Raw genomic sequence first — 57,671 nt, forward strand, 5'->3', positions numbered from 1 at the left:
TTCGCCCGGCGCGGGACGCCGGGTTGCCAATGCCAAGTTCGTCACAGCTCAGAACCATGCGGCTGCTGTTGCTGGAAGAAGGGCATTGTTTCAGGGATCAGGCGCTTTCGTTCTGTTCGATCCGCAATATCGAACCGCAACACATTATGGAGGGCAGCTCTCTGTCCACACTGGTGCAGATGGTCGGGGCGGGCATCGGTGTGACGCTGATACCGGAAATGGCCGTGGGGCTGGAAACCCGGTCTGCCGACGTGTCCATCGCCCGCTTTCAGGACACCCCACCAACCCGAACCATCGGCCTGATCTGGCGAAAGACCAACCCGCTGGGCGAAAACCTCCTGAAACTTGGCGCAATTATTCGCAAAACCGCCGAAGAAAACGCTGGAGGCATGGGGCAAATGAAACCGGAACCAAACGGCTGATCACTAACCGCTTTAGTGCTATGCGCGGCAATTACCCGGAAAACACATCATAAGCCTTCAACGCTTTGGCGCTGTAGGCATAAGACGGCCCGCCACCCATATAGGTCGCCATCGCCAATGCCTCGCACATCTCGTCTCGGGTGGCACCCAGCCGGACAAGGGAACGCACGTGAAATCCGATGCAGCTGTCGCAGCGGGTCGCGATGGCGATGCCAAGGGCCATGAATTCCTTGGTTTTCTCACTCAGCGCGCCATCGGTCTTGGCGGCCTTGCCCATGATGCCAAAGCCGCGCACGGTTTCGGGCACTTCCTTCGAAAAAGTTCCGATATTGGCCTCGGTCTCGGCCATGAAAGCTTTCCAGTCCATATCCATTCTCCTTAACCGCGCTCGTCCGCACCCATGCGACGCTCCAGCCAGCGCACACCGGCACTGATGATCAGAACCAGGATCAGGTATTCAAAGATCAACAGGGTATAGATTTCCAACGGGCGGTATTCCGTGACCACCAGCTCATTCGCGCGCCGGGTCAGTTCCTGCATCCCGATGACGCTGGCGAATGCGCTCATCTTGACGATGTAGATGAACTGGTTTGCCAAGGGCGGCAGAATGCGCCGGATTGCCTGCGGCAGGATCACATAGCGCATGGTCTGCATATAGTTCAGCCCGATGGTCTGCGCCGCTTCGCTCTGACCACGCGCAATGGATTGAATGCCTGCGCGGTAAATCTCGGCAGTGAAGGCGCTGTCAGAAATCGCCAATGTGATGATCGCACCCCAAAAGGGATCGATGGGGACATTCATGCCCATCGACTTGAACACGATGGGCAAGCCGTAAAAGACCCAGAACAGCATCGGCAGCAGGGGAATGGCGCGAATGAATTCAACGTAAACACGGTTGACCAGCCGCCAGCCGCGTTTCTCGGACAATCCCGGTAGGGCCACCATCAGCCCCAGTACGATCGACAACACGGCCGCGATCAGTGAAATCTGGATCGTTGCCCCCATCCCTGAGATCAGGAATTTTACATTGATCCAACCCGATGCTGTGGTCGGGTTGATCACATACCAACCCCAGGTCTGGGACGACGAACAGCCTGTGAGCATCAGCAGGGGCATTATCATAAAGAGTTTTTTCATCTGCCCCTCTTAGTGCTGCAGTATCTGAGACAGGAATTTGCGACACCGATCAGACTGAGGGTTGGTGAAGAAATGTTCCGGCTTGCCTTCTTCGACGATCTCACCAGCATCCATGAAGATCATCTTGTCAGCCACTTTGCGGGCAAACCCCATCTCGTGGGTCACGACCACCATGGTCATGCCCTCATTCGCCAGTTCCACCATAACTTCCAACACTTCCGAGATCATCTCGGGGTCCAGCGCCGACGTGGGTTCATCAAACAACAGCACGCGTGGCTCCATGCACAGGGACCGCGCGATGGCCACGCGCTGTTGCTGACCACCGGACAACTGCATGGGCTTTTTGTCCGCCTGATCGGGAATATGTACCCGATCCAGATAATGGCGCGCTTTTTCTTCCGCGTCCTTCCGGCTCAGGCCGCGCGCTTTGATCGGGCCCAGAGTCAGGTTTTCCAAAACGGTCAAATGCGGAAACAGATTGAATTGCTGGAAGACCATCCCGACTTCTGACCGAATGGTTGCCGCAGATTTTGCATCATCCGTCAGCTCAATCCCGTCTACACGAATGGTACCTTTCTGGTGCTTTTCCAACTGGTTGATACATCTCACAACGGTCGATTTTCCTGACCCGGAAGGTCCGCATATTACCACCTTTTCGCCGCTGTTGACTGTCAGATTGATGTCCTTGAGAACGTGAAAGGTATCAAACCACTTGTTCACATCCACAAGTTCGATTGCGGCGTCTGGCATAAGCTGAATTGCCCCTATTTTAGCCTCAGTATAAAATTTTCTTGAGGTTATCTTTCCCTTTAGACTTAAATCAATGAAGAATACGATCACAAGATCGTAACGCCACCAACGGGAGATACCTATGAGCGTTTTTTGGAAAGCCGCGGCGGCTGCCGTGTTGGGGCTTGTATTGTCAGGTTCCGCACAAGCGCAATCTGCGCTGAACGAGGTGCTGGATTCCGGCGTGCTCAAGGTTGGTACCACAGGTGACTGGAACCCTATGACACTGCGCGACCCAGCAACCAACAGCTACAAAGGGTACGACATCGACATTATGAATGCACTGGCCGCCGATCTTGGCGTTGAGGTCGAATTTGTCCCCACCGACTGGAAAACACTGGTGAATGGTGTGGTCGCGGGCAAGTACCACCTTACCGGGTCGGCATCGATTTCACCACCGCGCATGAAAGTTGCGGGTTTTTCCGACAGCTATATCTCGGTGGAACTCTTCCCCTACACCACCAAGGACAAGGTCGAAAAATTCGACGGATATGACTCGATCAATCAACCCGGAGTTAAGGTCGCGACGACTTTGGGCACCACGTTTGAAAAACGGGTCCGCGAGTGGTTCCCTAACGCCGAGATCAAGGTGGTCGAGGCCCCAGCCCGTGGTTTTCAGGAAGTTATCGCCGGTCGTGCTGATGTGTTCATCACGTCGAACATCGAAGGATCGACACTAGAGGAGAAGTTTCCAGTAGAGCGCGTGAAAAACGCCGGCCCCCGGTCACCTTCGCCGATTGCAATGATCCTGCCACAAGGCGACCAGATCTGGATAAATTATGTAAACAACTGGATCGAAGTGAAAAAAGCGGAAGGCTTCTTTGAAGCAAACCGCGAGAAATGGGGGCTCTGACGCCTTCAAGGACGTGCGGATTTTCTAACGCCCGGTCCTATGGCCCGGGCGTTTTCGCTGGCCATCTGGTTTTTCAGAAAAGAGGATGCAGACACGCGACCTGATGAATTTCATCATCCAGTTCAGGCAATGTTTGCCTGCACTGTTCAGTCGCGAGCCAGCATCGTTGCGCAAAAGCGCACCCTTTCGGGATGTTCATGGGTGACGGCAACTCGCCTTCCAGCTTGATCCGCTCTTTCCGGGCATCCGGGTCGGCACGGGGCGTCGTGGAGAGCAACGCCTTGGAGTACGGATGTCGGGGAGCAGCGAACAGCTTCTCTTTCGGACCTTTTTCGACCGCGCGCCCCAGATACATGACAATCACGTCGTCGGCGAAATGCCGGACAACCGACAAGTCATGTGAAATGAACAGGTAGGCCAAGTTCAGCCGTTCCTGAAGATCGACCAGCAAGTTCAGGATCTGCGATTGAATCGACACATCCAGTGCCGAGACAGGTTCATCCAGAACCAGCACCTTTGGGTCCAGCATAAGCGCCCGCGCAATGGCGATCCGCTGGCGCTGCCCACCCGAGAACATATGCGGATAGCGGTCATAATGTTCCGGGCGCAGGCCCACCATCTCGATCATCTTGCGTGCCTGCAATTCACGGTCGGCGGCCGTCATCTGAGGCCGGTTGATGATCAGCGGTTCCTGCAGGATCTGGCCGATGCGCTGACGCGGATTCAACGAGCTATAGGGATCCTGAAAGACGATCTGCACCGTCTCTCGCATCTTGCTCCATTGCGAAGGGGTAATTTCGACCCCGTTTATCGTCAGGCTGCCCGAGGTTGGTTCTTCGATCATTGTGATCAGTCTGGCCAGCGTAGACTTGCCACAGCCTGACTCTCCGACAATGGCCAATGTTTTTCCCGGTTGCAGGTCGAAATCCACCCCCGACAGCGCCTTTACGGTTGCGGGTTTGGACAGCAACCCGCCTTTGACCGTGTAAAACCGGGCCAGGGCGTTGGCCTGAACGATAGGTGTGGTCATACCAGCTCTCCGGCGGCAATCTTTTCAACATGGTGACAGCGCGCCTTGCCAAATGCCTCGGCATGAGGGGTCGGCGGGGTCTGAGCGCAGGTCGCATCGGCAAAGCGGCACCGTGGGCTGAAAAGGCATCCTTTTGGCCGGTCGAATTGCCCAGGTACAACACCTGGAATCGTCGGCAGAATCTTGGACGTTGCCCGCTCCGGCAAAGCACTTAGCAGGGCCGTGGTATAGGGATGACGCGGCGTTCGAAACAATTCCCTGACAGGCTGTTCTTCAACCTTTTGCCCGGCATATTGCACCTGAACCCGCTCGGCGGTTTCCGCCACGACACCCATGTCATGGGTGATCAGAACCAGACCCATGCCATGCTCATTACGCAACCGGATCAACAGATCCAGAATCTGCGCCTGAATGGTCACGTCCAGCGCCGTGGTCGGTTCATCCGCGATCAGCAGCTTGGGGTTGCAGGCAATGGCCATCGCGATCACAACCCGTTGGTTCATGCCCCCTGACATTTGATGCGGAAAGGAATTCAGGCGGCTTTCAGGCGCGGGAATGCCAACCTGATCGAACAATTCGACCGCACGCTCGTGACGCTCTTTTCGGTTCAGGCCAAGGTGGATGCGCAATGCCTCTTTGATCTGAAACCCGACAGTAAAACAGGGGTTCAGCGAGGACATCGGTTCCTGAAAGATCATCGCCATGTCCTTACCAATGATCTTGCGCCGTTCGCGGGCCGAGATACCGGACAGGTCACGGCCCTCAAAGCTCATCTCATCGGCGGTGATCGTGGCGGTCCAGGGCAGCAAGCCCATCAGTGCCAGCATCGACACGGACTTGCCCGAACCGCTTTCGCCGACGATGGCCAGCAATTCGCCTTTGTCGACCGACAGATCGACACCGTCCACGGCGCGGAAACTACCCGAAGATGTGGCGAACTCAACAGTCAGATTACGGATCTGCAAAAGGCTCATGCGATCAGCTCCGTTTCAGTTTCGGGTCCAGCGCATCCCGCAACCCGTCACCCATCAGATTGATGGCAAGCACGGTGACCAGAATCGCGAGACCGGGGAAGGTTACAACCCACCATGCGCGCAGGATGAACTCGCGCGCTTCAGCCAGCATGGTGCCCCATTCCGGCGTGGGGGGCTGCGCGCCCATGCCCAGAAACCCAAGGGCCGCCGCGTCCAGAATGGCAGTCGAAAAAGACAGGGCCGCCTGCACGATGATTGGCGCCAGACAGTTGGGCAATACCGTGATGAACATCAGCCGCGACTTGCCAGCACCGGCCACACGGGCCGAGGTCACATAGTCTTTCTGCCGTTCCGCCAGAACCGACGCGCGGGTCAGGCGCACGTAATGCGGTTGAAACACGATGGCGATGGCGATCATCGCATTGGTCAGTGATGGGCCCAGAATGGCGACCAGAACAAGGGCAAGCAGCAGAGACGGGAAAGCCAGGACGATGTCCATCACCCGCATAATCAACGTATCAACCCATTTGGGCGCAAAACCCGACAGAAGGCCGACCATTACGCCGCCCGTTACGGCAACACAGACCACAACGATCCCCACAAAGAAGGAATAGCGTGAACCCATGATCAGCCGCGACAGCATATCCCTGCCCAAAGGATCGGTGCCCAACGGGAAGGCCCAGTTTCCGCCTTCCTGCCAGGCAGGGGGTTGCAGGATATGGTCCCGGAACTGTTCGGTCGGATCATAGGGGGCCAACAAAGGGGCAAAGGCCGCACAGAACACAAAGGTGGCAAAAACCCACAACCCGATCACGGCACCGCGGTTTTCGCTGAAATAGTACCAGAACTCTCGCAGTGCGCTGGGACGATTTTCGGCCATTGGCTGGTTCGACGAAAGCTCGGTCATCATCGTCTCCGGATTTTGGGGTTGATGATGCCGTACAAAACATCGACCAGCAGGTTCACCAGCATCACGATCACCGCGATCATCAGCAAACCCCCTTGCACCACCGGGTAATCCCTGCGGAAAATACTGTCGACCATCCACTTGCCGATGCCCGGCCAGCTGAAGATGGTTTCAGTAAGAATTGCCCCCGCCAGCAACGTACCAACCGACAACCCGATCACCGTGACAACCGGTATCAGCGCGTTACGTAGCGCATGCAGCCCGTTTACCCGGGTCGGCGACAACCCTTTGGCACGCGCGGTGCGGATGTAATCCTCGCCCAGAACCTCCAGCATCGCCGACCGGGTCTGACGCGCGATCACGGCCAGCGGAATAGTACCCAGCACAATCGTCGGAAGGATCAGATGACGAACGGCCGACCCGAATGCGCCTTCCTGTCCGGACAAAAGACTGTCGATCAGCATAAAGCCAGTGACACTTGGGAAGTAATAAAGCAGGTCGATCCGGCCGGACACCGGTGTCCAGCCAAGATTGCCCGAAAACACGATGATCAGCAGCAGCGCCCACCAGAAGATGGGCATCGAATATCCGACCAATGCCGAAGACATCAGTGCCCTGTCAAAAAACTTCCCCCGGTTCACCGCCGCAATCACGCCGGCAGGCAGACCCAATGCGATGGCGAAGATCATGGCGCAGAGCGAAAGTTCCATTGTCGCGGGGAACAGCGAAAAGAACTCCTCCCAGACCGGTTTTTTGGTGACAAAGCTTTCGCCGAGATCGCCCTGCAAAACTCCGGCAAGGTATTCCCAGTATTGCTGCAACACCGGTTTGTCGAAACCCAGCTTTTCTACCATTTCCTGGTAGCGTTCTTCAGTCATGCCGCGCTCGCCGGCCATAACGATGATCGGATCACCCGGTAGCACCCGGATAAACATGAATGAAATCAACGTCACGCCCAGAAAGGTCGGGACGAACAGGCCAATGCGGGTGAGTAAGTAACCAAACATCAGCGACCTATGATTGTAAGCTCTTTGGGGAAATGGGTCAGCGACCGGCAGCCATCCTCAGTGACAAGCACATCATCTTCGATGCGAACGCCAAAACTTTCGAGCGCATACAGACCTGGTTCATTCGTCCAGACCATACCCGGCAGGATTTTCTGATGATTCCCACGCATGATATAAGGTGCCTCATGCACATCCCGACCCAACCCGTGACCCGTTTTGGTGCGAATACGATCCGCAAATGGCGAGGCCTCGAGCACGCTTATGACCGCATCGTCTATGTCATGGGCCGCTACACCAGGGCGGCAGGCTTCGAACCCGGCTTTGTTGGCGCGCAGAACGGTGTCATAGACTTCCCTGCCCTCGTCCGACACGTCCTGAACAAAGAAGGTTCGCGTAATGTCGGCGGCGAAACCATCTTTGCGGGCACCGAAATCGAACAGTAACGCGTCGCCTGCCCTGATCTGGTAGTCGTTGCGCGCTTTCCCATGCGGCCGTGCCGAATTGTCGCCAGCCGCTACGATGGGTGAAAACGCCAGTGACTCGGCCCCTTCTGCAAACAGCGCCTGTATCAGGGCTTGCTCGATCTGTTTTTCGGTCTGGCCGACACGCACATCTGCAATCACACGACCCAGAGCACGTTCCGAGATATCGATGGCCGCCTGCATCGCAGCAATGTCTTCATCGGTCTTGATTATGCGCAGGCCCGAGATTTCGCGTTCACCGTCGACGATCCGTAAGCCCGGCAAAGCACGGGTGAACGCCGCAGAGACGAAAACCCGCATCACCTGACCTTCCACCGCAAGCGAGCGGATCGGCATTTGTGCGGCCAATGCGGTAAACGCATCGTCATAACCGGTCTGATCGCGCCAATCGAAAACAGCGCCCTCGAATTCGACAAGATCCCATGAGGCCAGTTCCAGATTGGGCACAATCGCTGCGGCCTGTCCCTCAGGCGGGACAACAACCACGAAGGGCCGTTCGTGGCTCATGAAAGCTTTTCCCAAAGCGCGGGTGAAATTCGGGCCAGGTACAAGAGCAACAGCGTCGACTGACATGTCCCGTGCCAGTTGACGATATTCGGACAGATCCGGCATTCAGGCCGACCTCCTCAATAAGAAAGCCGGAGCCGCCAAACAGGCGGCTCCGGTGAGTGAGTGGTGGCTTACTCGACGCTCACACCATAGAAGATGTGGCCGCCCAGCGGGTGCACTTTGTAACCTTGCACCTTGTTGCTCATCGGCATGAATACAACCGAGTGAGCAATGGTTGCCCATGGGGCCTGCTCTTTAAACACGACCTGAGCTTCTTCATACAGTTTGGTCCGCTCGGCCTGATCGGTGCTTTGCTTGGCTTTCAGGATCAGATCCTCGAACGGCTGGTGGCACCATTGCGCGCGGTTCGATGCTTCGACACCGTCACAGCCCAGCAGAACGGCCAGGAAGTTGTCCGGATCGCCGTTATCCCCGGTCCAGCCCAGCAGAACAGCACCGTCGCGGTTCAGTTCTTTCGAGCGTGACAGGTATTCGCCCCATTCGTACGAGACGATTTCGACGCCCACACCAACCTTGGCAAAATCGGCCTGAATCAGCTCGGCCATGCGGCGGGCATTAGGGTTATAGGGGCGCTGAACCGGCATCGCCCAGACCTTCATCGACAGGTCCGAGACGCCTTCGGCCTCAAGCATGGCCTTGGCCGCTTCGGGATCATATGGATCGTCCGCGATGGCGTCGTTATAGCCCCACATGGTTGGCGGGATCGGGTTCTTGGCAGCCTGGCCCGAGCCCTGGAAAACCACGTCGATGATCGCCTGCTTGTCGATCGCCATGTTCAACGCCTTGCGAACCTTGGGGTTGTCGAACGGCGTCATCGTGGTGTTGTAAGCCAGATACCCGACGTTCAGCCCTTCCTGCTCCATCATGTTGATGTCTGCATCATCCTTCATCGCCTGAATGTCAGCCGGGTTCGGGTAAGGCATCACATGGCATTCGCCAGCTTTCAGCTTCTGGTAGCGAACAGACGCGTCCGGCGTAATGGCAAAGATCAGGTTTTCGACCTGCGCCGGTTCCTTCCAGTAGTCGCCATTGGCCGCATAGCGGATCACCGCGTCTTTCTGGTAGGCCACGAACGAGAAAGGCCCGGTCCCGATGGGCGCGGTATTCAGTTTTTCAGGCGTTCCGGCAGCCATCATAGCATCGCCATATTCGGCTGACATGATCGAAGCAAAATCCATCGCCATGTTCGCAACAAAGGGTGCCTCTGGCTTGGACAGGGTGAACTTCACCGTGTAGTCATCAATCTTCTCGATAGAAGAGACCAGATCCGGCATCCCCATACCCTGGAAGTATTCCCACGTGCCGCCAGACACTTGGTTATAGGGGTGGTTCTCGTCCTTTTGGCGCATGAACGAAAAGATTACGTCATCAGCGTTGAAGTCTCGGGTCGGGGTGAATTCGTCATTCGAATGGAATTTAACACCCTGGCGCAGCTTGAACGTGTATTCCAGGCCATCATCACTGGCCTCGACACTTTCAGCCAGACCGGGGATCACATTGGTTGTACCGGTTTCGAATTCAAGCAACCGGTTATAAATGGGATGCGACGAGGCATCAAAGGTAGTCCCTGCGGTAAACAGTGCAGGGTCAAACCCCTCGGGTGAACCTTCGGAACAATACACCAGGGTATTTGCCTGTGCCACGGCACCCGACAGGGCTATTGCCGTGGTTGCGGCCAGAAGATTGAGTTTCATGATTTTCTCCCAGAAATGGACTTGGCAAGACAATCGCAGGGCTCTTTGTCGTCAGAGCGTTCAGTGACAATACAGGTCGTTGCGATATCCCTGACAAATGTATCCAAAATACAAAACCTGTTGTCAACCGGCTCTGTCACTGACTTTCGTGAAAGATTCCTGTTGCCAGGGCGTGTCTTGAACCTGAAAGCGCCCTGCCCCAAGGAAATCACGAAGGGCAACACTTACATTCCACTGGGCCCGGCGGTTTGGCCACAGATATCGACTGTCATTGACCCGAAGTCATTCAGGTAAGAAAGGAATCTAACTTTGACCGTTAGCTGATGAAGCATCCTTGCGCATATCGCGAATGCAATCGTAGCCCAGCCAGAATAAGACTGTCAGTGCAACCAGAAATACGTTGGGAAGCAGCGAGATATGCATAACCAACACGCCATAGAACATGGCGGCGTACGCAGCGATTTGGACTATCACCAACAAACCCCACGCAACCATTCCCCAAAGATTGCGCGCTTTCCTCTGACCGGCCGAGTTGCGCAGGCTCTGACACTCTGCCTCGTTCACCACAGGGGACGCGGCACGCGTTGAATTGAGAATGCCGTTGGTGTCGAGCGCGCTGGATCGACATGCATCGAAACAAGGGGCCGCCTCTCGACAGGTGGGCGCAGTGTGTAGCATTGATTGAGTCCTTGGACATCTGGGGTTTGGCAGCGAGCCTTCACTGTGCCCCAAGACACCGACCCCCTGCACCATGCCGCGCGCGAGATCAGGTTCCACCGTTGCCGTCTTGCAATCATATCCAGCGGAGAAATGCCGATCCTCGCTCAGGCGCAGCATAAAACCGCACAAATAGTCGATTGGCCCGCGAAAACCGCGATCAGATGAGGTCTGAAGAAATTTCTCATGACCCTCGGTGGCTCATGACTTTTGGCGCGGTTTCGGAAACGCACTAACCGCCGAACAGGGACTTCGCATGCTTCCAGCGCTCTATTCTACTGCGTCCTTCGATGCTGAGGGCGAATACCCTGTACCCGTACCATGATCTCCTCGTTAGATAACCCATTAACTTCTAATAGGGGTTTCGGTTCAGGTATCGCTTACAAGTTCATTTGTGTACAAATTGGAAAGATTGCGCTCAAGTACGTGTCATATCCAGCCTCCGAGGATGCCATGCCGATTGAACACGCCCCCTTCAGCCAAGCGGAATATGACCGCAGGATCGCCAAGACCCGAAGCGCTATGGAAAAAGCGGGGCTAGAGCTACTGTTTGTCACCGACCCTTCGAACCAGGCTTGGCTGACTGGCTATGATGGTTGGTCCTTTTACGTGCATCAGGGCGTATTGCTCGGCATGGAAGGTGAGCCGATTTGGTGGGGACGCCAGATGGATGCATTGGGTGGGTTGCGCACATGCTGGATGTCCAGGGACAGCATTCGCGGCTATGCAGACCACTACGTTCAATCAACCATACGCCATCCCATGCAGGATCTGGCTGGCCACATTCGCGCACTCGGGCTGAGCACCGCCCGCATCGGCGTTGAGATGGAGAACTATTACTATTCCGCAAAGGCACACGAGGTTTTGGGCAAGGAATTGCCCGAAGCGACGCTGGTGGATGCGACGGCACTTGTGAACTGGCAGCGTCTGATCAAGTCGGAAGAAGAAATTGTCTTTATTAGAAAGGCGGCCCGGATTTCCGAAAAAGTAATCCAAACGGCCATTGATCGCGCCGCGGTGGGCGTGCGCAAGAACGACCTTGTCGCAGATATCCTTCATGCCGGGATTACCGGGGTTGAGGATGATTGGGGGGATTACCCGGCCATTGTCCCTTTGACACCCTCAGGGCTGGATGCCACTGCCGCGCACCTGACATGGAATGGCGCGCCGATGAAAGAAGGTGAGGCAACATTTTTCGAACTATCAGGCTGCTATCGGCGGTACCACGCTCCGCTTTGCCGCACGGTTTATCTTGGCACTCCGCCGCCAGAAATGCGGGACGCGGAACGCGCGCAGATCGAAGGGATAGCGGCGGGTTTAGAGGCTGCACGGGCTGGCAATCGGACAAGCGACATTGCAACCGCTTTTCTTAAGGTTCTTGCCCGTCACGGACTCGAACGGGAGGGGCGCATGGGATACCCTATCGGCCTGAGCTATCCGCCAGATTGGGGCGAACGGACAGCGTCGATCCGCGCCGAAGACGAGACCATTCTGCAACCGGGCATGGTTTTCCATTTCATGCCTGCGCTATGGATGGACAGCTGGGGGCTTGAGACCACGGAAACCATTCTTATCACTGAAAACGGCCCCGCCGAAGCCCTGTGCAATATCGAGCGAAAGCTCTTTGTGAAAGACTAAGCCTTGAGCACCCTCGAAGACGCCAAGACCCTGCTGGGCGAACTGATCAGCTTCCCCACGGTTTCGTCAGACAGCAACCTGGACATGATCAAACACCTCGCGGACCGGTTGAGCGATTGCGGTGCAGAGGTTGAAATATGGCATGATGAAACCGGCACCAAAGCCAATCTTTTTGCCACATTGGGCCCAAAGCGCGACGGTGGTATCGTTCTGTCAGGCCATTCCGATGTAGTGCCTGTCGCCGATCAGGACTGGTCCTCGGACCCGTTCGTGATGGAGGAGCGGGACGGCAAGTGGTTTGGGCGCGGAACCTGCGATATGAAAGGGTTTATCGCGGCGGCAGTCGTCATGGCCCCGTATTACGCAAAGCTGGATCTTCAGCGCCCATTGCATTTCGCCTTTACATATGATGAAGAAATCGGCTGTTTTGGCGCGCAGGCTTTGGCCAAGACCCTGCGGAAGAAAGCGATCAAACCCGCTGTGGTCATCATCGGGGAACCCACCTCGATGCGCATCATCGAGGGCCATAAGGGCTGCTTTGAATATACAGCGCATTTTACCGGGTTCGAAGGCCATGGCTCGGCCCCCGAGCGCGGTGTAAACGCCGTCGAATACGCGGTGCAATACGTCTCGAAACTGCTGACGCTGAAGGCTGATTTGCAAGGGAGAGCACCGGCAAACAGCCCGTTCGACCCACCATGGACGACAATAAATACCGGTACGTTGGTGGGCGGGGTGGCCCATAATGTGATCCCCGGTAAGGCGCGGGTCGATTGGGAGATGCGACCAGTGCAAAAGGCGGATGCGGATTACGTCAAAGACGAACTGCACCGGTTTTGCGCGCAAACCCTGATCCCGGCAATGCAGGCTATTCACCCCGATGCTGGTATCAAGACCGAAATTATCGGTGAGGTCGACGGGCTAGAACCAATGGACGACAACGAGGCGCGTGACCTTGTGATGGAACTGACAGGGGCAAACGGAGCCGACGTTGTACCCTTCGGTACCGAGGCCGGGATATTCCAGCAGTTGGGGATGAACGTCGTTGTCTGCGGTCCCGGATCAATCGATCAGGCGCATAAACCGGATGAATACGTCTCGGTCGAACAGATGGCCCAGTGCCTTGATATGCTTCGGCGGTTATCTTCGAAGCTGGAGTAGATGATGACCTTGGTCCGCGCGGTATCGATATTCTGGTTGGGTGCACCGGTCTGTTCGTGCTGTTCTGGGCGGGTGGCTACAGTTTTGCCAAGATGGGGCTGCCCTATGTGGAACCGATGACCATGCTTGCGATCCGTTATGGTCTGGCTGTTCTGTGTCTTCTGCCGCTGCTGGCGGTGTTCCGCCCTGCCCTGCCGCGTGATCACTCGAAATGACCCGGTACCGGCTAGCACAGTGCAATACTCATTCTTTTTTGTCGTGATATTTCCCATCACCATGACCAGCGAAACGATAGAAACCACCTGAACCGAGATCACAACCGTCAGGAAAGCGCATTCACATAGCTTTTGATCGTCGACCGGCATCCGTGCTGCCAGATCCGTGGCAACCAGCGTGTGAAGGATTCTGCAAACTGGGCTTCACGGCCAGTACTTCCGTACAGGTTTGCTACCTCAAGCCACTTTTCGGGCCGTCCCCTGGCGGCAAGGGCCGCACTCTGCAAATCGCTCCAGATGGGATCATTGGGCGCAATCTCTGATCCATCCTCACGCAGACCGGCGCACATCCGGCACCAGAAAGCTTCAACCAGTGCCAGCCCAGTGACAGATGTACCCGAGGCCAGAGCATCGCGAATGGACGGAAGCAAGAAACCGGGGTGGCGCGCAGACCCATCAAAGGCCACGCGTCGCGTGGTATCGTGAATAGCCGTATTCGAAAATCTGCGTTTAACCAGATCCAGATACTGTTCCGGTGTCATCCCAGGAACCGCACTGGCATGAGGAAGAATTTCTTCGGTCTGGACTTTCAGGAAGAATGCCGAAATTTCCCGGTCGTTCATGCAGTCCGAGATTGTGGGGATGTTCAGAACCTCGCCCACATTCGCCAGAATCTGGTGCCCGCCGTTCAGAATGCGCAGTTTCAGTGTTTCATATGCGTGTACGTCCTTGGTGATCGTAACGCCGACATTCTCCAACATTGGCCGCCCGGCGCAGAAATCATCCTCAATCACCCATTGGCGGAAATTCTCGTGTGACACCGGAACGCAGTCTTCAATTCCTAGGGCTCGAGCCTGCGACCGAACTTGATCAGAGGTGGCGGGAACAATGCAATCCACCATTGAATTCGGAAACGCCCCGTTCTGATCGATCCAATCCGCAAGATCAGGGTCCGTCCGGCGCGCCAGTTCAACAACACAGTTGCGCAAGATAGTACCGTTGCCCTGAAGGTTGTCACAACTTAATGCCGTAAAGGGCAGATGCCCGGCGGCACGGCGATTGCCAAGTGCTGCCACAATGGCACCAAAGACCGTGCGAGGCTGTTGCGGGTTTTGCACGTCGTGTCGAATATCATCGTGATCCACGTCGAAAACACCTGACTTGGCATCCAGAAAATAGCCACCTTCCGTTACGGTAAGGGACACGATCCGAATGGCGGGATCGGACATTTTCCGGATCAGAGGCGCATTTTCGGGTTCAATGGGCAGATAGTCCATCAACGGACCGATGACTTCGGCCGAAACGCCGGACGGGTCAAGCTCGATCAAAGTTGTCAGACAGTCCTGCCCAATCAGCTTTTCGCGCATGTCCGCGTCAAAAGCCCGAACGCCGGCCCCGATGATCGCCCAGTCCAAGGCCTGCCCTTTTTGCATCAGCCTGTGGATGTACCACGCCTGATGCGCACGGTGAAAATTCCCAAGCCCAATATGAACAATTCCAGGGGTCAGGTCTTCACGCCGGTATCCGGGTATTTTGACATCCGCAGGAAGCGATCCGAGGCGTTCGAGGCACAGCTCTACCGGTGTTATGTCCGCCAAAGGGGTCATCAGCTCATCCAGTTTCCGCCATCGACATTGTAAGTCTGGGCCACGATGTATTCCGCTTCATCAGACGCCAGAAACACCGCCATCCCGGTTAAATCCTCGGCCCGTCCCATACGGCCGAACGGTACCGCTGATGCAACTTCACGCTTCTTCTGCCCCGGTTTTTTATTTTCGTACTTCGCAAAGAAGGCGTCGACGCCGTCCCAATGCTCTCCATCAACAACACCGGGTGAGATCGCATTCACATTTATCCCGTGAGCGATCAGATTGAGCCCCGCTGACTGCGTCAAAGATATAACGGCAGCCTTGCTGGCGCAGTAAACGGCGACCAAAGGTTCGCCACGCCGACCAGCCTGTGAGGCCAGATTTATGATCCGGCCTTTGACATTGGCGTCGATCATGTGTCGCGCAACGGTCTGCATTGTAAACAAGGTGCCCGAAACATTGATATCAAAGACTCGCTGGTAATCGGAGCGGTCGATTTCGATGATTGGCGCTGCTGAGAAAACGGCAGCATTGTTGATCAGAATGTCAATCTGGCCGAACTGATCCACTGTGCGCGCAACAGCAATGTCGATGCTGTCCTGATCAACAACATTCATTTCGACCGCCATTGCAGCGTCACCGATTTCCGAGGCTGCGGATTGCGCCCGCGCGAAATCTATGTCGGCAATGGCCACACGCGCACCTTCGGCGACGTAAGCTTTTGCAAAGGCCAGCCCGATTCCGCGCGCAGCCCCAGTGATGAGCGCGGTTTTTCCGTCCAGTCGCTTCATTCGATCCGCAGCCCTTGCGCGTCAAAACAATGAAGCACGTCGGCACGTGGCGTCAGGTAGATGCGGTCGCCATGCGTAAATCCAACTTCTCCGTCTGCTCGCACCGTGATTGTTTCCGCCAGACCGGTTTCATGTATGTGGAAAAACGTATCTGATCCAAGATGCTCGGACACGCCTACAACACCGCTCCAGGTTCCGTCGCTCTCGGACACAGCAATATGTTCGGGGCGGATGCCGATTGTATGTGCGCCGTGTTTTGCAGCTTCTTCGCCTTCGATAAAGTTCATCCTGGGCGAACCGATGAACCCGGCGACAAAAAGGTTTCGTGGCGTACGATACAGGTCCAGCGGGCTTCCGACCTGCTCGATCACACCAGCCTGAAGCACGACGATCTTGTCGGCCATCGTCATTGCTTCAACCTGATCATGGGTCACATAGATCATGGTGGTCGCCAGCCGTTCGTGCAACTCGCTGATCTCCAACCGCATGCCAACGCGCAGCGCAGCGTCCAGGTTGGACAGCGGCTCATCGAACAAGAACGCTGCGGGTTCACGGACAATGGCACGCCCGATAGCAACGCGCTGACGCTGGCCACCGGACAGCTGGCCGGGGCGGCGATCCAGATAGTCGGTCAGGTTCAGAACCTGCGCGGCCCCTTTCACACGTTTGTCGATTTCGGCCTGATCCAGTTTTGCCATGCGCAAGGGAAAGGCGATGTTCTTGCGAACGGACATGTGCGGATACAAGGCATAGGACTGGAACACCATCGCCAGACCGCGTTTTGCGGGTGGTACGTTTGTCGCGTCGGCCCCGTCAATGTCGATGGAACCTGACGTGATGTCCTCCAACCCCGCAATCAGACGCAGCAAAGTGGACTTGCCGCAACCCGATGGCCCGACGAACACCGTGAACTCTCCGTCTTCGATGGTCAGATCCAGTGGCGGGATAACCTGTACGTCGCCAAAGCTTTTGGTCACGGACCTGAGTTGAATACGTCCCATGATAAGTTTTCCTTATTTCACAGCGCCAAAAGTCAGGCCGCGGACAAGTTGTTTCTGGCTAAACCAGCCAAGGATCAGGATCGGTGCAATCGCCATTGTCGAAGCCGCGCTGAGCTTGGCAAAGAACAGGCCCTCGGGGCTGGAATAGCTGGCGATAAATGCGGTCAGCGGGGCCGCGTCAACGGCTGTCAGGTTGAGGGTCCAGAACGCCTCGTTCCAGGCAAGAATGAAGTTCAGCAAAACAGTCGAAGCGATGCCCGGAACAGCCATGGGTGTCAGGATGTGCAGGATTTCCTCTTTCAGTGTCGCCCCGTCCATCCGTGCGGCTTCAAGGATTTCACCGGGAATTTCACGGAAGTAGGTGTAGAGCATCCAGACGATGATCGGCAAGTTGATCAGCATCAACACGACGACCAATCCACCTCGTGTATCAAGCAGCCCCAGACGGATGAACAGCAGGTAGATCGGGTAAAGGACACCGACTGCCGGCAACATCTTGGTAGAGAGCATCCAAAGCAGAATGTCCTTTGTACGTTTCGAAGGAACGAACGCCATTGCCCATGCTGCCGGTACGGCAATGATCACACCCAACAGGGTTGACCCACCTGCAATGATGACCGAGTTCCAAAGGAAACGCATGTAATTCGAGCGTTCCTGTACGACAGCATAGTTCTCAAGCGTCCAGTCAAAGTTCAGGAACAGTGGCGGGCTCGCAATGGCCTGCGCTTCGGTTTTGAAGCTGGTCAGGATCGTCCAGAGGATCGGGAAAAAGATCAGCAGACCGACGGCCCAAGCCAGGGCTGTGTTCAGCGACTTGCGTTGGATTGTGACGGAGCGGGCCATGGTTTTATCTCCTCACGCGTCCAGGTTCTTGCCGACAATGCGCATCAGGAAGACCGCAACGATATTGGCGAGAATGATTGCATAGACACCTCCGGCTGATCCGAGACCGATATTCTGGCTTTCCAAAACGCGCTGGAAGATCAGGTAGGTGAGTGTACGGGTGCCGAACGCGCCACCTGTGGTGACGAAAATCTCGGCAAAGATCGAAAGCAGAAAGATTGTCTGGATCAGGATTACGATTGTGATTGCACGGCTCAGGTGCGGCAGAATGATGTGGTAGAACCGCTTGAGCGGCGGCGCACCGTCCATTTCAGCAGCTTCCAGTTGCTCACTGTCCAGCGACTGGATTGCGGTCAAAAGGATCAGTGTCGCAAATGGCAGCCATTGCCACGACACGATCATGACTATCGAGGTCATTGAAGCTTCGGACAACCACGAGACCGGTTCAGCCCCAAAAAAGCGCCACAGATGGGCCAGCAACCCGTTGACCGGGTCCATGAACATGTTTTTCCAGACCAGAGCCGAAACGGTCGGCATAACGAAGAATGGCGCAATGACAAGGATGCGCACCACCCCCTGGCCCCACATCGGTTGATCTAATAGCATCGCCAGCAGGATGCCCAGAATGACCGTAATCGCCAACACGCCGAGAACAATGACAAGCGTTGCCTGAACGGCGGGCCAGAACGAACTGGACGAAACAAATCGGATATAGTTGTCGAAACCCACCCATCCGAGATCACCGCCCCGCAAGGGAAGATATTTCTTGAAGGAAAAATACAGGGTCATCGTCAGCGGCACGAGCATCCAGCCAAGCAGCAGCACCACTGCGGGTGCCATCATCAGGCGTGCAACTGATCTGGAATGTTGAGTTGCCATTGCGCAAGACCTCTCTGTTCAGGCGTAAGACAGCCTGCGAGAAAAACACGAATTGTGGAAGTGGGAGCAGGGGACAGAAGATCTGCCCCCCGCTGGGAAGGTTGCCTCAGTACCCTGCGGCTTCCATCTCTTCTGCTGTGAAGGCCTGCGCTTTGGCAAGCGCCTCGTCCACTGTTTGCTGCCCGGCATAAACGGCCGAGAATTCCTGACTTACCTGTGTGGCAATCCCTGCAAATTCCGGAATGGCCACGAACTGGACACCGGTATAGGGCGTCGGCTGCACACAGCAATTCTGCGGGTCAGCCTTCAGGATCGATTCCAGAGTCATTTTTGCGAATGGGACTGCCTTGTAGTTGTCATTCTCATAAAGCGAGGTCCGCGCGCCCGGAGGCACATTGGCCCACCCTTCGTTTTCAGCCACCAGCTCGATGTAGTCTTTCGAGGTTGCCCATTCGATGAACTGCTTGGCCGCATCTTCCCGCTGAGTTCCCGCCGGGATCGCCAGCGCCCAAGCCCAAAGCCAATTGGCGTGCTTGTCGACGCCTTCCGAATTTGGTGCAAGTGCGAAGCCAACTTTGTCAGCTACGGTTGAGTCTTCCGGATTTGTCACAAAAGACGCGGCAACGGTGGCGTCAATCCACATGCCGCACTTGCCTTGCTGGAACAAAGACAGGTTCTCGTTGAAACCGTTAGTGGCATAGCCAGCCGGGCCGGATTCACTCATCATGTCGACGAAGAACGTCAGCGCCTCTTTCCACTCGGGCTGATCGAACTGGGGCTTCCAGTTTTCATCAAACCAGCGCGCACCGAAGGAATTGCCGGTTACGGTGATAAAGGCACCACCTTCACCCCAACCCGCCTTACCGCGCAGGCAGATGCCGTTGATGTCGTTGTCGCGATCAGTCATGGCAGCCGCGGCTTCACGGATGAATTGCCATGTAGGTGCTTCGGGCATTTCCAGACCGGCCTTTTCCATCAGGTCGGTGCGGTACATGATCATCGAGCTTTCGCCATAAAACGGCGCAGCGTAAAGCGTGCCATCATGGCTCAACCCGCCTGCCATCGCAGGTAGCAGATCACCAACATCATATTCATCGGACAAACCGTCCAGCGGTACCAGCCAGCCGTTCGCACCCCAGATCGGGGTTTCGTACATGCCGATGGTCATGATGTCGAACTGACCGCCTTTGGTGGTGATGTCGGTCGTAACGCGCTGACGCAAAACGTTTTCTTCCAACGTCACCCATTCGACATCAATGCCTGTCGCATTGGTGAAGTTGTCTGTGTAGCCCTGCATCCGGATCATGTCACCATTGTTGACGGTCGCGATCGTGATGGTTTCCGCTTGGGCTGCTGCCGTAACGACGAAAGTCAACGCAGTCGCCGCACGAAGTGCGTTCTTCAAATACATCCCTGTCCTCCCTGAGCTTGGATGCTATACAGAGACCCTAGTTTATAAATTGTCGCGGCGTCAATATAAACTTTACGCGCGTTAACTTTTAGTTCATGCAGATTCCCTCAAGACAAGCCGTGCCGGAAACAGAGTTTCCGTCCGATCGTCAAATTTTCCCCCGCTTTCAATGAGTTCAAACAAGGTATCCACACTGCGCCCAGCCACGTTGTCATAATCATGCGCAGCTGTTGTCAGCGATGGGCACGTAAATTTTGCAAAGGGGTGGTCGTCATTTGATGCGACGCGGAGTGAGCAATCTTCTTTTCGCCCAACCCGAATCCCCTGCTCATAACAGGCTGCCAGAAATCCGATCGCAAGGCGGTCATTGCTGCACAAAACCGAGTTCGTCCTGAGAGCACCTTTCTCCAACACTCTCAAAGCACCTTGATGCCCAATCTCTTCAAACGCCCAGCCTTCGCCATCAATTTTAATGACATCGGGCTCGAACCCCAGACGTTCCATAACCTCTATATATGCCTTGCGTCGCTTGTTGGCGTTTGGGTTTGCTGGCGTGCGCATTTCAAAGAAAGACGGAGGTTCACCCGTCCGGGTCATGTATTCCACGGTTTGGGACACAAAACTGAAATTGTCCGATCCAATAAATGCGGCGCCCAACCCTTCAAGGTTGCTGTCAAACAGAACAGTAGGCACCTCGGCGCAAAACTTCTCGATGTAAGCGCGGTCTGAGGCACGCCCTAATGGGGCAAACAGCACTCCCGCCGGTTTCAGAGAGCGCAAACTATCGAGAATTTCATTCTCCAGCTTCTGTTCACCATGCGAGCTGAAAAGAGATGGACGATACCCGGCAGCAATACAGCTCTGCTCAAGGTATCTGGCCATCTCGGCAAAAAATGGATCGGCTAGATAGGGAACAACGATGCCGATATTCTTGGTCAGCTTTCGGTTCTGGTTCACCGCATAGATGTTTGGGCGGTAATCGAACTTTTCCAAAGCTTCTTCGATACGCGCCCGCGTAGAGGAACGAACGCTTTCCGGGTCGTGGAAATATTTGGAAACCGTTGGCCGAGAAATCCCGCTGAGGGCCGCAAACTCCTCCATATTTCTTATTTTTGCCATACCTACCCGCTTACGGAATTCTTTTGCTTTGACCTTACATTTTCTTTACGCGCGGCAATAAATCAATAGGCTGCCGTATCCGCGCGAACGGTAAGACGCGTGACGCCAACGCCGAACAGCCGAAAACCTCCTGATCAAGTCGCGGCGTTTTGGACTTGAGCCCAATATATCGACCCCCAGCGCAACCACCTTGGTCGTCAGGTCTGTTCAGGCTCATTTTGCTTCCCGGCAGTACCTTCTGCGACGTCCTTGTAGTCGTCATGAATGCCGTAAGAAGCGAAACCGGATAGCGTTTCAGAAATCTGTTCATCGGTCAGGATTACCGGACCGAGGGCCAAGGAAAGGTAATATTGCCGGGCAATGGTTTCCAGCTCAACCGCGCGCCACATGGCCTTGTCCAGGTCCTCACCCATGGCAATGGACCCATGATTGCCAAGCAAACAGGCGGTTCGGTCTTGCAGCGCTTCGATCGCCAGCTCCGACAGCTCGGGCGTTCCAAAGCGCGCATAGGGTGCGCAGCGAACATTAGTACCACCGAAGGCCGCGACCATGTAATGCGCTGCCGGGATCTCTTTGTGTGCAATCGCCAGCGCCGTGCAATAGGTCGGATGTGCATGGACAACAGCGCCCATATCGGGGCGGGTCTTGAGGATGTCGAAGTGGAACCGCCATTCGGTCGAAGGTTTGAGCGGGCCATCCCAGATCCCATACTCTCCATCAAATGGCATTGAGACGATCATCTCGGGGGTTAGCATGTCATATGGCGTCGCCGAAGGTGTGATCAGCATCCGGTTCTCGTATCGGGCCGAGATATTGCCGGATGTGCCTTGGCTAAGACCACTGGAATTCAGAAAAAGGCATTTCTCGATAATCGCCTCACGGATTCCGCGTTCCTTGTCATCCATCTTGTGCTCCTGTCCTCGCGCCACCCCGGCAGAATGGACCAGCTTTAGTTATCAGAGGTCGCACCATCAGGCGACAAGCCCAACCTTGCAATTGCATTGTCCAAAACCAACCCGAAAACTTGCGCCTGAGGTGACAGGACCTGGTCTGGCCGACGCATCAGCCCAACGGGACCGCGCGTTATCGACGTATCAAAAGGCAGCGCTACAAGGTGGCCATCGCTGATTTCATTGGCGACCACCCCTGCCGAGATAATCCAGATCGCATCGGTCTGTCGGGTATACACCCGTCCGAAAGCACCCGAGACAGTTTCCAGACGATCTTCGATTTCACCAATCCCATGCGCGATCATGAGGCGATCCACCAAGGGCCGAATTGCCGATCCTTCAGGCGGGTAAAGCACTTGCCACTCGGTAATCCGCCTGAGATCGGGGGCTTTCAGCAGTGGGTGATCCGCGCGCACGACAAAGACGACCTTCTCCTCGTAAAGCTGGGTAAAGGAAATGCCCTGCATGGTTTCAGGGCGACCCAAACGCCCGATAACAAGCTCCAGGTCGCCCAGACGAAGACGCTCCATCAAATGGCCATGTGGACCGTCGAAAACGCTCAGTCGGGCATTGCCCGCAAGTTCGGAAAACTCGGTGGCAACGGCTGGCATCAAACGGGCCGCAACCGAAGGCAGCACCCCGACCCGAAGACTGGCCCTGCCGCGCGCTTCGATCTGCTCCACACCAGAAAAGCCCTGCTGCAAAGCGGCCAGCGACATTTCGGCGAAATGCAGAAACACTTCGCCCTGCCGTGTCAGAGAAACACCCGACCGGTTACGGGACAACAGCACAGTGCCCAGAATATCCTCAAGCTCCTTAAGCGTCTTGGATATCGCCGGTTGCGTGAGAAACAGCTTCTCTGCCGCAACTTTCAGGCTTTTCTCGCGACATATCTCAATAAAACATTGAATATGCCTAACTTTGATGCGGCGATCTATCATTACTTTCCAATTATAGCAACTAAGTCCAAGTAGAACTCATTTTACATATCGAGAAATGACGTTCAATTATTAGACACGCGAAATCAGGAGAGCCAACATGCGCGTTCAGGTCGCGATCATCGGCGGTGGACCTTCAGGTCTTTTGCTCAGCCAGTTGTTGCACCGCAACGGCATAGACACCATCGTGTTAGAGCGCAAAACCAGGGAATATGTTCTGGGTCGCATTCGCGCTGGCATTCTGGAAACCGGTTTTGTGGAGCTGATGCGCGAAGCCGGTGTAGCAGATCGGATGGACAAGGAGTGTTTTGTCCATGACGGCACAGTGATCTCGTATGGCGATATCGAATTCGGCATCAACTTTAAAGAGCTGACGGGCAAACATGTGGTTGTTTACGGACAAACGGAAGTAACCCGCGACCTGTATGATGTACGCGATGCGATGGGCGGCAAGATTGCTTTTAACGTCGATTATCTTCAGATTCATGGGGCTGACAGCGATGCACCTTATGTGACGTATCAAGCGGATGGGACCGGACACCGGATTGATTGCGATTTTGTCGCCGGGTGCGACGGGTTTCATGGGGTGTCGCGTCAAACCATCCCGCTGACCGTGCGCCGGGAATATGAAAAGGTCTATCCGTTTGGCTGGCTGGGCGTTTTGTCCGAAACTCCCCCGGTCCATGACGAACTGATCTATGCCGGGTCGGAACGCGGTTTTGCGCTTTGTTCCATGCGCAATGAGAACCTCAGCCGTTACTACATTCAATGCTCGCTGTCTGACAGTGCCGATGACTGGACTGATCAAGCCTTCTGGCAGGAGCTGAAACGCAGGATTCCCGCGCAATATGCTGAGACACTGATCACCGGGCCATCTGTCGAAAAATCAATTGCGGCGCTGCGGTCTTTCGTGACTGAACCAATGCGCTGGGGCCGTTTGTTCCTGTGTGGTGATGCCGCGCATATCGTGCCCCCCACCGGGGCCAAGGGGCTTAACACGGCGGCAAGCGACATCCACTATCTGCACAACGCCCTGCTGCAATTCTATAAAGACCACGACAGCGAAGGCATCGACCGCTATTCCGAAAAAGCGTTGGCCCGAATTTGGAAAGCCGAGCGGTTCAGTTGGTCCACGACCAACCTGTTGCACCGTTTTCCGGAACAGAACGGCTTTGACCTGAAAATACAGAAGGCTGACATTGATTTCCTGCGCGAAAACAAAGAGGCCCAATCGGTGTTTGCACAAAACTACGTCGGGCTGCCCTACTGATGCAGATTGCGGCGCTGGATAACATTCACCTGCATTGGCGTGAGGATGGCGATCCAGATGGCACGCCTGTGGTGTTTGCCAACTCGCTGGGAACTGACCTGCGCCTTTGGGACAAAGTTTTGCCCTTGCTGCCCAAGGGGCTGCGCCTGATCCGGTTCGATCTGCGTGGTCACGGCCTGTCGGAATGCCCTCAGGCACTTTACAGCTTGGCTGAGCTGACAGATGACGCCGAGGCGTTGCTTGAACATATCGGGGTTCGCGACACGGTGTTTGTCGGCCTGTCGATTGGCGGCATGATCGGTCAGGCGCTGGCTTCGCGCCGACCAGACCTGATCCGCGCCCTTGTTCTTTCCAACACCGCCGCAAAAATGGGGACAGCCCAGATGTGGCGTGACCGGATGGGCGCAATCCGATCGTCCGGCATCGAGTCTGTGGCTGACGCAATTCTGGACCGTTGGTTTGCAGCGGGTTTCAGGGCAACCGATAACGTGCTGCTTTGGCGCAACATGCTGGTGCGTACCCCTGTTTCTGGGTACCTGGGATGCTGCAACGCGATTTCAAATGTTGATCTTGAATCCATGACCTGGGCGCTGCGATTGCCAGTTCTGGCCATCGCCGGATCAGATGACCGCGCCTGCCCGCCCGAACTGGTCCGGCAGACCTGTGCTATGATCCCCGGCGCGCTATGCCGAAATACCCAACACCGGGCACCTGCCATGCGTGGAAGCCCCCGCCACCTATGCTGAACACTTGTCCGCATTCCTGATGGAGAACCGCAATGAGTGACAAATACGCGTCCGGTATGCGAGTGCGGCGCAGAATTCTGGGCGATGCCCATGTGGATCGTGCCGAAGCCGCCAAATCTGATCTGGACGGTCCATTTCAGACGCTTATCACCGAAGGCGCGTGGGGCACTGTCTGGGCTTCGGACGGGATCAGCGACCGTGAGAGATCCATGCTGACGCTGGCTTTGCTGGCTGCGTTGGGCAATTTCGAAGAAATCCCGATGCATATCCGCGCCACAGCCCGTACCGGCGCCAGCAAGCAGGATGTACTTGAAGCGTTTCAGCACGTCGCGATTTACGCGGGCGTACCACGCGCCAATCAGGCCCTCAGGCTGGCAAAACAAACGTATGACGAAATGGAACAGGACTGAATGGGAAACGCGCAGAAACCCCAGTTAGACAAAAAGGAAGTGTGATCCGACAATGTTGAAACAAGGTGAATTCTACCAGCGTGACCGCGAGTGGCACCCACCTGCACTGACGCCCGACTACAAGACCAGCGTGACCCGTTCACCGCAATATTCGCTGATTTCGCTGCAAAACTCGATCAGTGAGGTCACCGGCCCGGTTTTTGGCCACAACGATGTTGATCCTCTGGATAAGGACCTGATCTCGAACTATGCGCAGCCCGGTGAAAGCCCGATTGGCGAGCGAATTATTCTGCACGGCAGGGTGCAGGATGAAAACGGACGTCCGGTGCCAAACACGTTGGTGGAAATCTGGCAGGCGAATGCGGGTGGGCGCTATCGCCACAAGAAGGATACCTATCTGGCACCGATTGATCCCAATTTCGGTGGTTGCGGCCGCACCCTGACAGATGAAAACGGGTATTATTTCTTCCGCACCGTGAAACCCGGTGCCTACCCCTGGCGCAATTGGGTGAACAGCTGGCGTCCCGCCCATATCCACATGTCGATATTTGGAACAGGTTTTGCACAACGCCTGATCACACAATGCTATTTCGAAGGTGACCCGCTGATCGACAGGTGTCCGATCGTGAAAACTATTCCTGATGCCGATGCGATCAGCCGCCTGATTTCGCGGCTCGATATGAATTCAACGATCCCTCTGGATACCATCGCCTATAAGTTCGACGTGGTCTTGCGCGGTCGGCGTTCGACCCTGTTTGAAAACCGTTTGGAGGGGAACTGAAGGTGCAACAGCTGAATTATCTGAAGGAAACCCCCTCGCAAACAGCCGGGCCTTACGTCCATATCGGTCTGGCGCCTGGGGCTGCCGGATTTGAAATCTACAGGCAGGAGTTGGGCTGGGACATCGCCGGACCAAATGCCGAGGGTGAGCGTATTCGGATCGAAGGACTGGTCGTGGACGGGGCAGGATCTCCCATCAAGGATGTTCTGCTTGAGGCATGGCAGGCAAATGCCAGGGGCGTCTATGCCCATCCTGAGGGCGGCGGCGATGTCGAAGACGGCTTTCGCGGCTGGGGACGCGTCATCACCAATTTTGAAACCGGCGAATGGGCGTTCGACACTGTCAAACCCGGCCCGACACCGGGACGAAACGTGGGCCAGCAAGCGCCTCACATAAACCTTTGGGTTGTAGCCCGGGGTATCAATGTCGGCCTGAATACGCGTATCTATTTCGAGGATGAGGAAGAGGCCAACAGCAAGGACCCGGTCCTTAATCTCATCGAATGGGAACGCCGCCGCGCAACGCTGCTGGCCAGACGCACCAATAGGGACGGTCAAATTGTCTATCGCTTCGATATCAAGATACAAGGCGAAGATGAGACCGTCTTTTTTGATATCTGATTACTTGGTGCTGCCTTGCCAAGGCGGCACTCATTTCAGGAAGTCACCATGACCAAACCCTGCATCATCTGCGTGGCCATCACCGGTTCCCTGCCTACCAAAAACAACAACCCAGCGGTGCCGATCTCGGTTGCGGAACAGGTCGAAAGCACGCAAGAGGCGTTCGAGGCCGGGGCCAGCATCGTCCACGCCCATGTTCGCAACGATGATCAGACGCCCAGCAGCGACCCCGACAAATTCGCTCTCCTGAAAGAGGGTTTGCAAAAACACTGCCCCGGAATGATCATCCAGTTTTCCACCGGTGGGCGGTCAGGCGCCGGTCAGGCCAGAGGCGGAATGCTGCCCCTGTCACCTGATATGGCTTCGCTGTCGGTTGGATCGAACAACTTTCCCACCCGGGTGTACGAAAATCCACCCGACCTGGTGGACTGGCTGTCAGCCGAAATGCAAAAATACAAAGTCACGCCCGAGATCGAAGCGTTTGACCTGTCCCACATCCTGCAAGCGATCAGATTGCACAAGGAAGGCAAGCTGTATGGCAAGCTGTATGTTCAATTTGTCATGGGTGTCAAAAACGCGATGCCGGTCGACAGGGCCGTATTCGACTTTTACGTGAAATCCATGCAGGATCGCGCACCGGATGCCGAATGGTGTGCCGCCGGGATCGGTCCAGACCAGATTGTGGTAAATGAATGGGCCATTGCTGCGGGTGGGCACACGCGAACAGGTTTGGAAGACAATGTCCGGCTGGATCGGAATACACTAGCGCCTTCGAATGCTGCGCTGGTCAATCGCGTGACCGAGCTATGCGCAAAGCACGAACGTCCGGTCGCCACCTGGCAACAGGCCCGCGAGATTTTGGCTCTTTGAGCGCAGGGAGGAATGGCGCCATGACGATTGATATCCGCCCGCTTCAATTCAAAGGCCACATATAGGATGGAACAGCTTTCCACTCATCCCTGGCTCAGCGGGCTGTTTGAGGACCCGCAGACCTCAGAGATGCTGGGCGCAGAGACTCAGCTAAGACACATGCTGTCCGTCGAGGCCGCATATTCTGAGGTTTTGGCCGCGGTCGGCAAGGTACCACCAGAGGTGGCGGATACCGCGGCTAAACTTATCCGACAACACCGTCCCGACATGCGGGCGCTGCGCGACGGGACGTCATTGGATGGCGTGGTGGTGCCCTCGCTGGTGCGGTCACTCAAAGCGGCATTGCCCGATCATTGCCACGTCGCGCTGCATAAGGGGATGACGTCGCAGGATGTTGTCGACACCGCTCTGGTTTTGTCAATCAAAGACATTCTGGAGGTGTTTTCGGCCCGTCTTTCAGACCTGGTAGATGCGCTTTTGGCGCTGGAGCAGGCATATGGCGAACACGTGATGATGGGGCGAACCCGAATGCAGGCGGCATTGCAGATTTCGGTTGCCACGCGCCTGCGAAACTGGCGGTTGCCATTGGCCGATCACCAGAAACGCCTGACCGAATTGCAGCCCAGATTGCTTGTGCTGCAACTTGGCGGCGCCGTTGGCGACCGCGTTGGGATGCTCGGATCCGGACAGGCAATCGCAGATCATATGGCCGACAGGCTTGGCCTGGCCAGCTGCAATGCAAACTGGCATACCCGCCGGGACAATCTTGCAGAACTTGCCTCATGGCTTTCATTGATAACCGGGTCGCTGGGGAAGATTGGTCAGGACGTGTCGCTCATGGTCCAGCAAGGGGTGGACGAGGTTTCGCTGACAGGTGGCGGCGGATCTTCGGCGATGCCTCACAAGCGCAACCCGGTCCGTGCGGAACTGCTGGTCGCACTGGCTCGTTTCAACGCAACCCAACTGTCGGGCATGCATCAGGCGCTGGTGCACGAGCAGGAACGTTCCGGCGTTGCCTGGACGCTAGAATGGATGATCCTGCCCCAGATGATCCTGGCAACGGGGCAGGCCCTGATCAGCTGTGGTACGTTAGTGCAACAGATCGAACGGATAGGCATCGTGGAGTGACTGCACTGGCCTCTGAGCCCGACGTTACTCAGGCGGTGCGTCGACTTGGCGTCACCGGTTTTGCCGCAGTAACTTATATATGTCAGCATCAGTGGAGCTGGCGTCTTGACTACACTGACAGTTGGGCGAACTGCTGAAACGGACGGATTTCGACAAGGCCGCCGAAACCGCCGACGGCAACGAACAGGCGTCAGGCCTGCCGCGACAAGATTGCCGATATTTCAGCAGAGATCGCCTCAACCACTTTTTCGTGCTGGGAAAAGCTGCGCGTCTTGAGCCGCATCATGCTCAGGTCGATCAAGGCGGTCGGAAAGCCGAGATCGGAAAGCTCGACCAGCGTTCCATTCGCCAACTGGTCTTCGATGGAACTTCGTGGCAGCCATCCGACACCCAGCCCGTGCTCAATGCACTTGGCGATCGTCTGGGTCAGGCCCGAAACGATCTTTAACGAGACCCTTTGCGGAATTTGCGGCAACAGCACCGAGCGGGTGAGATCACCCATAAAGACGTTGGATGGATAGCAGATGATCGGCAACGCCTCGTCCCGCTCGCTACGCGCCTGAAACTCCTGCAACTTCCCCGCGGCTGCCACGGGAACGAACCCGTCCTTGCCGACAAGTGCGCGATGCACGAGATCCTTTGGCGGGTTTAGCCTGCGGGTTTCAGCCTCGTAGGAGAAGGCAACCATGACCTCTTCGGTCATCAGCATCTGAAAGCAGGTTTCCTGATTGGCCGACCGCAGCCGCAAGTCGTGAGATGACAGCGCGTCACCGAACGCAGCAAGCGCCCGAGGCAGGATATTGGCCGAGATCGAATGCAATGCGGCTATCCGCAATGGGTTCAGCGGACGTGATCGCAAAAGCGTCGGAAAGCCGGTTGAGGCCGACGAGTGCTGCTTCAAGCTCCACCTGTAGGGACCTGAGCTGATAGGTCGGGCCTGACGGTCGTCGCGACCGGTCCAACAGTTCAGTGTCAAACAGATGCTAAAGGGCCTGAAGTCGCCTGGAATAGGCGGATTGCGAAGAAATGCGGCTATGCGCGGCAAGCGAAACGCTTTCGGCGCGGATCAGCGCGAGCAGATCGAGTATTGATTCTTTGTCCTTGGCGACACATTAGCATGCAGCTTCTGCATATAAACTTGCCCAATTAGCGATATAAATTTCAGATAGCGCATGTATTGAGTAATGATAATGCAAGTCCGTCGGGGTGGTGCGCGGTATTCGGCGTGATGGATGGGGCTAGGGTGCAGCCCCGGCGGATCAAAGATGGTCGCGGAAACTGCACCATGGGAAAGCTATAGCCAAATAGAGACAGACTTATGGGAGGAGACGAAAATGAAGCACATGCTTGCATAAGTGACCGTCACGGCGATACTTGCACTTGCGGGTCCGGCCTTTGCCGATGCCGGCGACAGCCCGGTATTGCAGCGCATTCAGGAACGCGGCGTAGTCAGTATCGGCCACAGGGAAACCTAGATCCCTTTCTCCTGTATCGGCCCTGTTAATAAGCCGATCGGTTATTCGATCGACCTGTGCCTGAAGATTGTCGATGCGATCAAGGCGGAGCTTGGCGTAGACAATCTGGAGGTCCACTATGTGCCGGTCACCGGCCAGACCTGCATCTCACTGATGCCAATGGCACGATCGACATGGAATGCGATTCCACCACCAACAACCTGACCCGCCAGTTGCAGGTGGAATATCCGCCCACGACCTTCCTCACCGGCACCAAGATTGCCTCTAAAACCGGGTCGGGCATCACCGAGATCGAGGATCAGGAAGGAAAGGTCATTGGCCTGTCTGCGGGCACGACCAACGAAAAGGCGATCAAGGCCATCATCGAAGAAAAGGGCCTGAACGTCGAGATCGTACCGGTCAAAGATCACAGCCAGGGCTGGCTGGCGCTGGAAACGGACCGCATCGACGCCTATGGCTCGGACGATGTTCCGCTCTATGGCCTGATCTCAAAGGCGTCCGATCCGACTGGCTATCAGGTCACCGGGCGGTACCTGTCCTTCGATCCCTATGCCCTGATGGTGCAGCGCAACGACTTCACGTTCGAACGTCTTGGACGTACGGTCATGGCCGGTCTGATGCGCTCTGGTGAGATCAAGGAGATTTACGCCAATTGGTTCGAGCCGGGCCCGACAAACATCGACATGCCGCTTTCCGATACACTGGCGACCGCGTTCGAAATTCAGGCACTGCCAGAATAAGCAACAAAAGAAGGGGCGGGTACATCCGCCCCTCCCCAGCTGCGGCAGGGGGATGACATGATCTATAATTGGGACTGGGGGCATTCTGTTCCGCGAGCCCTATTTCGGCTGGACCATAGTTATCTCGCTTCTGGCCAGGACAATCGCTTTTTCGGTGGGCTCAGCGCTCGGTGTCTTCCGCACCTCATCCAGCCCGGTCCTCAGGGCCGTTGGCACCACCTATGTAGAGATCTTCCGCAATGTTCCGCTGCTGGTACAGCTGTTCCTGTGGTACTTCGTTTTCCCCGAAGTCCTGCCGGATGACTGGTCGCGCTGGGTCAAGCGCGACATGCCCTTCCCGGCACTGACCACCGCCATTGTCGCTATCGGCCTTTATACCGCCTCGCGTGTCTGCGAACAGGTCCGTTCGGGAATCGAGGCCGTGGACCGTGGCCAGCGCCAGGCAGGCCGCGCCATCGGCATGACCGAGGTGCAGGTTCATCGATATATTCTTCTGCCCAATGCCTACCGCATCATCATCCCGCCGCTGACAAGCGAGTTTTTGACGATCTTCAAGAATTCCTCGCTGGCGCTGACCATCGGTGTCGTCGAACTGACGGCGATGACACGACAGATCGAGGAGTATACGTTCCAGGGGTTTGAAGCCTTCACCGCAGCAACTGTGGTCTACAGCCTTGTCACCTTCACGGTGATGGCGGTTATGCGGCGGGTCGACAGGATGACCGCCCTGCCCGGCACCTTCGCAAAAGGGGCTGCGTAATGACACTCGATTTCTCCGTCATTCCCGTCAATGGCGAACTGTTGTGGGACGGCATGAAAATGACCTTTCTACTGACGGGCCTCGCAGTGGCAGGGGGTATCGTCCTTGGCACGGTCCTTGCCCTTCTGCGCATCGCAAAGGTACCGGTTCTGGGCCAGTTCGCTGCGGCCTATGTCAACTTCTTCCGCTCGCTGCCGCTGATCCTCGTGATCTTCTGGCTCTTCTTCCTTATGCCGCTTATCTTCGGGCGACCTGTCGGCGCCTTCTCCTCGGTTCTCGTGGCATTTATCCTGTTTGAGGCCGCCTATTATTCCGAGATCATCCGGGCCGGCATCAACTTTGTCCGCCCCGGACAACTGGCCGGCGCGCGCCATCGGCCTCACCTACAGCCAGTCGATGCGCTATATCGTGCTGCCTCGGGCCTTCCGGGCGATGACTCCGATCCTGCTGAGACAGGTGATCATCCTCTTTCAGGACACATCGCTCGTCTATGTCGTCGGCCTGCGCGATTTCCTTGTCAGTGCCGAGATCGTTGCAAACCGTGACCAGAAGCTGGTGGAAATGTTCCTCTTCGTCGCTGCGGTCTACTTCACCCTCTGTTTCCTCGCCTCCATGGGCGTCCGGTATCTGCAAAAAAGGCTTACCACATGATCGAGATGAAGAATGTCAACAAATGGTACGGCAAGACCTTTCAGGTTCTGAAGAACTGTACCCTCAGCGTCGCCAAAGGTGAGGTGAGCGTGGTCTGCGGGCCCTCCGGCTCGGGCAAGTCCACGCTGATCAAAACGGTGAACGGGCTTGAGCCGATCAATGATGGCGAGATCGCCGTCGCGGGCACCTCGATCACCGCGAAATCAACCAATCTCGACAAGATGCGCGCCCGGATCGGCATGGTCTTTCAGAATTTTGAGCTGTTTCCCCATATGAGCGTGACCGAGAACATCAATATCGGCCAGATCAAGGTGCTGGGGCGTGATCCGAAAGAGGCGGAGGAAAAGGCGCTCGCACTTCTTGAGCGCGTGGGCCTGACGGAACATGCGCAGAAATACCCCTCGCAGTTGTCCGGCGGCCAGCAGCAGCGGGTGGCGATTGCCCGCGGCCTTGCGATGGAGCCGATGGCAATGCTCTTTGACGAACCGACATCGGCGCTCGACCCAGAGACGATCAACCAGGTTCTGGACGTCATGGTGGAACTGGCCAAGGAAGGCATGACGATGATGGTCGTCACGCATGAGATGGGGATTGCCAAAAAGGTGGCCGACCGCGTGGTCTTCATGGACCATGGCGAAATCGTCGAAGACGCGCCCTCGGCCGAGTTTTTTGGTTCCCCGCGAAGCCCGCGTGCTCAGGATTTCCTGTTCAAGATTCTCAGCCACTGAAGCAGATCCGGATGTCTACAGCTGGCCAATTTATCTTCTAATCCGGACCTAGATGCCCGAAAACACGCGCGGCGGAGCGACGTACGCCGCGCATTTGCGGACGAAGACTATGTTGCCAACTTTGAAATACAGTTGGGGAGCATAGGTGATCTGACGTTTGTTCCCATAAAACAGTTCGTTAACAGTTCGCAACTTGATCACATTGAAGCCCTGTCACTTCCCCAAGGATACAGTCTTGCACGCTGTTAACTTATAACCCCGGTACACTCTGTCCAGAACATGACTGAACGCGGCGTGCAGGTGGGCCGCGTCCTTTCTTAGCCGCTCATTCGTCAAAAGCTTGAAACTAATCTGCGGCGATTACTGTCTTTGCGCGACCTATAACGCCTTCAAATTTTGGCGCAGGCTTCCGCTCGGTTATCAGGAAGTCACTTGCCGAAAGAGCTGGAAGACGCAAGGCCGGTTTGGGTTCGGATGCCTGGAACTTGGTCGAGTCCACTGCCATGAAACATCGTTCGCTGATCGCCTTCATTGCGACCGCAATATCGACTTCGCATTGTTCGAACACCAAAAAACCCTGTTTCGGATGCACACGCGACGCCGACAGGATCGAGTATTCCACCGACATATTTGCAATAACGTCAAAGGCCGCGCGGTCGAACGCTGCGCCGTCATGATTTCTAAGCTGTGTGCCCGCCATAAATACCCGGTTGCTGTTCCCCATCGCCAGAGTTGTTGCAATGAACGCTGAATTCGTCACCACGGTAAGATCTCTGCGCGCCTTGAGAGCCTGAGCCACAAAACCCGACGTAGATCCAGTATCAATAGCAATGGACGCGTTATCAGGCACAAGGTTTAAAATTGACTTTGCAATAGCGACTTTCGCCGCGCGATTGGTTGTCATACGCGCGATGAAAGGGGGATCCAGAACCTTTTGGGTGCTGACTAACGCGCCGTGAACCTTGTCGATTTGCCCCGCATCTACCAACGGCTTCACAATTCGACGGATTGTCTGATCGGAAACGTTAAGCCTCTGCGCCAGATCCATGACCGAGATTCGGCCATGAATGTTAACCGCGCTCAGTATGTCCTTTTCGTATTTCGACATTCAGCCACTCGGATGTTGGATTCTAACAGGATGAATTGTTGATACCTCCTTAAATCAACATATTTCAACACTCTTTTTTAATTTTTGTTGATTTCTGTTGGTCGATACGATGATCTGGCATCAAATTTGTCGACAGGGGCGAGGCCATGACAACCCATTCTGCAAAACACCTTATTATTGGCGGCGGCATCATCGGATGCTCAATCGCCTATCATCTGGCCCGGGCAGGTGAGACGGATGTCGTCCTTCTGGAAAAGGCATCTCTGACAGAGGGTGCAACATGGCACGCTGCCGGGCTGGTTGGGCAACTGCGGTCTTCCCGAAATACGACCCGGATGCTGAAACGATCGGTCGCGCTCTATGACCGGCTAGCCGACGAGACCGGTATGGAGTTCGACTGGAAGAAAGTCGGCAGCTTGCGGCTGGCGGCAACCAAGGAACGGCTGCTGGAGGCAAAACGTCTGGCGACAATGGCACGCAGTTTTGACCTGGAGATGGAAATCATCTCACCAGCCGAAGCGAAAGCCCTGTTTCCCTATATTGATGCCGACGGGTTAGAGGGGGCTGCCTTTATTCCATCGGATGGCCACGTTGACCCCGCTGGCCTGTGTCTGGCGATTGCAGCCGGTGCGCGGAGCCACGGCGCACAGATCAGGCAGGGGGTGAAGGTCAAGGATTTCGAAATCCGCAATGGCCGCATAACCAAAGTGATGACAACCAACGGCGACTATGAGGCGGAAACCGTTGTGCTGGCCTCGGGCATGTGGAGCCGTGAACTGGCCGCAAGACTGGGCGTCGTGGTGCCAGCCTGCGCTGTCGAGCACCAATATGTCGTAACAGAACCGTTGCCAGAGCCGGAATTGGTCAAGGGCCTGCCCACGCTGCGCGACCCTGAGCGTCTGGTCTATTACAAGCCCGATGCTGGCGGGCGTCTGGTCATCGGAGGTTACGAAGACGACACATTGCCATTTGGAGAACGGGGCATTCCCGGAGAGTTCGTGCGCCAGTTGCTACCGGACAATCTTGACCGTTTCGCGCCGCTGGCTGAACTTGCCGGTGTCGTCACGCCTGTCGTGAACCAGGTCGGCATCCGGCAAATCATCAATGGACCAATCCCCTACTCCGCCGATGGTGATTTTGTCATGGGCTGGGCCCCTGAGGTTAAAAACCTGATGCTCTCGACCGGGTTCCTCTATGGTATTGCGGCTGGCGGGGGCGCGGGGGAAATGATCGCGGAATGGATTCTGAACGGGCGTCCAAGCCTGGATCTTTGGCCATTGGACGTGCGGCGGTTCAGCCCACATCATGCGACCAAGGCCTTTATGTATCCCCGAGCTGTCGAGCATTATGCGCATCACTACAAGATGCGCTATCCGGGCCAGGAGGCCGAGACCGCACGCAATTTGCGACTGTCTCCGCTATACAACCGATTGAAAGAACACGGGGCGGTCTATGGGTCAAAGAACGGGTGGGAGCGGCCCTTGTGGTTCGCCCCAGCTGGGGTCACCCCAGTGGATCAACTCGATTTTCTCAATCCCGGTTGGCATGTCTTCGCGGCCGAAGAACACCGCGCTGCGCGCGAAGGTGTCGTTCTGATCGACCAGTCGAGCTTTTCCAAGTTCGAACTGATCGGCTCTGGCGCGTTGGGTGTGTTGCAACACCTAGCGGTCTCAAACATGGACAAGCCGGATGGCAGCGTAATCTATACCCAGCTTTGTAACGACAAAGGAGGAGTCGAGGCGGATGTCACCATCACCCGCCTGAGGCGCGACCATTTCTATATCGTGACCGGCGCCGGATTCGGGGCGCACGATTCTGACTGGATCCGACGCCATCTGCCGCAAGACGGATCGGCACATCTGATCGAGGTTACCTCATCCCGGGCGGTGATCAATATCTGCGGACCAAAAGCGCGCGACGTCCTGCAGGCGGTAACCGAAGAGGATATCTCAAACGCTGCGTTTCCCTTTGCAACAGCGCGCGACATTACGGTCGGAGCAGCAAAAGTGCGTGCGGTGCGCATCGGCTATACCGGCGAATTGGGCTGGGAACTGCACATCCCAACCGAATTTGCACTTCATGTCTATGATCAGCTTTGGAAGGCCGGACAGGCCTATGGCATCCGCGACATTGGCTACCGGACCATAGACTCGCTGCGCCTGGAAAAGGGGTATCTTTACTGGAGCACCGATATCACCCCGGACTATACACCTGTAGAAGCGGGCCTGAGCTCTCGCGTCCACCTGAAATCGAAGGAAAGTTTCATAGGGCGCGATGTGCTGGAGGACCAGAAATCCAATGGCACGGCACAGATACTCTGTACCTTCGTGACCGAAGAAAAACTGCCGATGACCGGGGGGGAAACCATCCTGCACAATGGCGTCACCGTTTCGCGCGCCAGCAGCGGTGGTTATGGGTACCATGTCGGGAAAACGATCATCTACGGCTATCTTGCGGTGGCGATGACGGACCAGACGGAATTCGAACTCGAACTGTTCGGTGACCGCAAACAAATCTGCCGGGTGGACGGGCCTCTGTTCGACCCGGCCAATGAACGGCTAAAAGCCTGAGGGGGAGGGCAGAAAATGACTGACGGAAACACTGACCGTGTCCTGAATGAACTTCGCAACCTGAAAGGCTTTGAGGACACCTCAGCACAAAACAGCGAAATCAAGCGGCTGGGTGGGTTGACCAACCTGGTCTACAGAGTGGAAACCTGCGGACACACCATGATCGTTCGCATCCCCGGAGACGGCACCGCGGATTATATCGATCGTGGCGTTGAGATTCACAATGCCAAGGTCGCAGCCGAAGCTGGTATCGGTCCCGCTGTGCTTTGGGCGGATGCAGATACCGGTGTGATGATCAGTGACTGCATTGACGATATCGTCACCATGACACCCGAGCTTTTCGCAACGCGCACCGGAGCGGCCGCGCGTGCCGGACATGCCCTGCGGCAACTACACGAGTCACCCCGCTCTTTCGAGTTCCGGTTCGAACTTTTTTCGATGATCGATGAATATCTGAAAGTCCTGGCAACAAAGGATATTTCCCTGCCCGAAGGCTATACTGAAATCGTCGCCGAAGCGGCGCCGATCAAACAGCTGCTGCAGGACAAGCCGGGCGCGCTGGTTCCCAGCCATTGCGATCCGCTTTGCGAGAACTTTCTCGACAACGGTGACCGTATGTGGATCGTGGATTTCGAATATTCCGGGATGAATGATGCTCTTTGGGACCTCGGCGATTTGTCAGTCGAAGCTGGGCTGACCGAGAAGCAGGAAATCGAAATGCTGACGTCCTATTTTGGCGCGGCACCAACAGCGGCTCAATTCGGGCGAATGGTGATCTACAAGGCGATGTGCGATCTTCTGTGGACACTCTGGGGCTTGATCCAACATGCCGATGATAACCCGGCCGAAGATTTCTGGGCCTATGCCACGGGTCGGTTCGACAGGTGCAAGGCACTGATGTTCAATCCTGCTTTCGCGGCGCATGTTCAGGCAGTTGCGAACGAATAGTGCAGATGGATAAGTTGCATTCTCTTGATGAATGACTGGCATGTGGAAATGAAAAATGGTTCGGACAAATGGGATTCGAACAGGTTTCACGGTAGGCTCTTTGAGGGGCCGCAACGTCCCCAAAACGGCGGTTAAAATGCTGTGCTGTTCTACCTGAGGCACAGTTTCCTGTCGTGATCGAACAGATATCATAGCTGAATGCCGTCCGAGAGTTGATTTGGCGACCTCAACACACGGGTTGCGATTATTCACCGTTGGTCTTCGCACGGGGCACATTTGAAGGAACGCTAAGTGCAGAATTCCTGGCGCTTGGGCGAAACGTATATCAACGCAACAGGTACGCGGGCGTTTCTACATCCATTCTTGAATGAAGGCGTCAAAATCACTGATTTCCTTCTGTGCACGCGGTGAAGTAAGTCGACTGCAACAAGGTCCCCTGTCAGATCTGAGTCTGTCATAGCGGCGGGCTGATTTGGCTAGGTTCCTCACACGTGTTCGCCAAGACAACGCCTCTCATTCAGAAACTTGTAGCGACACGAAGGTCCGAACCAAATTTGCTTTTCAGGGTCAAAAACGCTTTTAGTAGAAACTTAGCCAATGATAACCGTACCGGTTATGAAGTTCGCCTAGGTAAGCGAATCGCTGTCCCCTTCGGACACTGGTACAGGATTTGCTGAAACAAGGCCTCTGAGAGCTGTCGAGCTCTACCACTAGAGAAGAAATGATGGATCAGAAAAATCACCCGTCTCAACTGGGGAAAGCAATTCGACGCCGCCGGAAAGCGCTTGGCAAAACACTTGTCGAAGTTGCGGATGAAGCTGATTTGACGACAGGGTTCATATCGCAGGTTGAACGCGGCATCAGTGCCCCGTCCCTGTCTTCGCTTATGGCAATTGCTGCATCTTTGAAGACCAGCATTGAACAGCTAGTCAGCGTTCCCGAGGAGTACACCGAATACGTTCGCAAAGATCGACGTCAAACCTATGCTTTGGGAGTCAACGGGCGGTTCTATGAAAAGTTGGGTCCGGGGTTTTCGGGCGCGCTTTTGTATCCTTGTATTGTTCATCGCCCTGCGGGTCACATGTCCGAGAAGATGTGTCACGAAGGCGAGACCTTTTGTTATTTGATTTCGGGTCAGTTGGAATATCATCTGGGCGATGAAGTCCACATCATGTCGAGCGGTGACACGATACATCACGACGCGTCCAAGCCGCATTATTCGATCGTTCTAGGAGATACCGAAGCGGTTGAATTGTGGGTGGATACGACGCCGATCAAAAATACGTCCAAGTAATCGCACCGGCTGAACAGCTCACCGAAAGTTCTCCGAATTCTATCGCGGGGCCGCACTTGAAAGTGCCGCCCCGAACGTCGTGGCGTGCCCTGAAATTCTCAATCAATGCTCCTGTGAGCGCAATATGCAATTTACGCAATACTAAAAAAAATTTTAGCTGTAATGAAATTAATGTATAACACCTTCACGCGATGGAGAATCGCTTTGGGAGGAACTCATCAATGAAACGTAATTTGATGGCAGCGACTGCCGTCGTGGCCACTGCAATGGCCCTACCTTTGTTTGCACAAGAGCGTGGTGGCATTCTGAATTTCGCCAGATATGACGGATCAAACCTGATTGACCCTATTTATGCCGATCGAAACCCTGACATCTGGATGGTTGGCAGCATTTTCGACACGCTTTTGCGCCCCAGTGAAGATGGGAACTCTGTCATCCCAGGACTGGCCGAAGAATACAGTATCTCCGACGATGGACAGTCTGTATCGCTTACCTTGCGCAGCGGCGTCTCGTTTTCGGATGGAACACCTTTGACCGGAGAAGACGTTGTCTTTTCGCTGGATCGCGCCCGCAATCCCGATCTGAGCCCATGGGCTGGGCTTCTCGGATCCATCGACAATGTAAGCGCGGAACGAAACGTCATCTCGATCAGCCTGAAAGCGGCTGACCCGACAATCCTCTCTATGCTTGCCACTTTCACAACCGGCATTGTCTCCAAAGCCGTCTTTGAGGCGGCCGAAGGTTCCACTGACCAGGAAAAGTCCGCCGCAATCTTTGCAGCCAAAGGCCCCGGTGTCGGGTCCGGCCCCTTCTATCTGTGTGGATTTGAGCAGGGAACCTCCATGGAGTTCTGTGCCAACAAGAATTATTGGCGCAAAGGGTCCGACGGCAAAGCGCTGCCTTACCTGGACGGCGTGCATTTCGAGGTCATACCTGATGACGCAACCCGGATTCTGAAGCTTCAGGCTGGTGAAGTGGATGCTGCTGAATTCATTCCGTTTTCACGTGTGCCGGAGCTTGAAGCAGACCAAGCGATCAACATGAACCTCTATCCGTCAACACGGATCATATATTCGCCGATCAACACGCGTGAAACCCGTGCTGACGGATCGCCTAACCCGTTGTCAGACGCTCGGGTTCGGCAGGCACTCAACTATGCCACCAACAAAGAGGCACTGATCGGGCTTGTGCTGCAAGGCGCTGGCAAGCCAATGACGTCACCACTGATGGCAGCGGCGACCCAGCTTTCCGCAGATCTTGGCCCGTTATATGCCTACGACCTTGACAAGGCCAAAGCTCTGATCGCCGAGGCAGGCGTAGCGCCGGGAACCCAAATCACCTTTACGACTTTGGCCGGCTCTGCGGATGACAGCACCATATTTGCGGCCCTTCAGCAGATGTGGGCTCCGTTGGGGATCAATCTGTCAGTCGAACAGGTGGATGGGCCGACACGTGGCGCCAAGAACCGCTCGGGCGAATTTGACATCCACACCTATGGCTGGGTGAATGACGTAAACGACCCCAGCCAGGTCGTCGGCTGGTTAGGTTATACACCTACAGCCAATGCGGTCGGCACTGGTTGGGAAAACGCGAAATTCAATGCTCTGTTTGAGGCTTCGGCAACAGAAATAGACGCTGAAAAAAGAGCGGCCCAGTATGCTGAAATGCAGGAAATATATGCAGATGCAGCCCCTTTGCTTTTCATGTATGAGACGCCCTTTGCGGTGGCAGTATCGACCAGCGTGGACGGATACATTCAGACACCACTGGGAAATAACGTCTTCGATCAGGCGACCGTCAGCCGCTGATCGCTTAAATGCCGCCGGCAGTACCTGCCGGCGGTACATTTGACGGAGGCCTTGATGGCAACCCTTCAATACACATTCAAACGCTTGTTGTTGATGATCCCCACATTCATCCTCGTGATGATCATCATCTTTGTTCTGGTTCGTCTTCTACCGGGGGATCCGGCCATCGCCATCGCAGGAGACCGGGCTTCGGATGCCGATCTTGCTGCTATCCGCGAGAGGTTGGGACTGAACGAGCCGCTGTTGGTGCAGTTTTGGCTGTTTCTGACAAATACGATGCAAGGCGATTTGGGCCGGTCTATCCTGATGCGCGCACCGGTTACTGAAGTCATCATCAACCGCCTGCCGACCACGGCTTTTCTGACGATCTATGCAGTTCTCATGTCTTTGTTGATTGCAGGACCACTGGCGTTTGTTGCAGCTCTGAACCGCGGACGGTGGCCCGACGCAGTGATCCGTACAGTGTTCCAGATAGGGTTATCGATGCCTGTGTTTTACATCGGTCTGATCTTGCTGACTTTTCTTGCCGCCCAACTGCGGTGGTTTCCGGTTGGCGGCTATGGCGACACCTTTATGGACAGGCTGTATCATCTGTTCCTGCCTGCCGTAGCGGTGGCGTTGTACACGTCGGCGATCATCATGCGAAACCTGCGCGCCGCCATCATCGAGGTCCTTGATGCCGAATACGTTCAGTTTGCCCGAGCCAAGGGTTTGCCCGATAGGCTGATCTTGGGGCGCCACGTCTTACGTAACGCACTGATTTCGACCGTTACACTTTTGGGTCTGTCTATCGGCAACCTCATGAGTGGAACGCTGGTTACCGAAACAGTTTTCGCCGTACCCGGTGTCGGACGCTTGATGCTTGAGGCGATTTTCGCGCGCGACTACCCGCTCATCCAGGGATTGACGCTGACATTTGCGGTTCTGGTCTCGGTCGTATTCCTGCTTACGGACCTGTTTCAAAGCTCGTTGGACCCGAGGATGCGTTTGACATGACCGACACTGCCACTTCTCCTGGTGGGGCGGGCGTACCGCCAAAGACGCGCATACCAGCGGCGCTACGAAAACCGGGTTTCATAATAGGCCTCTGCATCATTGGAATGTCGACTTTGCTTGCGATCATGCCAAATGCGTTTGCCCCGTATGATCCAAACTTCATCGATTACACCGCGGTCCGACAGCCACCAAGCTGGGCCCATCCCTTCGGCACCGACCTGCTGGGGCGCGACAGTCTGAGCCGCGTTATTTCAGCCTATTCGGTAAACATGCAGATGGCAGTCCTTGCCACAGTCTTTGCCCTGATCATTGGCGTCGTGGTTGGCGCGCTTGTCGGCTACTACCGCGGGATCGCTGATATGATCTTCGGGCGTGTCGTGGACGCGATCATCACGTTCCCATTTCTGGTTCTGGTCATTGCAGTCGTCGCCGTACTTGGGCCGGGCTTGGTCAATATGTACATTGCGATAACGGTTGTTGGTTGGGTCTACTATGCCCGGTTAATGCGAGCCGAGATCATTGCGCAGATGGGAAACGACTATGCCGCTGCTGGCATCGTCATGGGATACTCCGACAGGCGCATTATCTTTCGCCACCTTCTGCCGAATGCGATTACGCCGGTTATCGTCTACTGGATGACGGATATGGCGCTGGCAATTCTGCTGGGTTCGTCACTTGGGTATCTGGGTCTTGGCGCACAGCCACCGCAGGCGGAATGGGGCGTCCTGATCGCGGAAGGACGCAATTTTATCACAACGGCCTGGTGGTTGAACCTGATGCCCGGGATCGCGATCGTTATCACAGGTCTTGGATTTTCCCTTATTGGCGATGGGTTGGCAGACCTGCTCAGGCCACGCGGGTAAGGAGTTGGCAATGACAGGCAATCAGCAACCTATCCTCGAAGTGAAAAACCTTAGTACAACCTTCTGGAAAGAAGGGACCCCTTTGCCAGCCGTGCGAGACGTGAGTTTTTCCGTTCGACGTGGCGAAGTCCTGGGACTGGTCGGTGAAAGCGGTTCTGGCAAGAGCGTCACTTTGCGCTCGGTTCTGGGGCTATCGCGGCGCTATGGCGAAGTCACAGGAGTTGTGAATTGGCAGGGGCAAAACCTTGTTCCGCTTTCCGAACGAAAACTGAGGCGCATTCGCGGTGGCGAAATTGCGATGATCTTTCAGGAGCCGATGACATCGCTTAACCCATTGTTGACGGTTGGTATGCAACTGACCGAGACGTTGAAGGCGCATACCGACCTCAATCGCGCGGCGCGCCGTGACCGGGCGGTTGAGATGCTGGATCATGTAGGGATTCCATCTGCCGCGTCACGTTTGAACGAATACCCACATCAGTTTTCAGGTGGTATGCGGCAGCGCGTTATGATCGCGATTGCTCTGGCAGCTAACCCGAAACTGTTGCTCGCGGATGAACCAACCACCGCATTGGACGTTACGATTCAGGCGCAGATTCTTGATTTGATCCTGTCCTTGGCCGATGAGCTTCAGATGGGCGTGGTTCTTGTCACGCATGATCTAGGTGTGGTCGCTCAAACCTGTGAATCCTTGGCTGTCATGTATGCCGGACGGGTGGTTGAACAGGGGGCAGTGCGTCAGGTTTTGAATGCACCACGTCACCCTTATACTGTTGGACTGATGCGGTCTGTTCCTCAGAATGTGCCGCCGCGCACACCGCTCTATTCGGTGCCGGGCACGCCTCCGAGCCTCGAGAGATTGCCTGTCGGATGCGCCTTTGCCCCACGGTGCCACAGCACAGTCGACGCGTGCCTGAACGCGCGCCCACCCTTGTCGGCAATATCCGAGGGCCGTCATGTGGCGTGCTTCAATCATGTGCCTGCAGCTCAGGGAGACGTCGCATGACAGATACGGTCATGGAGATAAACGATGTGGGTCTTCAATTTCATTTGTCACGATCGGTTCTTGATCTGATCCGCCAGCGACCCGGGCGGGTTGTCAACGCGCTGAACGGTGTCAGCCTCGAGCTCAAGCGAGGAGAAACACTGGGCGTTGTCGGCGAGTCTGGGTGTGGCAAGTCCACGCTCGCGCGTTGCATCGTTCGGCTTCACCAGCCTCAGGCCGGCAGTATCCGTTTCGCAGGAAAAGATATCTTTGACCCGAAATTTCGTAATGAGCGCGACTACAACCGTCGCGTTCAAATGATGTTTCAGGATCCTTATTCGTCCCTGAACCCCCGGATGACGACTGGTCAGATTCTGTCCGAGGCTCTTAGTGTTCACAAGATGCGTCCCGAGAGTGAAATTCCTTCGCGCGTTATGGAACTGTTGGATCTGGTCCGCCTGCCACAGGACACCGCACACAAATTTCCACACGAGTTTTCAGGGGGGCAGAGGCAGCGAATTGCTATCGCACGTGCGCTGGCAGTCGAGCCGGAAGTTTTGATTGCCGACGAACTGGTTTCAGCGCTGGACGTTTCAGTACAGGCACAAGTGGTCAATCTTCTGCTTGAATTGCAGGACAAACTGAACCTCACAATTCTGTTCGTCGCACACGACTTGCGACTTGTACGTCACGTCTCGAACCGGGTGGCCGTAATTTATCTGGGCCGGATTGTGGAGATCGGCGATAGCGAAACCTTGTTCTCCGATCCCTCACATCCCTACTCCCAAGCTCTGCTCAGCGCTGCGCCTTCGCTTGATCCGGATGACAAGGGCAACGTCATCCGACTGGAGGGTGAGTTGCCGTCACCAATGAACGTACCGCCCGGATGCCCGTTCCACGTGCGCTGTCGTTTTGCCACAAGTCTTTGTCAACGCGACGTTCCCGCACTCAGACAATTTAGGGAGTTTGGAGAGGTCGCCTGCCACCACGCGGAAGAGATCAAAGCACATGCTGGATAGGTTTCATTTATGTCCGAGCGAAAGAATTTCGCTGTTCCGCGACCAAATGAGCGTGCAGGACCTGGATGCCTTTGTACTACCACGATTTGATGCCCATCAAGGCGAATACGTCGCACCGCATGACGAACGTCTGGCGTATCTGACCGGGTTCACCGGATCTGCCGGACTTGCCTTTGTAACACCTGAGACCGTCGCCCTTTTTGTCGATGGTCGATACAGCTTGCAGGCTACGCAAGAGTGCAAAGGCGCGTTGTTCTCTCATCATCATCTTCATGGCGAGACGCCCGAAGAGTGGCTGAGAAAAGAGATGCGTACAGGTTGGCGCCTCGGATATGACCCGATGCACATACCCCCGTCGTGGTTTGACCGGTTTGACGCAGCTTGCAAGGATGTGGGCGCAATGATGGTGCCGCAACAAGTCAATCCGGTCGACGCGGTTTGGACAGATCAACCAGCGCCACCCTGTGGTCGTGTGACAGTTTTACCGTCGCAGATTGCCGGGAAAAACTGTGCAGAAAAATGCTCTGATCTGGCGAACTATCTGGTTCAGCGACAGGCCGACTTTGTTGTCGAAACACAACCTGACAATATCGCCTGGTTACTGAACATCCGCGGCGCGGATGTTGGCTATAATCCGGTAGTTAACTCCTTTCTTCTGGCACATCGGGACGGGACGCTGATTTGGTTTGTCGATCCGCAAAAGCTGGATGATTTCGTAGAGAGTGCATTGCCCTCAAATCTTCAGATAGTTCCACAGGTAGAGTTTTTGCCCACGCTCAAGGCCAGATTTCGGCCAAATCAGCTGGTATTGGCTGATCCGGATTTCTCACCTGTCGCCGTAAGACAAACCATCGAAGAAGCCGGTGCGAAACTTGGTTCTGAACGCAGTGTGATTACCCGGACTAAGGCATTGAAAAACACGATCGAACTGGAGGGTCTTCGAACCTGCCATTTCACCGACGGAATCGCGTGGGCAGAATTTGGTGCCTGGCTTGCAGACACGGTTCCCGTTCGCGCCGAAAGTGGTGACCCCCTGACCGAGCGTGAAGCAGAGCAAAAATTGAAGGCGCTGCGCTGCGCACAGCAAGGTTTCCTAGGTGACAGTTTTCATGCGATCTCAGCGGCAGGCGGGAACGCGGCGATGTGCCACTATAGCGCGACCGCGGATCGGAATGATCCTATCCAACCGGATCAAACCTATCTGATGGACAGCGGCGGACAATACGAGACGGGAACGACCGATACCACCCGGTGCTATGCTTTTGGAGCACGGCCTGACGGGTATGATGAGGCATACACGGCAGTCTTCAAGGCCTTCTGTGCCTTGGCCACCTTGCGATTCCCGCCTGGTACCCAAGGGCACCATATCGACGGGATCTGCCGCCGCCCTTTGTGGGATCTCGGGCTGGACTATGACCATGGGACCGGTCACGGCATCGGCCATCGACTGTCAGTGCACGAACACCCGCAGAGAATAGGAAAACCCTATAACCCGATTGATCTGGAACCGGGCATGGTCATGTCGATTGAACCGGGGTTTTACAAGGCCGCCAGCTTCGGCATCCGCATAGAAAACGTCTTTGAGGTCGTCACAGAAGACAACGGTTTCCTTGCCTTCCGCAATATGACGTTTGTGCCAATTCAGACTGACATGTTGATTGTTCAAAACCTGACTATGCCCGAGCGGCACTGGTTAAATCAATATCATCGACAAATCAGACAGATGCTTTCACCGCGATTGAGTGATCCCGCAAAAGGGTGGCTGACAAAAGTGACGACTGCAATCTGAAACACGAAACGAACTTTTGGCCGGGCTGTATGCTGCTGTGCGGCGAAACGAGTGGCGACGTTTCCAACCGTCAGAATACCAAGCCGATAACGGCTCGCGCGTGGAGTAAGAACAATAAGATGTGCCGGGATCGCCGAAGCGGGTGGTTTTGGTCACATTAAGGGTTGGTAAGATTACCAGATTTATCAGAATATCGCCAATTGGCCCGTGAAATCTCTGTCGATGCCGTGGCATTGGTGCCGGGTCCAAATTTCGACCGTGCCATGGGCAAGTCTTTCATGACCAACGAACGCCCCATCGTGGTTGTGATACCCGCTTCAGGAGAACCCGCCGCCATTGTTCCAAATCTGGAACTTGGCTCGTGGGATCAATTAAGGTTCGAAGGAGCGGTATTCGATTGGCGGGATGAGGCCGGTTACAAAGGGGCTTTCGCCGCTTTGGCGGACCACCTGAGCATCATGTCCCTTACAGTTGATGGACAGGTCATGCGTGTTTTTATCTCTGATGCACTGACCGAAGCTATGCCTGGGTTAAAGATAATTGATGCAGAGCACCAAGTCTCGAAACTGCGCCTGATCAAGTCCAGCAAGGATGTGGCCTCCCTGCAAGCTGCGATCACCATCTCGGAACGTGCGCTTGAGCAGGTTATCGGGACTGTACGTGCAGGCCAGACCGAGAAACAGATCGAATAGGCTTTGATCCAGGCAATGTTTGCCGAAGGCGCCGATTCACAGGCCTTCACACCGATTGTGGTCGCAGCCGACAACTCGACCCGACCGCGCGGGAAAGCGCGTATGGATTATCGGCTTCAAACTGGCGATGCGCTACTCTTTGACTTTGGCGCGCGCAAGGATGGACTTGTCTTGGATATTACGCGAACCTTTTTCGTTGGCGAAGTTTCAGATGAGGGCAAGGCCGTCTACGAAACTGTATTGCGAGCAAACCAGATGGGTCTGAACGTGTGTCGCCCCGGTGTGACCGCCCATGATATCGATGATGCAGTCATCGGCGTTCTTGAAGCATCCCCTTTCGCCAATCGCATACGCACCAAGACAGGCCATGGTTTGGGTCGGGATTTGCACGAGGCTCCTTATATCATGCGCGGAAACAACCAGGTAATGCGCGCAGGAATGGTCTGGACCAACGAACCGGGTCTGTATGACCTGGGCAGTTTTGGTATTCGTATTGAAGATGACGTCTTGGTCACAGAAGACGGGTGCCAATCACTGACCAGCTTCCCGAAAGAGCGTGTTGTCCTGGGGGCAGTACGTCGATAACCGGGCTGTCCCAGCCACACGGTTGGCGATCAGTGGTCGGATGCCCACATGACGCGGGTTAGATATGTCGCAAAGCACTGATTGCGAGGCATTGTTTTGGCAATCGCAGGGCACGGGTTCCCCTTTTGCCATGTCTTATCAAGTACAGGAAGTTGGGCTATTGTACCTAGCATTGCGCCTACACATGACGCGTCTAAAGCGCCGGCACCCCGTTTCATATGGTTGTTGTGAGTTACAGGCAAAAAGACGCGTTGACCACAAACCTGAAAGGTGACCTATGTCTTTCTCCAGCCGTTCTACAATTTCGCGACGCCGTTTCCTTGCCACGACAACCGCTGGTGCAGCGGCAATTACCCTGCACCCGTTTTCGGTGGCAGCGGCCAGTAATCAGGCGCATCTGCGCATCATGGAAACCACCGACATCCATGTTCATGTTTTCCCTTATGATTATTATGCGGACAAACCCCGCGACACAGTAGGCCTGTCCCGCACAGCGTCGATCATCAACGAAATCCGGTCTGAGGCGACAAACTCGCTCTTGGTGGATAACGGCGATTTCCTGCAGGGCAATCCGATGGGCGACTACATCGCTTACGAGCGCGGCATGAAGGACGGCGACAGCCATCCCATCATCACGGCCTTCAATACGGTCGGGTATGATGCCGCGACGCTGGGCAATCACGAGTTCAACTACGGTCTGGAGTTCTTGGACAAGGCTTTGGCCGGTGCCGAGTTCCCTGTTGTTCTGGCCAATGTCGCCAAGGAAAAAGGTACGAACCCGCGTGACGACAAGACCCTAGTACAGGCTTATGCCATTCTCGACCGTGAAATCGCGATGGGCGACGGCACCAATCATCCGATCAGGATCGGTGTCATCGGCTTTACCCCGCCACAAATCGTGAACTGGGACCGCAGGCATCTGGAGGGCAATGTCCAGGCCCGCGATATTGTCGAGACTGCTCAGGCCTATGTGCCCGAGATGAAGGAACAGGGATGTGACTTGATCATCGCCCTGTCGCATTCGGGGATCGGGGGTGCCGATTATGAGGACGGCATGGAAAACGCATCCGTGGTTCTGGCAGGTGTCGACGGGATCGACGCGCTGGTCACCGGCCACAATCACCTGGTTTTCCCGTCACCGACATTTGCTGACCGCCCAGGGATCGATGTGGAAAAAGGCACGCTGATGGGCAAACCTGCCGTCATGGGCGGTTTCTGGGGGTCGCATCTTGGCCTACTAGACCTACTTTTGGAACGGGACGGCAAGGAATGGCGCGTCGTTACCACGACGTCAGAGGCGCGACCGATTTCCAAACGCAACGAAGACCGCTCGATCACCGCTCTGGTCGAAGATGATCAGAAGGTTCTGGAGTCGGTTGCGAAAGCTCATGACGAAACGCTGGCCTATGTTCGGCGCGCGGTCGGCAAAACCTCGGCCCCGCTGCACAGCTATTTTGCGTTGGTCGCGGATGATCCGTCTGTGCAGATCGTCTCGATCGCGCAGAAATGGTACGTCGAAGACATGCTGAAAGGCACCGAGCATGAAGGGTTGCCGATCCTGTCTGCGGCGGCACCGTTCAAAGCCGGAGGCCGAGGCGGTCCAGAGTATTACACCGATGTCCCGGTCGGGGACGTTGCCATAAAGAACGTGGCCGATCTGTATCTCTATCCGAATACGGTCCGTGCGGTTCGCGTGAACGGGGCGCAGGTGCGTGGCTGGTTGGAACGCTCGGCCGGTATGTTCAATCAGGTCGAAGCTGGATCCAAGGATGCGATCCTTCTGAACCCTGAATTCCCGTCGTACAATTTCGACGTGATGGACGGCGTGACCTATCAGATCGACCTGTCGCAACCGTCGCGCTTTGGGCCAAAGGGCGAAGAGGTAAACCCCGACGCAGCACGGATCGTGAACCTTGCCTTCAATGGCTCGCCTGTTACGGATGACATGGAGTTCATCATTGCCACCAACAATTACCGCGCATCCGGTGGTGGCGCGTTCCCGGGCGCAATGGGCGACACAATCGTGTTCGAAGCACCGGACACCAACCGCGACGTCATTGTGCGCTACATAGTAGAACAGGGCACAATCGATCCCAAAGCGGATGCCAACTGGTCGTTTTCGCCGCTGGCGGACACCACGGTGTTGTTCGAGACCGGTCCAAAAGCCCGCGACTATATGGGCGATGTCAAAGGAGTAGCAATCGAGGACGCCGGGGAAGGCGCAGACGGTTTCGCAGCCTTCCGCATCAAGCTCTGATCCGACCAATTTGTCACAACGATAACCTGACCCGCCACTTTGATAACTCGGTGGCGGGTTTGTGCTGAAGACCTGTACAATTCGATGCCATCTGCCCCGGCGGCGGAAGATGCTACATTTTCAATCGGCGTTCCCTACATGCGTCGAGAGGGCAGGTCATAGAACTCAGCGAACCGTTGGATTGCCAACTGAGCTTCTGCGCTCCCAGCCCTTTCAATAAAAGCTGAACGGGTGACCCAGACCCTTAAATCAGACTATCGCGGTGTTGATCATCCACCCTTGCAAGGATGAATCATGACACACAGAAGTAATGCCGATCAGACCATTGATCTGATCAGTGTTTGCGAAGATGGGCAAATAGATAAACCGCCTGAAACGGATGAAGGCATGGGCAAGTTGGTGAAATCTGTATTCAAGGATCTCGCGGCAAAGGGAGTTTGAATACCCTATGGCAGGTAAAAAGTAGTCGCCTGCTGAACTGAATCTTTTTTTCCACCATTTGGCAAAGACGACGGGCTGCGATCTGTAGAGCACAGCGACAACAGGTCTTTCAGCTTCTGAATTACATTCGATACCATGAAAGACCCCGCTCTGTTGATATTGAGTTCCTGTAATCCCGTCAGTTTATTCAGTCTCATTTGTACTAGAGGCCGAATTGAAGATTTTGCCTTTCCCGTCACTTTCGTCAGCGCTTGAAGCCTGAGTGCAGTTGGATACTACAACGCCTTCGGCTAGATCCAAATTTTTTTTTACGCCGTGCGCCATCGAACTCGTTGTCTTACGTCGCGCTTTAGGGTCTTCGTTGCTGTCCCGGCTAGCCCCATTTTACCAACTGCCGAATTTTGACTGATCCGACGTGTCAACTCTCGGCCTTGATCGCAGCAACCACAATGTCGATTGCGTGGTCCAGATCCGATTGCGAGATGGTCAGCGGCGGCGACAATGTCAGAACGCATCCCTGACTGATCTTATAGCTCAAACCGGCCTCCAGACAGGCGTAGTAAATCCGTTCGGCACGCGCATTACCCGGCGTTTTGTCGGCGCGATCATCGACGATTTCGACCCCGAACATCAAACCCCGTCCCCGAATGTCTCCGACGGTAGGTACGTTCTGAAGTTCGTCCATAAGACGGCCAATTGCGTGCTCACCCAACGTGGCCGATCGATGAACCAACCCCTCATCTTCGATGATTTGAAGCGTTGTCAAAGCGGCCCGCGCGGTAACCGGGTTCTTTTCGTGTGTGTAATGACCAATGGCAAAATCTCCGCAGACATCCAATTGTTTGCGGGCAACACAAGCGGCAATGGGCAGGATGCCCCCGCCAAGCGCTTTTCCAAGCGTCACAATGTCGGGGATGATCTCGTCATGTTCAAAGGCAAACATCCTGCCGGTTTTGCCAAGGCCTGTCGGGATTTCATCCATGATCAAAAGCGCGCCGTGACGATTGCACGCCTCGCGCACGGATTTCCAAAACCCCGGCGGTGGTACATAGGGCACCGCACGCATCGGTTCGGCTATGACCGCCGCCACATCTCCTTCACGCTCCAGAACATATTCGACCATTTTCGCGCAGGCCAACCCGCAGGTTTCCGGCCCCGTGTGATTGTATGGGCAACGGTAGCAGGCGAAAGGCGCGACGTGTTCAGTGCCCGACAAGAGGGGGCCCGCGATATGACTGCGGAACGTCGCCTCGCCACCGACGCTTGCGGCGCCAAAGCCCGCGCCATGGAAGGCATCCCAGAAGCTGATCGTTTTGAACCGACCGGTCGCGGCGCGCGCGATCTTGAGGGCAACCTCGTTGGCGTCAGAGCCGCCTGTGGTAAAGAGCATTTTCCCCAGATCGCCAGATACGATATCTGCCAGTTTTTCCGCCAAGTCCACTGCCGGATCATTGGTAAAGCGGCGGGGCGCGAAAGGAAGATCGTCAAGCTGCGCCTTGATTGCGGCAACCAGACGCGGGTGCCCGTAGCCTATGTGGTGCACCGAGTTGCCATGGAAATCCATGTACCGGCGACCCTCCATATCCTCGATCCAGATCCCCTTGGCCTTTGCAATGGTGCTGACGCAGGGTGATGACAGAGATTGATGCAGGAATACATCCGCATCGCGTTTGAGCAGAGGTGTCGACTTTGGTCCCATGGACTTTCTCAACCACGCCTTGCGCGCCTCGGATGTGTTTGATTCCCCTTCCGTGTGGACAATCTGTGGCATGTCCGCTCCTCGTTTCTGTCATCAAAAGATGCGGGCCCCTAAAGGCCCGCCAGTATCAGGGAGGATATGAGGCGCCCTTCCCGCCTGTGGGGAAAGGACGCAAGGTTTAGTTGGGCCAAGGCAGCGAATAGGTTTTGACGTTGGTGAAAAACTTCATCGCCTCGATAACACCCTCCTTCACGCCGTTTCCGCTGTCCTTGATGCCGCCAAAGGGTGACATTTCAATGCGGTAACCCGGTTGTTCCCAGATGTTGCATGTGCCGACATTCAATCCGTTGATAAAGGCGATGGCCCTGTTCAGGTCATTAGTGCAGACCCCAGAAGACAGGCCGAACTCGGTCGAATTTGAGATCGCCATCACCTCTTCGTCGTTGTCCGGCACGCGCACGATCGGCACGATAGGACCGAAAGTTTCTTCCATCACCAGCTCGCTGTCATGGGGAACCTTGTCGACGACGATAGGCGGCAGCAATGCGCCCTGACGGCCCGGGTGATACAGGATTTCTGCACCCTCTTTTTCAGCCTGAAGAACGCGGTTTTCGAATATCTCCGCGGCTTTGTCGTGGATCACGCACCCCAGCTCGGTTTCAGGGTCTTGCGGATCGCCAAATTTGATCTTCTTGGCCTTCTCCAGAACCAGGGGTACAAACTTGTCGGCCACACTTTCCTGCACGAGGATGCGCTTGACCGCCGTGCACCGCTGACCGGAGTTTCCGGTCGCACCCGCCACTGCGATTGTTGCGGCTTTGTCCAAATCCGCATCGCTGAGGTCATTCAGAACGATCAGAGGATCATTGCCCCCAAGTTCCAGCGCCTGACGCTTGTAGACGCCTTTTTCAGCGATCAACTTGCCCACCGGCACACCCCCGGTGAAGGTGATAATATCGATATGTTCATTGGTGATCATCTCATCGCCAATGTCAGCAGGCCAACCGGTCACCACCTGGAACATCTCGTGCGGCAGGCCTGCCTCGTAAAGTATGTCGGCCAATGTCAGCGCGGTCAGGGGAGTCAGTTCCGTGGGTTTACAAACCATACAATTGTTGGTTGCAATAGATGGCGCGATTTTGTGGCTTACCATATTCAAAGGGTGATTGAACGGGGTAATCGCACTGATTGCTTTCACCGGCTCTCGGGTGGTGAAAATCTTGCGGGCTTTGCCATTGTGGGTCAGATCGCAGGAAAATATCTCGCCATCGTCCTTTAGCGCCTCAGCCGCCGCAAACTGATAAACATCCTGTGCACGTTTGGTTTCGTAGATCGCATGCTGGTGGCAGATGCCCAGCTCTAACGTCAGCCATTTCGCAAGATAATCACGTTTTTCACCGATCAGCTCGCCTGCGCGCTGCAAAATCTGGCTGCGCTCGTACCGGGTCAGTTTTGGTTTGTAATTCGCCGCAATTTCGAAAGCCCTGCGTGCGTGTTCTGCGGTGCCAGCGGGAACATGACCCACAACTTCGTTTGTGTACGGGTAGAGAACCGGAATGGTTTCATCGGTAAAAACGATTTCGCCACCGATCCGCATTCCTTCGTTACGTACTTCGATTTTCGACATGGTCTGGTCTTTCATGGCTTACTGTGCCGCCGCTGTAGTTGCGTAGAAGAAGGCATCAAAGTTGCGCAGCACGGGTTGGTTTGGCAGGTCGATGACACGATTCACGATGAAGGGAACTTCTTGTTCCGTCAAACCACCATGGCTGCGCAGGGGCTCTTTGAGCGCTGCCAGATCATGGCGATGCTCGGACGTTCCGATGCAAATGTTTTCGCCAGAAACCATTACAATGTCGCCAATCCGGTCACCGGGCAATTCGAACCGTTCAATGGCCTGAGCCTTGGTCAGCACATGGGTGATCCCATCGGTCGCCTTGAGTTTGGCAATGATGTCGCCCTGATCCGCGCCATCCGGCAGATATGCGGTCGCGAACGAGCCCAGTGCACCATGATGCACGACATACGGGTCAGTGATCGGAAGGATGACCCGCGCCGCATCCTTGCCCAGCCATTCGTCCATCAGGTCCTGCACATAGACGACCGAAGGGGATCCATCTGCCAAGTGCTTTGGCTTCATGCCGTGATCAGCCGTCACCACGATGGCGGCCCCCAATGCATCCAATTCGCCCAGATAGCGGTCGAACATGGCGTAGAAATCCAGTGCGCCCTTTTGATCGGGTGCAAACTTGTGCTGGATATAGTCGGTGGTCGACAAATACATGACGTCGGGCTTGAACTCTTTCAGCAGCTTGACGCCAGCAGCAAAAACGAACTCGGACAGTTCGGCCGAGTAAACCTCGGGCACGTCCATGCCCAACCACTTGCTGGCATTGTCGATGCCGTGTTCCTCAAGCGTCGTTTCGCCCGAACGCTCAGAAGAGAATGCAACCGCCCTGCCCTCGTCAAACTTCAGCCCGGCACCAAGCAGCGCGCGAAGCTTGTCCTTGGCGGTTACCATCGCCACGCGGAAACCTGCATCATAGAACTGCGAGAAGATGGTCGGCGCACGCAGGAAGCGGACGTCGTTCATCATCACCTCTTCACCAGTATCGGGATCGATAAGGTAGTTGCCGCAGATTCCATGCACGATCGGCGGGCGCCCGGTGGCAATCGAAAGATTGTTGGGGTTGGTGAACGACGGGATAACAGAATGCGCCAGACGGTCCGTACCTTCCTCCCGCATCCGTTTGAGGTTGGGCATCAGCCCTTTGGCAATCGCCACGTCGAGGTATTCTGGTTCACATCCATCAAGGCAGATGGCAATTGCGGGCACTTTGGGCGTCGGGTAGACGCGCTCATTTGCTTCGACAGGGGTTTGAATGGTCATCTGTTTTTCCTTGATTTTTATGCGGCCAACTTGGCGCGTTCTTCCAGTGCCCGGAGAGGAGGCGCAGCGCTTGTCACGCCCATTTCTTCCAGAGATTCTTTTGCGGCGATCACAACTTTACGCATGACATCTTCGTCCATCTGACCGATGCAACCAACGCGGAAACTGTCGACGACAGTAAGTTTGCCCGGATAGATAATGAACCCTTTTTCCTTCATCCGGTTATAGAACTGATCGAAGACGAATTTCTCATCAGCCGGGCAGAAGAAGGTAACGATGATGGGGCTCAGCCAACGATTATCCAGCAGTGTTTCGAAACCCAGTTCACGCATGCCCGCGACCATGACGTCCCGGTTGCGGGTATAGCGGGCACCGCGACCTGCAACACCTCCTTCGGCAGTGTGCGCCCGAAGCGCCTCGATGAAGGCAGCGACCACATGCGTCGGTGGGGTAAACCGCCACTGGCCCGTTTTATTCATATGCGACCACTGCGCATACACATCCAGAGACAGCGAATGACTGTTGCCTTTTGCGGCTTCAAGCTCGGTCTTGCGGGCCACAATGAACCCAAAACCCGGAACGCCCTCGATGCATTTGTTCGCCGAAGACACCATGGCCTCGTAACGGATTTCAGTGGGTTTGAGCTCAATCGCTCCAAATGCGGACATCGAGTCGATCAAAAGCTTGCGCCCGGCGGCATATGTGACTTCCGATATCTCTTCGACCGGGTTCAGGATACCCGAGCTGGTTTCGCAGTGAATGGCGACGACGTGCGTGATGTCCGGGTCATCCGCAAGAATGCGCGCCACTTCGTCACCCCTCGGCGGCAGGTAATCGCCCTTGTCCAACACGACATGATCACGACCCAGGTACTGCAACGTCTGTGCCGAACGCTGCCCGTAGGCACCATTTGCCAATACCAGCGCTTTTCCGTCCCGCGGAATAAAGGATGCCAGCATCGCTTCGACAGAAAACGATCCGCTGCCTTGCATCGGCACGCAATCAAACTCGTCGGCACCCTCGCCAAGCAGGTTCAGCAGGCTTGACCGCACCTCTCGCGTCATGGCGCGGAAATCATCGTCCCAGCTACCCCAATCGCGCAGCATGGCCTCTTTGACCGCATAGGAGGTTGTCAAAGGACCGGGGGTCAAAAGGTAGGGTTCGCCGAGGCGCGGTTGCTCTAATTTTGGTTTGGATGGCGTCATTACCAGGCTCCAGAACAGCGTTTTCAGGAACACAATTGCAGCAACGCTTGCTATATGTGAAATTGCAATTATCAATCTAATCATAGGCGCAGCCTATGCATTCATCTTCAGGGAACTGTAATGCGACACAGCCAGTTGAAAGCCTTTCATTACGTGGCCAAACATGGGGGATTTTCCCGTGCGGCAGAGGCTTTGTATCTGACCCAGCCAGCGATTTCAGAGCAGGTCCGAAAACTGGAACAGGATCACGACCTGTTGTTGTTCCAGCGTGAACGAAAACGCGTGAACCTAACGCCCGAAGGCGAACAGCTTTACCGATTCACCAAACAGTATTTCGAGATCGAAGATCAGATTGAGGATTACCTCTCTGAAACCAAAGCCGCGATCGATGGAGAATTAAGGATCATTGCCGATTCAGCGCATCACATGACATCTTTTCTGGCGCCGTTCCAAAAGAAATACCCTAAAATCACGATCACTGTGCGATCCGGCAACACCGAAGAAATCCTGGAAGAGCTTCGGTCTTACAATGCAGAGATCGGTGTTGTTGGCAGCCTGTCTCCTGGCAAGGACATGGACGTATTGAATTTGGGGTCCACTGAAATCGTGGCCTTTGCTGGCCAGGGCGTGCTTTTGGCATCAAAACCCACCCTGACCCTGAAGGAGCTGGCCGAGTTGCCCCTGATTTTCAGAGAGCACGGGTCAAAAACACGCGAGAAACTGGAAGAAGCAGCCGAGAAACAAGGTATCAGGTTAAACCCGGCGATTGTAGCTGAAGGCCGAGAAGCCGTTCGCGAACTTGTTGCCTCGGGTGCAGGTATCGGTTTTGTATCTCAGGCGGAATATGGGCACGATGATCGACTGCGGCAAATCAAATTGAAGGGTGTGAATTTGCAAATGGGTGAAAGCATGATCTCACTTTCCCAGCGTCGCGATGTCAAGATCATACGGGCGTTTATGGACTTTGCGGAGCGGGTTCTTGGGGAGAAGGAAACCGCCGGAGATATGTGACCGGCGGGTTCTTGAGTTTTTTTGTGGATTACCTGCTGCGCCAGGCCTGTGTGCGGGCCAGGATGCCTTTTGATGCCATCAGGTGGAAGATCCGGGCGGCGGCGTTGGTGTAGAAGATCATCATGCCCATTGCGGCTGCGGGTGCGATGTCCCCGGCATCATCCATGTTCAGCACCGCGATGGACGCGAGTGTGGTTTTGGGTGAATAGAGGAAC

55 protein-coding genes and 2 pseudogenes (2 of these 57 cut by a window edge) are annotated in these 57,671 nt (G+C 55.5%); 31 read left to right on the forward strand and 26 right to left on the reverse strand.

The features are described 5' to 3' along the window. A protein-coding gene (locus ACR3FC_RS18450; RefSeq protein ID WP_480477597.1) for a hydrogen peroxide-inducible genes activator crosses the window boundary here: on the forward strand, positions 1-422 show its final stretch. The gene continues 511 nt to the left of window position 1, outside the view; the window shows 422 of its 933 coding nt (coding positions 512-933); the start codon falls outside the window, past its left edge; the stop codon is at positions 420-422. A gap of 31 nt (positions 423-453) precedes the next feature. Here the strand turns inward: ACR3FC_RS18450 and ACR3FC_RS18455 are convergent, their stop codons facing one another. Genes ACR3FC_RS18455 through ACR3FC_RS18465 form a run of 3 tightly spaced genes read right to left on the reverse strand, consistent with a single transcriptional unit; the run spans position 454 to position 2,309 of the window. Continuing rightward, positions 454-789 (reverse strand): carboxymuconolactone decarboxylase family protein, encoded by a 336-nt coding sequence (locus ACR3FC_RS18455; RefSeq protein ID WP_480477599.1) that lies wholly within the window; start codon positions 787-789, stop codon positions 454-456. Between the two features lie 11 nt (positions 790-800). Beyond that, the gene (locus ACR3FC_RS18460; RefSeq protein WP_480477601.1) at positions 801-1,559 is read right to left on the reverse strand and encodes an amino acid ABC transporter permease; all 759 of its coding nucleotides are present in this window, start codon (positions 1,557-1,559) and stop codon (positions 801-803) included. 9 nt (positions 1,560-1,568) lie between these two features. Continuing rightward, a complete protein-coding gene (locus ACR3FC_RS18465; RefSeq protein WP_480477603.1) occupies positions 1,569-2,309 on the reverse strand; it encodes an amino acid ABC transporter ATP-binding protein in 741 nt (246 codons plus the stop codon). A gap of 121 nt (positions 2,310-2,430) precedes the next feature. Between ACR3FC_RS18465 and ACR3FC_RS18470 the strand changes: the two genes are divergently transcribed. Next, on the forward strand, positions 2,431-3,201 hold the full coding sequence (locus ACR3FC_RS18470; RefSeq protein WP_480477605.1) for a transporter substrate-binding domain-containing protein: 771 nt from the start codon (positions 2,431-2,433) through the stop codon (positions 3,199-3,201). A 73-nt stretch (positions 3,202-3,274) separates the two neighbouring features. On the opposite strand, the gene ACR3FC_RS18475 is transcribed toward ACR3FC_RS18470, so the two are convergent. The 7 genes from ACR3FC_RS18475 to ACR3FC_RS18505 all read right to left on the reverse strand — a co-directional run bounded on the left by ACR3FC_RS18475 (position 3,275) and on the right by ACR3FC_RS18505 (position 10,543). Next, positions 3,275-4,231: a dipeptide ABC transporter ATP-binding protein gene (locus tag ACR3FC_RS18475; RefSeq protein ID WP_480477607.1), complete on the reverse strand. Its 957-nt coding sequence runs from the start codon at positions 4,229-4,231 to the stop codon at positions 3,275-3,277. Continuing rightward, on the reverse strand, positions 4,228-5,205 hold the full coding sequence (locus ACR3FC_RS18480) for an ABC transporter ATP-binding protein (RefSeq protein WP_480477609.1): 978 nt from the start codon (positions 5,203-5,205) through the stop codon (positions 4,228-4,230). The genes ACR3FC_RS18475 and ACR3FC_RS18480 overlap by 4 nt, the downstream gene beginning before the upstream one ends. Before the next feature lie 4 nt (positions 5,206-5,209). Beyond that, on the reverse strand, positions 5,210-6,112 hold the full coding sequence (locus ACR3FC_RS18485) for an ABC transporter permease subunit (RefSeq protein WP_480477611.1): 903 nt from the start codon (positions 6,110-6,112) through the stop codon (positions 5,210-5,212). After that, positions 6,112-7,119 carry an ABC transporter permease subunit gene (locus tag ACR3FC_RS18490; protein WP_480477613.1) on the reverse strand — a complete coding sequence of 336 codons (1,008 nt, stop codon included), beginning with the start codon at positions 7,117-7,119 and terminating at the stop codon, positions 6,112-6,114. Before ACR3FC_RS18490 ends, ACR3FC_RS18485 begins: the two co-directional genes overlap by 1 nt. Beyond that, positions 7,119-8,213, reverse strand: coding sequence for a M24 family metallopeptidase (locus ACR3FC_RS18495; protein ID WP_480477615.1), 1,095 nt, complete (start codon positions 8,211-8,213; stop codon positions 7,119-7,121). The genes ACR3FC_RS18490 and ACR3FC_RS18495 overlap by 1 nt, the downstream gene beginning before the upstream one ends. A 68-nt stretch (positions 8,214-8,281) precedes the next feature. After that, positions 8,282-9,865 carry an ABC transporter substrate-binding protein gene (locus ACR3FC_RS18500; RefSeq protein ID WP_480477617.1) on the reverse strand — a complete coding sequence of 528 codons (1,584 nt, stop codon included), beginning with the start codon at positions 9,863-9,865 and terminating at the stop codon, positions 8,282-8,284. Between the two features lie 303 nt (positions 9,866-10,168). Next, positions 10,169-10,543 carry a hypothetical protein gene (locus ACR3FC_RS18505; RefSeq protein WP_480477619.1) on the reverse strand — a complete coding sequence of 125 codons (375 nt, stop codon included), beginning with the start codon at positions 10,541-10,543 and terminating at the stop codon, positions 10,169-10,171. Between the two features lie 492 nt (positions 10,544-11,035). Here ACR3FC_RS18505 and ACR3FC_RS18510 point away from each other — a divergent pair, with 492 nt between their 5' ends. The 3 genes from ACR3FC_RS18510 to ACR3FC_RS18520 are packed head-to-tail and all read left to right on the forward strand — an operon-like array spanning position 11,036 to position 13,596. After that, positions 11,036-12,220, forward strand: coding sequence for a M24 family metallopeptidase (locus ACR3FC_RS18510; protein WP_480478201.1), 1,185 nt, complete (start codon positions 11,036-11,038; stop codon positions 12,218-12,220). A gap of 3 nt (positions 12,221-12,223) precedes the next feature. Further along, the gene (gene argE, locus ACR3FC_RS18515) at positions 12,224-13,381 is read left to right on the forward strand and encodes an acetylornithine deacetylase (protein WP_480477621.1); all 1,158 of its coding nucleotides are present in this window, start codon (positions 12,224-12,226) and stop codon (positions 13,379-13,381) included. Positions 13,382-13,437: 56 nt separating this feature from the next. Further along, positions 13,438-13,596: an EamA family transporter gene (locus ACR3FC_RS18520; protein ID WP_480477623.1), complete on the forward strand. Its 159-nt coding sequence runs from the start codon at positions 13,438-13,440 to the stop codon at positions 13,594-13,596. Positions 13,597-13,703: 107 nt separating this feature from the next. On the opposite strand, the gene ACR3FC_RS18525 is transcribed toward ACR3FC_RS18520, so the two are convergent. The 9 genes from ACR3FC_RS18525 to pcaQ form a co-directional block, all read right to left on the reverse strand. After that, positions 13,704-15,203 (reverse strand): mannitol dehydrogenase family protein, encoded by a 1,500-nt coding sequence (locus ACR3FC_RS18525; RefSeq protein WP_480477625.1) that lies wholly within the window; start codon positions 15,201-15,203, stop codon positions 13,704-13,706. Next, entirely contained in the window at positions 15,203-15,976 is a 774-nt protein-coding gene (locus tag ACR3FC_RS18530) for an L-iditol 2-dehydrogenase (RefSeq protein ID WP_480477627.1), read from the reverse strand. The genes ACR3FC_RS18525 and ACR3FC_RS18530 overlap by 1 nt, the downstream gene beginning before the upstream one ends. Further along, positions 15,973-16,977 carry an ABC transporter ATP-binding protein gene (locus ACR3FC_RS18535; protein WP_480477629.1) on the reverse strand — a complete coding sequence of 335 codons (1,005 nt, stop codon included), beginning with the start codon at positions 16,975-16,977 and terminating at the stop codon, positions 15,973-15,975. Before ACR3FC_RS18535 ends, ACR3FC_RS18530 begins: the two co-directional genes overlap by 4 nt. A 12-nt stretch (positions 16,978-16,989) precedes the next feature. After that, positions 16,990-17,820: a carbohydrate ABC transporter permease gene (locus ACR3FC_RS18540; protein WP_480477631.1), complete on the reverse strand. Its 831-nt coding sequence runs from the start codon at positions 17,818-17,820 to the stop codon at positions 16,990-16,992. Between the two features lie 12 nt (positions 17,821-17,832). Next, positions 17,833-18,699, reverse strand: coding sequence for a carbohydrate ABC transporter permease (locus ACR3FC_RS18545; RefSeq protein ID WP_480477633.1), 867 nt, complete (start codon positions 18,697-18,699; stop codon positions 17,833-17,835). Positions 18,700-18,805: 106 nt separating this feature from the next. Further along, entirely contained in the window at positions 18,806-20,110 is a 1,305-nt protein-coding gene (locus ACR3FC_RS18550; protein ID WP_480477635.1) for an ABC transporter substrate-binding protein, read from the reverse strand. Between the two features lie 93 nt (positions 20,111-20,203). Further along, positions 20,204-21,229 (reverse strand): LacI family DNA-binding transcriptional regulator, encoded by a 1,026-nt coding sequence (locus ACR3FC_RS18555; protein ID WP_480477637.1) that lies wholly within the window; start codon positions 21,227-21,229, stop codon positions 20,204-20,206. Positions 21,230-21,426: 197 nt separating this feature from the next. Then, positions 21,427-22,134: a class II aldolase/adducin family protein gene (locus ACR3FC_RS18560; RefSeq protein WP_480477639.1), complete on the reverse strand. Its 708-nt coding sequence runs from the start codon at positions 22,132-22,134 to the stop codon at positions 21,427-21,429. Between the two features lie 44 nt (positions 22,135-22,178). Continuing rightward, positions 22,179-23,120, reverse strand: coding sequence for a pca operon transcription factor PcaQ (gene pcaQ / locus ACR3FC_RS18565; protein ID WP_480477641.1), 942 nt, complete (start codon positions 23,118-23,120; stop codon positions 22,179-22,181). A 97-nt stretch (positions 23,121-23,217) separates the two neighbouring features. Here pcaQ and pobA point away from each other — a divergent pair, with 97 nt between their 5' ends. The 7 genes and pseudogenes from pobA (at position 23,218) to ACR3FC_RS18600 (ending at position 28,942) form a co-directional block, all read left to right on the forward strand. Then, the gene (gene pobA, locus ACR3FC_RS18570; RefSeq protein WP_480477643.1) at positions 23,218-24,387 is read left to right on the forward strand and encodes a 4-hydroxybenzoate 3-monooxygenase; all 1,170 of its coding nucleotides are present in this window, start codon (positions 23,218-23,220) and stop codon (positions 24,385-24,387) included. Further along, positions 24,387-25,173 (forward strand): annotated as a pseudogene (gene pcaD / locus ACR3FC_RS18575) (3-oxoadipate enol-lactonase). Before pobA ends, pcaD begins: the two are co-directional and overlap by 1 nt. Next, positions 25,166-25,543, forward strand: coding sequence for a 4-carboxymuconolactone decarboxylase (gene pcaC, locus ACR3FC_RS18580; RefSeq protein ID WP_480477645.1), 378 nt, complete (start codon positions 25,166-25,168; stop codon positions 25,541-25,543). Before pcaD ends, pcaC begins: the two are co-directional and overlap by 8 nt. Positions 25,544-25,595: 52 nt before the next feature. Next, on the forward strand, positions 25,596-26,324 hold the full coding sequence (gene pcaH, locus ACR3FC_RS18585; protein WP_480477647.1) for a protocatechuate 3,4-dioxygenase subunit beta: 729 nt from the start codon (positions 25,596-25,598) through the stop codon (positions 26,322-26,324). A gap of 2 nt (positions 26,325-26,326) precedes the next feature. Further along, a complete protein-coding gene (gene pcaG / locus ACR3FC_RS18590) occupies positions 26,327-26,944 on the forward strand; it encodes a protocatechuate 3,4-dioxygenase subunit alpha (RefSeq protein ID WP_480477649.1) in 618 nt (205 codons plus the stop codon). A 48-nt stretch (positions 26,945-26,992) separates the two neighbouring features. After that, positions 26,993-27,814, forward strand: a complete 822-nt coding sequence (locus ACR3FC_RS18595; RefSeq protein WP_480477651.1) for a 3-oxoadipate:acetyl-CoA acetyltransferase — start codon at positions 26,993-26,995, stop codon at positions 27,812-27,814. A 66-nt stretch (positions 27,815-27,880) separates the two neighbouring features. Further along, a complete protein-coding gene (locus ACR3FC_RS18600; RefSeq protein ID WP_480477653.1) occupies positions 27,881-28,942 on the forward strand; it encodes a 3-carboxy-cis,cis-muconate cycloisomerase in 1,062 nt (353 codons plus the stop codon). Between the two features lie 190 nt (positions 28,943-29,132). Here the strand turns inward: ACR3FC_RS18600 and ACR3FC_RS18605 are convergent, their stop codons facing one another. After that, positions 29,133-29,843, reverse strand: a complete 711-nt coding sequence (locus ACR3FC_RS18605; RefSeq protein ID WP_480477655.1) for a substrate-binding domain-containing protein — start codon at positions 29,841-29,843, stop codon at positions 29,133-29,135. Between the two features lie 747 nt (positions 29,844-30,590). Here ACR3FC_RS18605 and ACR3FC_RS18610 point away from each other — a divergent pair. From ACR3FC_RS18610 to ACR3FC_RS18630, 5 genes and pseudogenes are all read left to right on the forward strand, one after another. Further along, positions 30,591-31,157: an ABC transporter substrate-binding protein gene (locus ACR3FC_RS18610; RefSeq protein ID WP_480477657.1), complete on the forward strand. Its 567-nt coding sequence runs from the start codon at positions 30,591-30,593 to the stop codon at positions 31,155-31,157. 154 nt (positions 31,158-31,311) lie between these two features. Then, positions 31,312-31,917 carry an amino acid ABC transporter permease gene (locus tag ACR3FC_RS18615; RefSeq protein WP_480477659.1) on the forward strand — a complete coding sequence of 202 codons (606 nt, stop codon included), beginning with the start codon at positions 31,312-31,314 and terminating at the stop codon, positions 31,915-31,917. 59 nt (positions 31,918-31,976) lie between these two features. Then, positions 31,977-32,186, forward strand: a pseudogene (locus tag ACR3FC_RS18620) (ABC transporter permease subunit); the annotation flags it as partial. Between the two features lie 127 nt (positions 32,187-32,313). Beyond that, positions 32,314-32,568 (forward strand): ABC transporter permease subunit, encoded by a 255-nt coding sequence (locus ACR3FC_RS18625; RefSeq protein ID WP_480477661.1) that lies wholly within the window; start codon positions 32,314-32,316, stop codon positions 32,566-32,568. After that, positions 32,565-33,296, forward strand: coding sequence for an amino acid ABC transporter ATP-binding protein (locus ACR3FC_RS18630; RefSeq protein ID WP_480477663.1), 732 nt, complete (start codon positions 32,565-32,567; stop codon positions 33,294-33,296). Before ACR3FC_RS18625 ends, ACR3FC_RS18630 begins: the two co-directional genes overlap by 4 nt. A gap of 346 nt (positions 33,297-33,642) precedes the next feature. Here the strand turns inward: ACR3FC_RS18630 and ACR3FC_RS18635 are convergent, their stop codons facing one another. Beyond that, positions 33,643-34,404 (reverse strand): DeoR/GlpR family DNA-binding transcription regulator, encoded by a 762-nt coding sequence (locus ACR3FC_RS18635; RefSeq protein ID WP_480477665.1) that lies wholly within the window; start codon positions 34,402-34,404, stop codon positions 33,643-33,645. Positions 34,405-34,550: 146 nt separating this feature from the next. Here ACR3FC_RS18635 and ACR3FC_RS18640 point away from each other — a divergent pair, with 146 nt between their 5' ends. From ACR3FC_RS18640 to ACR3FC_RS18700, 13 genes are all read left to right on the forward strand, one after another. Then, positions 34,551-36,974, forward strand: a complete 2,424-nt coding sequence (locus ACR3FC_RS18640; protein ID WP_480477667.1) for a GcvT family protein — start codon at positions 34,551-34,553, stop codon at positions 36,972-36,974. A gap of 15 nt (positions 36,975-36,989) precedes the next feature. Further along, positions 36,990-37,922, forward strand: a complete 933-nt coding sequence (locus tag ACR3FC_RS18645) for a phosphotransferase (protein WP_480477669.1) — start codon at positions 36,990-36,992, stop codon at positions 37,920-37,922. Between the two features lie 724 nt (positions 37,923-38,646). Beyond that, complete coding sequence (locus ACR3FC_RS18650; protein ID WP_480477671.1) at positions 38,647-39,216, forward strand: helix-turn-helix domain-containing protein; 570 nt, start codon at positions 38,647-38,649, stop codon at positions 39,214-39,216. Positions 39,217-39,437: 221 nt separating this feature from the next. Next, positions 39,438-41,024, forward strand: a complete 1,587-nt coding sequence (locus ACR3FC_RS18655; protein ID WP_480477673.1) for an ABC transporter substrate-binding protein — start codon at positions 39,438-39,440, stop codon at positions 41,022-41,024. 54 nt (positions 41,025-41,078) lie between these two features. Next, positions 41,079-42,020: an ABC transporter permease gene (locus ACR3FC_RS18660; protein ID WP_480477675.1), complete on the forward strand. Its 942-nt coding sequence runs from the start codon at positions 41,079-41,081 to the stop codon at positions 42,018-42,020. Beyond that, positions 42,017-42,883, forward strand: coding sequence for an ABC transporter permease (locus ACR3FC_RS18665; protein ID WP_480477677.1), 867 nt, complete (start codon positions 42,017-42,019; stop codon positions 42,881-42,883). Before ACR3FC_RS18660 ends, ACR3FC_RS18665 begins: the two co-directional genes overlap by 4 nt. 10 nt (positions 42,884-42,893) lie before the next feature. Next, positions 42,894-43,889, forward strand: a complete 996-nt coding sequence (locus tag ACR3FC_RS18670; RefSeq protein ID WP_480477679.1) for an ABC transporter ATP-binding protein — start codon at positions 42,894-42,896, stop codon at positions 43,887-43,889. Continuing rightward, the gene (locus ACR3FC_RS18675) at positions 43,886-44,887 is read left to right on the forward strand and encodes an ABC transporter ATP-binding protein (protein ID WP_480477681.1); all 1,002 of its coding nucleotides are present in this window, start codon (positions 43,886-43,888) and stop codon (positions 44,885-44,887) included. The genes ACR3FC_RS18670 and ACR3FC_RS18675 overlap by 4 nt, the downstream gene beginning before the upstream one ends. Continuing rightward, entirely contained in the window at positions 44,877-46,676 is a 1,800-nt protein-coding gene (locus ACR3FC_RS18680; protein ID WP_480477683.1) for an aminopeptidase P family protein, read from the forward strand. Before ACR3FC_RS18675 ends, ACR3FC_RS18680 begins: the two co-directional genes overlap by 11 nt. Positions 46,677-46,876: 200 nt before the next feature. Next, positions 46,877-47,368 carry an aminopeptidase P family N-terminal domain-containing protein gene (locus tag ACR3FC_RS18685; protein WP_480477685.1) on the forward strand — a complete coding sequence of 164 codons (492 nt, stop codon included), beginning with the start codon at positions 46,877-46,879 and terminating at the stop codon, positions 47,366-47,368. Positions 47,369-47,371: 3 nt separating this feature from the next. After that, the gene (locus ACR3FC_RS18690) at positions 47,372-47,953 is read left to right on the forward strand and encodes a M24 family metallopeptidase (RefSeq protein ID WP_480477687.1); all 582 of its coding nucleotides are present in this window, start codon (positions 47,372-47,374) and stop codon (positions 47,951-47,953) included. 277 nt (positions 47,954-48,230) lie between these two features. Further along, on the forward strand, positions 48,231-50,210 hold the full coding sequence (locus tag ACR3FC_RS18695) for a bifunctional 2',3'-cyclic-nucleotide 2'-phosphodiesterase/3'-nucleotidase (RefSeq protein ID WP_480477689.1): 1,980 nt from the start codon (positions 48,231-48,233) through the stop codon (positions 50,208-50,210). A 294-nt stretch (positions 50,211-50,504) separates the two neighbouring features. Next, positions 50,505-50,651: a hypothetical protein gene (locus ACR3FC_RS18700; protein WP_480477691.1), complete on the forward strand. Its 147-nt coding sequence runs from the start codon at positions 50,505-50,507 to the stop codon at positions 50,649-50,651. 418 nt (positions 50,652-51,069) lie between these two features. On the opposite strand, the gene pbfA is transcribed toward ACR3FC_RS18700, so the two are convergent. The 4 genes from pbfA to ACR3FC_RS18720 form a co-directional block, all read right to left on the reverse strand. Next, positions 51,070-52,422: a (R)-1-hydroxy-2-aminoethylphosphonate ammonia-lyase gene (gene pbfA, locus ACR3FC_RS18705; RefSeq protein WP_480477693.1), complete on the reverse strand. Its 1,353-nt coding sequence runs from the start codon at positions 52,420-52,422 to the stop codon at positions 51,070-51,072. Positions 52,423-52,528: 106 nt separating this feature from the next. Then, complete coding sequence (gene phnY / locus ACR3FC_RS18710; RefSeq protein WP_480477695.1) at positions 52,529-53,992, reverse strand: phosphonoacetaldehyde dehydrogenase; 1,464 nt, start codon at positions 53,990-53,992, stop codon at positions 52,529-52,531. 3 nt (positions 53,993-53,995) lie between these two features. Further along, complete coding sequence (gene phnA, locus ACR3FC_RS18715; RefSeq protein WP_480477697.1) at positions 53,996-55,240, reverse strand: phosphonoacetate hydrolase; 1,245 nt, start codon at positions 55,238-55,240, stop codon at positions 53,996-53,998. 17 nt (positions 55,241-55,257) lie between these two features. Continuing rightward, entirely contained in the window at positions 55,258-56,445 is a 1,188-nt protein-coding gene (locus ACR3FC_RS18720) for a 2-aminoethylphosphonate--pyruvate transaminase (protein WP_480477699.1), read from the reverse strand. A gap of 120 nt (positions 56,446-56,565) precedes the next feature. Between ACR3FC_RS18720 and ACR3FC_RS18725 the strand changes: the two genes are divergently transcribed. Further along, positions 56,566-57,456 (forward strand): LysR substrate-binding domain-containing protein, encoded by an 891-nt coding sequence (locus tag ACR3FC_RS18725; RefSeq protein WP_480477701.1) that lies wholly within the window; start codon positions 56,566-56,568, stop codon positions 57,454-57,456. 28 nt (positions 57,457-57,484) lie between these two features. Here ACR3FC_RS18725 and ACR3FC_RS18730 read toward each other — a convergent pair whose 3' ends face one another. Then, positions 57,485-57,671: the 3' portion of an ABC transporter permease subunit gene (locus tag ACR3FC_RS18730; RefSeq protein WP_480477703.1), read on the reverse strand. It continues 419 nt past the right edge of the window; the window shows 187 of its 606 coding nt (coding positions 420-606); its start codon lies beyond the right edge, outside the window — the gene reads right to left on this strand; it ends in the stop codon at positions 57,485-57,487.

The organism is Ruegeria sp. AF3 (genome assembly GCF_056536285.1).

Bases quoted from the DNA above. Each gene is read 5' to 3' on its own strand.
- pcaH (WP_480477647.1), top strand. From the start codon at position 25,596: ATGTTGAAACAAGGTGAATTCTACCAGCGTGACCGCGAGTGGCACCCA.
- ACR3FC_RS18480 (WP_480477609.1), bottom strand. From the start codon at position 5,205: ATGAGCCTTTTGCAGATCCGTAATCTGACTGTTGAGTTCGCCACATCT.
- ACR3FC_RS18650 (WP_480477671.1), top strand. From the start codon at position 38,647: ATGGATCAGAAAAATCACCCGTCTCAACTGGGGAAAGCAATTCGACGC.
- ACR3FC_RS18535 (WP_480477629.1), bottom strand. From the start codon at position 16,977: ATGGGACGTATTCAACTCAGGTCCGTGACCAAAAGCTTTGGCGACGTA.
- ACR3FC_RS18540 (WP_480477631.1), bottom strand. From the start codon at position 17,820: ATGGCCCGCTCCGTCACAATCCAACGCAAGTCGCTGAACACAGCCCTG.
- ACR3FC_RS18695 (WP_480477689.1), top strand. From the start codon at position 48,231: ATGTCTTTCTCCAGCCGTTCTACAATTTCGCGACGCCGTTTCCTTGCC.
- pcaC (WP_480477645.1), top strand. From the start codon at position 25,166: ATGAGTGACAAATACGCGTCCGGTATGCGAGTGCGGCGCAGAATTCTG.
- ACR3FC_RS18530 (WP_480477627.1), bottom strand. From the start codon at position 15,976: ATGAAGCGACTGGACGGAAAAACCGCGCTCATCACTGGGGCTGCGCGC.
- ACR3FC_RS18475 (WP_480477607.1), bottom strand. From the start codon at position 4,231: ATGACCACACCTATCGTTCAGGCCAACGCCCTGGCCCGGTTTTACACG.
- ACR3FC_RS18720 (WP_480477699.1), bottom strand. From the start codon at position 56,445: ATGACGCCATCCAAACCAAAATTAGAGCAACCGCGCCTCGGCGAACCC.
- ACR3FC_RS18675 (WP_480477681.1), top strand. From the start codon at position 43,886: ATGACAGATACGGTCATGGAGATAAACGATGTGGGTCTTCAATTTCAT.
- ACR3FC_RS18660 (WP_480477675.1), top strand. From the start codon at position 41,079: ATGGCAACCCTTCAATACACATTCAAACGCTTGTTGTTGATGATCCCC.
- ACR3FC_RS18670 (WP_480477679.1), top strand. From the start codon at position 42,894: ATGACAGGCAATCAGCAACCTATCCTCGAAGTGAAAAACCTTAGTACA.
- pobA (WP_480477643.1), top strand. From the start codon at position 23,218: ATGCGCGTTCAGGTCGCGATCATCGGCGGTGGACCTTCAGGTCTTTTG.
- ACR3FC_RS18470 (WP_480477605.1), top strand. From the start codon at position 2,431: ATGAGCGTTTTTTGGAAAGCCGCGGCGGCTGCCGTGTTGGGGCTTGTA.
- ACR3FC_RS18455 (WP_480477599.1), bottom strand. From the start codon at position 789: ATGGACTGGAAAGCTTTCATGGCCGAGACCGAGGCCAATATCGGAACT.
- ACR3FC_RS18640 (WP_480477667.1), top strand. From the start codon at position 34,551: ATGACAACCCATTCTGCAAAACACCTTATTATTGGCGGCGGCATCATC.
- ACR3FC_RS18525 (WP_480477625.1), bottom strand. From the start codon at position 15,203: ATGACCCCTTTGGCGGACATAACACCGGTAGAGCTGTGCCTCGAACGC.
- phnY (WP_480477695.1), bottom strand. From the start codon at position 53,992: ATGAAAGACCAGACCATGTCGAAAATCGAAGTACGTAACGAAGGAATG.
- ACR3FC_RS18700 (WP_480477691.1), top strand. From the start codon at position 50,505: ATGACACACAGAAGTAATGCCGATCAGACCATTGATCTGATCAGTGTT.
- ACR3FC_RS18490 (WP_480477613.1), bottom strand. From the start codon at position 7,119: ATGTTTGGTTACTTACTCACCCGCATTGGCCTGTTCGTCCCGACCTTT.
- ACR3FC_RS18635 (WP_480477665.1), bottom strand. From the start codon at position 34,404: ATGTCGAAATACGAAAAGGACATACTGAGCGCGGTTAACATTCATGGC.
- phnA (WP_480477697.1), bottom strand. From the start codon at position 55,240: ATGACCATTCAAACCCCTGTCGAAGCAAATGAGCGCGTCTACCCGACG.
- ACR3FC_RS18465 (WP_480477603.1), bottom strand. From the start codon at position 2,309: ATGCCAGACGCCGCAATCGAACTTGTGGATGTGAACAAGTGGTTTGAT.
- ACR3FC_RS18625 (WP_480477661.1), top strand. From the start codon at position 32,314: ATGCGCTATATCGTGCTGCCTCGGGCCTTCCGGGCGATGACTCCGATC.
- ACR3FC_RS18665 (WP_480477677.1), top strand. From the start codon at position 42,017: ATGACCGACACTGCCACTTCTCCTGGTGGGGCGGGCGTACCGCCAAAG.
- pcaQ (WP_480477641.1), bottom strand. From the start codon at position 23,120: ATGATAGATCGCCGCATCAAAGTTAGGCATATTCAATGTTTTATTGAG.
- ACR3FC_RS18485 (WP_480477611.1), bottom strand. From the start codon at position 6,112: ATGACCGAGCTTTCGTCGAACCAGCCAATGGCCGAAAATCGTCCCAGC.
- ACR3FC_RS18630 (WP_480477663.1), top strand. From the start codon at position 32,565: ATGATCGAGATGAAGAATGTCAACAAATGGTACGGCAAGACCTTTCAG.
- ACR3FC_RS18505 (WP_480477619.1), bottom strand. From the start codon at position 10,543: ATGCTACACACTGCGCCCACCTGTCGAGAGGCGGCCCCTTGTTTCGAT.
- ACR3FC_RS18460 (WP_480477601.1), bottom strand. From the start codon at position 1,559: ATGAAAAAACTCTTTATGATAATGCCCCTGCTGATGCTCACAGGCTGT.
- ACR3FC_RS18600 (WP_480477653.1), top strand. From the start codon at position 27,881: ATGGAACAGCTTTCCACTCATCCCTGGCTCAGCGGGCTGTTTGAGGAC.
- ACR3FC_RS18510 (WP_480478201.1), top strand. From the start codon at position 11,036: ATGCCGATTGAACACGCCCCCTTCAGCCAAGCGGAATATGACCGCAGG.
- ACR3FC_RS18550 (WP_480477635.1), bottom strand. From the start codon at position 20,110: ATGTATTTGAAGAACGCACTTCGTGCGGCGACTGCGTTGACTTTCGTC.
- ACR3FC_RS18680 (WP_480477683.1), top strand. From the start codon at position 44,877: ATGCTGGATAGGTTTCATTTATGTCCGAGCGAAAGAATTTCGCTGTTC.
- ACR3FC_RS18545 (WP_480477633.1), bottom strand. From the start codon at position 18,699: ATGGCAACTCAACATTCCAGATCAGTTGCACGCCTGATGATGGCACCC.
- ACR3FC_RS18645 (WP_480477669.1), top strand. From the start codon at position 36,990: ATGACTGACGGAAACACTGACCGTGTCCTGAATGAACTTCGCAACCTG.
- ACR3FC_RS18555 (WP_480477637.1), bottom strand. From the start codon at position 21,229: ATGGCAAAAATAAGAAATATGGAGGAGTTTGCGGCCCTCAGCGGGATT.
- ACR3FC_RS18655 (WP_480477673.1), top strand. From the start codon at position 39,438: ATGAAACGTAATTTGATGGCAGCGACTGCCGTCGTGGCCACTGCAATG.
- ACR3FC_RS18610 (WP_480477657.1), top strand. From the start codon at position 30,591: ATGGAATGCGATTCCACCACCAACAACCTGACCCGCCAGTTGCAGGTG.
- ACR3FC_RS18725 (WP_480477701.1), top strand. From the start codon at position 56,566: ATGCGACACAGCCAGTTGAAAGCCTTTCATTACGTGGCCAAACATGGG.
- pbfA (WP_480477693.1), bottom strand. From the start codon at position 52,422: ATGCCACAGATTGTCCACACGGAAGGGGAATCAAACACATCCGAGGCG.
- ACR3FC_RS18500 (WP_480477617.1), bottom strand. From the start codon at position 9,865: ATGAAACTCAATCTTCTGGCCGCAACCACGGCAATAGCCCTGTCGGGT.
- ACR3FC_RS18560 (WP_480477639.1), bottom strand. From the start codon at position 22,134: ATGGATGACAAGGAACGCGGAATCCGTGAGGCGATTATCGAGAAATGC.
- ACR3FC_RS18595 (WP_480477651.1), top strand. From the start codon at position 26,993: ATGACCAAACCCTGCATCATCTGCGTGGCCATCACCGGTTCCCTGCCT.
- ACR3FC_RS18495 (WP_480477615.1), bottom strand. From the start codon at position 8,213: ATGCCGGATCTGTCCGAATATCGTCAACTGGCACGGGACATGTCAGTC.